This window comes from Paenibacillus germinis (assembly GCF_013141785.1).
GTDB classification, from domain to species: Bacteria; Bacillota; Bacilli; order Paenibacillales; family NBRC-103111; genus Paenibacillus_E; species Paenibacillus_E phytorum.
Window position 1 is genome coordinate 1 of sequence record NZ_WHOC01000088.1, and the last position, 57,671, is coordinate 57,671.

Consider the following 57,671-nt stretch of genomic DNA (forward strand, 5'->3'; position numbering starts at 1 on the left):
CGTGCTTACTCACTCGTTGTTCAGTTTTCAAAGATCAAATTCTCTTGTTCAACCTGCCCTCTTTCGAAAGCCGGAAGACCAATATACCATACCGAGAATTACTTTGCAACTTATTTTTGTAAGTTGTTTTTGTTAAGTTCTTTGTTGTCTCAGCGGCAACTTTTATAAGATACCACAGACGCCATGGACATTGCAAGTACTATTTTAAAATGTTTCGAGACACCGATCGGTGCCTCGAAACGCAAGCCATTATTCACCTTGACGTTCACGCATAAGCGGAAACAGTAGTACGTCCCGAATAGACGGTGCATTCGTCAATAGCATAACCAATCGGTCAATTCCTATTCCTAAACCACCCGTTGGAGGCATACCATACTCAAGCGCACGAATGAAGTCTTCATCCATCTCATGTGCCTCGTCATTGCCTTGCTCTTTCTCACGAAGCTGAGCTTCAAAACGCTCTCTTTGATCAATAGGATCGTTAAGCTCCGTAAATGCATTGGCATGTTCACGCGCTACGATAAAGAGTTCGAAGCGATCCGTGAAACGCGGATCCTCGGGGTTCTTTTTGGCAAGCGGTGAAATTTCTAAAGGATGTCCGTAAATAAAGGTCGGTTGTATTAAGGTCTCTTCAACAAATGTTTCGAAGAATTGATTCACAATGTGACCGAATGTCATATGAGGCTCAACTTGTACATGATGCTCTTTGGCCAAGCGATGAGCTTCCTCGTTCGACATGCGAGCGCTAAAGTCCACGCCCTTAACTTCTTTAATGGCATCCACCATGGATACACGTCTCCAGCCAACAGCTAAATTGACCTCGTGATCACCATATGGAACTGTTGTATTACCAAGAACTTCTTGCGCAATATGTGCAATAAGCTCCTCCGTGAGCTTCATTATGTCTTTATAGTCAGCATAAGCCTCATAAAGCTCAATCATCGTAAACTCCGGATTGTGACGCGTAGAGATACCTTCGTTACGGTATACACGCCCAATTTCGTATACTTTCTCTAATCCACCAACAATCAGACGCTTCAAATGAAGTTCAATCGCAATACGCATATGCAGTTGCATATCTAATGCATTATGGTGCGTGTTAAAAGGACGTGCAGACGCTCCACCTGCTACGGAGTGTAACGTTGGTGTCTCCACTTCTAAATATCCCAGAGAATCCAAGTACCGACGCATGGACTGAATAATACGGGAACGAAGAATAAATGTCTGCTGCACATCTTGATTCATAATCAAATCAACATAACGTTGACGATAGCGCAGTTCCACATCACTAAGACCATGGAATTTATCCGGCAGCGGAAGCAAGGATTTGGTCAAAACCTCAAGCGATTTCACTTTAATAGAAGTTTCACCGGTTTTTGTTTTGAAAACAACACCCTGAACCCCAACCATATCGCCTAAATCCAGAAGATCAAAGGCTTGGTATTTGTTTGCGTCTAGTGCATCTTCACGCACATAGATTTGAATTTTGCCTGTGATGTCTTGAAGATGTGCGAAGCTGGCCTTACCCATGCCTCTTTTTTGCATAATACGTCCGGCGATACTGACCTCATGGTGTTCAGCATCCAACTCTTCTTTGGTTTTATCTTGGTAGGCTGTAAGGATTTCTTTCGTTGAATGCGTCCTTACGTATTTGCTACCAAACGGATCGACTCCTAGACCGCGAAGCTCGTCCAATTTATTACGGCGAATGACGAGCAATTCGTTCAATTCCAATTCCTGGCTCATGCTTTCATCTCCTACTTATTAGTAAAGGGTGCTAAAACCGGAAAAAAGCTTCCGAAAGGAAGCTTTCCAAAGGAATGCGGCTGCACGCTACTTTTTAATATCAATAATTTGATACTGAATGACGCCAGCAGGAACGGTGACGTCAACGTTCGCGCCCCTTTGTTTTCCTAAAATAGCTCTACCTACAGGGCTTTCATTGGAAATCTTATTCATCAACGGATCGGATTCCGCCGTACCTACGATGTTATACTCAACCAAATCACCGAATTCCAAATCCTTCAGCGTTACGATTGAGCCAACACTCACGGTGTTGGTATCGACATCATCGTTATTAATAATACGCGCATTGCGCAGCAATTTTTCTAAAGTAATGATTCTGCCTTCAATAAAAGCTTGTTCGTTCTTCGCGTCTTCGTACTCTGAGTTCTCACTGATATCGCCATATCCGATGGCAACCTTGATTCTCTCAGCCACTTCCCGGCGCTTCACTGATTTCAGATGCTCAAGCTCATCTTCGAGCTTTCTTAAACCTTCTGGTGTAAGAATGACCTCTTTTTCAGCCATTTCCAACTGATCTCCCGTCATGTGAAAGATTTTCATATCGTTGAATCGATGCTTCCTGCTAGGAGTTGGGTCTTAAAAGAGCTGATTCAAGTAGTATGAATTCACGTTTCTTAAATTAAGTTAGTTGCTCGTTTGTCTTTCAATATATGCAGGAACACATTAATATTGACTGATTATATTGCAACGGTTTCAAAATGTCAATCTCAACCATAGCTGCATTTTTTATTGAAGTACGACTGATTCTTCATTCGTAGGTGATGAGGAATGCGCATATAGATGCTCGACATAATCATTCAAAGCTCGCACCATTTCATCACGCTTCAACATCTCCATAAGCGCATCTTTCACACGAGCCGCCCCTGTCATGCCCTTGAGGTACCACGCCATATGTTTGCGCATCTCTTTCACAGCAACATGCTCACCCTTAAGAGCAACAAGACGGTCCATGTGCAAGATCGCGATACGGATCTTCTCTTCCGGTGTCGGCTCAGGCGGTAATTCACCATTAGCAAGGTATTGTACGGTACGGTAAAGCATCCAAGGGTTGCCTAACGCGCCGCGCCCAATCATCACGCCGTCCACACCCGTATGGTCTAACATGCGTTTTGCATCCTCAGGTGTCACAACATCACCGTTCCCGATAACGGGAATCGACAGAGCTTGCTTAACATCACGAATGATGTCCCAATCCGCTTTGCCTGTATACAGCTGCTCACGAGTACGGCCGTGGACGCTTACTGCGCTTCCGCCGCCTCTTTCGACAGCTTTAGCATTTTCTATGGCATAAATGTGCTCGGAATCCCAACCGATACGCATCTTCACAGTTACTGGTTTGCTTACTGCCGCAACAACGGTTGCGATCATTTCTTCGATTTTCTCTGGTTGGAGCAACCACCTTGCACCCGCGTCACACTTTGTGATTTTCGGTACAGGACAGCCCATATTTATATCAATAATGTCTGCATTCGTCTGTTGGTCAACGATTCTAGCCGCTTGGACAAGCGTATCAGTATCGCCACCAAAGATTTGCAGACTTAGCGGCTTTTCTCGATCATCAACATAAAGCATTTCCATCGAGCGGGAATTCCCGTGAACAATGGCTTTATCACTAACCATTTCTGCACAGACTAAACCTGTACCAAATTCTTTGGCAATGAGTCGGAACGCAGGGTTACAAACACCCGCCATTGGGGCAAGCACGACTTTATTGGGAGCTTCGACATTTCCTATTTTCAGCACCGAAGATTCCACTCCTCTCATCTCGCAACCGCCGCAACTAACTCATCCGGTTCAATATTCAGAACTTGCGAGATTTTATTTATTATTTTGGTATCCGGTTTACGCGTACCTCTTTCAATAGCACCTAAGATGGCAATCGACACTCCGAGTAAATCAGCTAATTCATTCTGAGTGTACCCTTTTAACTTACGAAAAGCGCGTATACGCTGAGCTACTGAGCTTTTTTCCATAGGATTACGCCTTCCTTTCCTTCCAGTTTCTCCAAATGCGCGGAGATGAATTCAAATGCAGCATCTTGTCGCTTGTAGAGAACCTCTGTGAGAGGAACTAATACAAAAGCCCGCTCATGCATCCGCGGATGCGGAATGATCAAGTCGGGGGTTGTAAGCTGATGGTCGCCGTAAAGGAGTAAATCCAAATCGATCGTTCTCGGGCCCCAGCGCAAGTCGCGCGTTCGACCCAGTCTTTTCTCGATGGCAAGCATAGTGAACAACAACTCTTCTGCAGGTAAAACGGTGATGATTTGAATAACCATATTAAGAAAAGCAGATTGATCTACATAGCCAACCGGTTCGGTTTCGTAGATGCTGGACAATCCAGTCACCGTTATGCCCGATTCCTGATTGAGCGCTGTAATCGCATCCTGCAAATAGTGTTCACGATCATCTATATTGGATCCCAATGCGACATAAGCTATTGTGCCTTGTTCTTGTTCTTCGGCTGTCATTCATTTGCCCGCTTTCGGTTAATCTCTACAGTTACCCCGTCAAAAAATACGGCAAAGGGCGGATGCGGCTTAATGACGCGAACCGTCACTTCATTGATACTAGTATAAGTATGCAGCAGCTCGGATGCAATATTTTCTGCTAAAGCTTCAATTAATTTATAAGTGCGACCTTCCACAACCTCTTTGACTTTGAAAAATACTTCCCCGTAATTAACCGTATCATCCAGATGATCCGACTTGCCGGGTTTGTCCAGCGGAAGCATAAGCTCCACATCTACATAAAAGCGTTGACCGAGCTTATTCTCTTCCGGAAAAACACCATGATTACCAAAGAACTGCATGCGGGAGAGTGTTATTTTGTCCAATGTAAGAGCCTCCAAGTTTAGGTTAACTGCGAACGAATGATGGCATCTGTCATAACCGATAAACGTTTCATCGCTTGAATATCGTGTACTCTGATCATCCCACAGCCTTGGGCAATTCCAAGCACCACTGTCGATGCTGTTCCTTCCAAACGTTCCTCAGGAGGCAGATCGAGCGTTAAGCCAATGACGCTTTTGCGGGATGTGCCTAAAAGGACCGGATATCCGAGATCGACGATCGTACGCAGATGGTTCATGAGGAACAAGTTCTGCTCGTAGGTCTTAGCAAATCCGATGCCTGGGTCTAAAATAATACGCTCTTCCCGAACGCCAACTTCTCTGGCTTGATTCGCATAGAGCTGTAAGTCGGTTGTGACGTCACGGAGAAAATCAGAATACGTCGGGTTCACACGATTATGTGTGATGATAAACGGACAATCGTAGCTGGCCGCAACGATTGCCATTCCAACGTCGGCTTGGCCACCCCATACATCGTTGATAATATGCGCTCCCGCTTCTAATGCTTGCTTCGCGACCTCCGCTTTGTAAGTATCTATAGAAATAGGAATGTTTACTTCCTTGCTTATTGCCTCAATGACCGGAATAACCCGCTGCAGTTCTTCTTCTTGTGTGACCTTGGCAAAACCCGGTCGGGTCGATTCTCCCCCGATATCAATGATGTCAGCGCCTTCGGCTACCATTTGGCGAGCTCTGCGCACCGCATCCTCAACCCTAATGTAATTTCCACCGTCGGAAAAGGAGTCTGGGGTTACGTTTAATATGCCCATAATGATCGTCCGATCACCAATGGGCAGCTCATGTCCTCTACAGGATAACACTTTCATTACCGTTCACTTCCTGTTGTTTTCAAATGTTAGTTATAAAGTTCGCATAGTTGGCGGGTTATCGGACCTACGACACCCTTTCCAACAGCTTGTGATTGTCCACTGGGTGTGAACAATGTCGTGATGGGTAAGATCTCTTGTATAGAATTAACGATAAACACCTCATCGGCTTCCAGAAGATCTTCCCATCTGTATAGGCCGCCCTGTGTAGGAATCTGCTGCTGCTGTGCCAGCTGTAACACATAGGCTCTTGTGATGCCAGGTAAGATGCCTGTATCCAGCGATGGCGTATAGCAGGCTCTATCCTTTATAAAAAAGATGTTGCTCACGATGCCCTCAGCTACATAACCTTCTTCGGTCAGCATCAGGCCTTCTGCGCCAGCTGCCCAGTCATACTGCTGCAGCTCTCTTTTAGCAAGGATATTATTCATATAGTGAAAGGACTTGAAGCGGTATAGACCTTCCGGCGTATTACGAGGCAGCTTCAGCAGCTGCAGCGCTTTGCCCTGTGTATAGATCTGCTCGTCCCTTGGTGGAAGCGACTTGATGTAAATGATCTCTGTTGGGTTTTGATAGACGCCTGATGGCAGCCCAAGGATATCAACTCCGGCCGAAACGGAGTAGCGGATATACGCATCCTCTAGGTTATTGGCTTTAAGCAGCTCATCAATCAGACGCTGAATGTGTGCAAGGTCCGGCTCATAGCCAATCCCAAGCTCACGGCAGCCCTCTGTTAGACGCCGAAGATGCTCGGGCAGCAGGAACGGTTCTTTCTTATAGGTGCGAAATGTCTCGAAAAGGCCGAGGCCGTAAAGAAAGCCGTGATCGTAAACCGAGACCACAGCTTCCTTATCATTTGTTAGAATCCCATTGACGCTAATAATCATAAATTAAACTCCCGCTTTGGCCGTGCGGCGAAGAAAATTCCGCAGGATCTGATGACCGTGCTGAGTAATGATCGATTCTGGGTGGAACTGCACGCCTTCAATCGGATATTCCTTATGGCGCAATGCCATAATTTCACCCTCAGCTGTACGCGCACTAACTTCCAAGCAATCAGGCAGTGTCTCGACTTTGACGATTAAGGAATGATACCGAGTCGCTATAAAAGGGGATGGAAGCCCTTCGAACAAGGTTTTACCATCATGGAAAATCTCCGAAGTTTTACCATGCATTAAGCGCTCTGCGCGAATGACGTCGCCGCCAAAAGCTTGACCAATCGATTGATGGCCTAGACAGACGCCGAAGATGGGGATTTTACCCTTGAAATGGTCGATAAGTGATAAGCTAATTCCGGCTTCATTCGGCGTGCAAGGACCTGGAGATATTAGAATATGATCGGGCGCCAAAGCCTCAACGCCAGCTAAATCAATTTCGTCATTACGACGAACGACGACTTCTTCACCGATCTCCCCCAAATATTGGACGAGGTTGTACGTAAACGAATCATAATTATCAATCACTAAAATCATTCTAAGCTCCCCTTTCGTCAGCCCTGCTAGGGCTTAAGCTCGGCTCATGCTCCGCTCGCTATATTCTATCGCTTTCCACATCGCTTTGGCTTTATTCAAGGATTCAATGTACTCACGTTCAGGTATGGAATCAATGACGATGCCTGCCCCTGCTTGAATGTGGCCCAACCCTTGAACAGCTACCAGCGTCCGTATAATTATATTAAATTCCATATTTCCATTATAGTCAATCCACCCCATGGATCCTGTATAAGGACCGCGGCGAACTGGCTCTAATTCTTCAATAATTTCCATGGTGCGAATCTTTGGAGCACCTGTAATCGTGCCTCCTGGGAAGGTCGCCGCTATGACATCATAGGCGTCCTTCCCCTCTGCGAGCTCGCCGACGACTTCCGAGACGATATGCATCACATGGGAGTAGTATTCGATGACCATGAAGTCTTTCACACGGACGGAGCCGTACTTCGAGATGCGGCCAAGGTCGTTGCGCTCGAGATCGACCAGCATGACGTGCTCGGCGCGCTCTTTGTCGTTGTCGATGAGCTCGCCGGCTAGGCGCAGGTCATCCTGCTCGTCCTTGCCGCGCGGGCGTGTGCCAGCGATAGGACGCGTCCGCAGGACGCCGTCCTCAAGCTGCACGAGCAGCTCCGGCGAGCCGGAGACGAGGGCGAAGCCTGCGAAACGCAGCAAGCCCATGTAAGGCGAGGGATTGACGATGCGCAGCGCCTCGTAGATCTCCTCCGGCGTCGTGCGCAGCTGCCGGCTCTGTCTAACGGACAAGTTGACTTGGAACACGTCACCTTGGGAGATGTAGCCTTGAATGCGCTGCACCGCCGCGATGTAATCGGCTTTGCCGAAGGCAGGCTGGATGCCTGCGATGCTCTCGACGTCGATGTGCAGCTGCTCGCGCGCGATCGTCGGTTGGTCCGCACCGCTCAGGTGCGAGCCTGAACAGCTGTTGGAGCGGATCGCATGCCAGCGAGAGAGCATCGCCTCAGCCTGAGCGTGCGCCTGTGCGTAAAGCTGCCGGAGATAAGTGTCATCGGCTGCTCGGCTCTTCTCAAGCGGCATATGCACCGCAATGTACAGACTCTTATCGATATGATCCAAGGTCCAGACTTGATCATACATAGCGAAGCTATAATCCGGAATCGGCAAATCATTTGCCGCTTGCTCCGGGAGTTTCTCAATGGTGCGGATCACGTCATAGCTCCAATAACCTACACAGCCGCCAAGAAACTTAGGAGCTCCTTCGACTTTGGGGCTGTGATAAGCTGACATCCATTGCTTCACGATGTCTAGCGGGTTTCCTTGCAAGTGTGAAACTTGAGGCTTGCCTTTATCAACTTGGTTGATCATAGTCATTTCTGCATCCAAACCGTTTCCATGAATCGTAGAAAACGGCTGTAAACCGAAGCACGTGTAACGTCCCCCTTTGCCGCTTTCCAGAACAAAGGAATCAGGCGCGGCTTCTTTCCACGCTTCTTGCCAAGAAGCGATCCGGTCGTCGGCAAGTCCCAGTTTAATGACATAAGGCAGCATCGTGTACGTGGAGGACCAATTACGCCACTGCTCTACTGTTGTTAGGATCATATTTGCCCTCCTTCCTGTGACATCCGATGATTAGTTGTCCATTAGTATACTCCAACCTTACACAGAAAAAAAGCCCCCGGCTGCAGCAGCTGGAGGCTCGTTCGTAGCAAGTAATCTTATTGCTCTTCGAATTGATACAATGGCGTAGAAAGGTAACGCTCACCGTTACTTGGAATCACAGCAACTACACGGTTGCCTGCGCCAAGCTCTTTAGCAACTTTAAGCGCTGCAAAAATCGCTGCACCGGAGGAGATACCACCAAGGATACCTTCTTCTTTGGCTACACGACGTGAAGTTTCGAAAGCATCTTCGTTTTCAACAGCAATAATCTCGTCGTAAATGCTTGTGTTCAGAATGTCCGGAACAAAGCCTGCGCCGATACCTTGAATTTTATGAGGACCTGGCTTGCCGCCGGAAAGTACCGGGGATGCAGCTGGTTCAATGGCATAAATCTTGATGTTCGGGAAGTTTTCTTTCAGCACGCCACCTGCGCCTGTAATTGTTCCGCCCGTACCGATACCTGCAATGAAAGCGTCCAATTTGCCATCGTGAGCATTAATCGCTTCAACGATTTCCGGACCTGTTGTTTCACGGTGAACTTTCACGTTTGCTAAGTTTTTGAATTGTTGCGGGATGAAGTAGGAAGGATTCTCTGCTTGAAGCTCCTCAGCACGTTTGATCGCGCCCTTCATTCCTTCTGCTCCTGGCGTCAGAACTAGCTGAGCCCCGTAAGCGCGAAGCAGGTTACGTCTTTCCAAAGACATCGTTTCTGGCATAACCAGAATCGCCTTGTATCCTTTTGCAGCTGCGACTAAAGCTATTCCGATTCCTGTGTTACCGCTAGTCGGCTCAACAATCGTATCGCCTGGCTTCAATATACCTTCTTGCTCAGCTACTTCGATCATGGAGATGGCAATACGGTCTTTTACGCTGGCACCTGGATTTTGGTACTCAAGTTTCACATAAATCTCTGCGCTTCCTTCTGGAACAACGCGGTTTAAACGAACAAGCGGTGTATCGCCAATCAATTCCGTAATGCTTTGCACTAATCTTGCCATGCTATTTCCCCTCCAGGTTAAATAATCGATGATTTCCGAGTTAATTAGTCGGTATTAATACATTCATCTTATCAATGCACTTACTGGTTGTCAACCATATTTTCACAGAATGTCAACGCAATTGAGGGTCAAGGATGTTAACCTTCCATTTCACTCGAAGCTGCTGCACATAATCCTTGAGAGGCGGTGCTTCCCGAAGCGCTAGCTCTCTCCGTACATTTTCTCGAACGAAAGCAAGATCTGGATTTACTTTCTCTCGCCGATTCTTCAGCTTCACAATCGCGAATCCTTGTGGCAGAGGGACAGGCTTACTCACTTCTCCCACCTTCAGCAGTTTCGCCGCTTCAAGAACGGGAGCAGCAACAAAGGGATCGTCTCCTTCAATCCAACCCAAATCACCGCCGGTGGTATTGGTTGCATCATCCAGCGAACGATCTCTGGCAAGGGTCGCAAAACTCTCTCCTTTTGCCAGCTCCGCAATGACTTTATTCGCTTGATCCTTGGTCGACACGATAATCTGAAGAATATTATATTCGGTATCTTGCTTGAACTCATCGGCATGCGTCTTTATATAGTCTTCTACCTGAGCATCCGTTATTTGAATATTTTTGGTTGCGAGCTTCTCGAGTAAGAGTTTATTGGTAACATCTTCCTTGATTTCTTGCTCTGACAAACCTAACTGATTTTGCATGGATGCATAAAATTGTTGCTCACTCTCATAACCTTGCTGCATCCGTTTCAACTCACGGTTAATCTCCGCGCTTCCAATCGAAGTCCCTGTCTCGTTTCCTTCCAGACGTATCACTTCACGATCCAACATTTGACCCAGCAGTTCTGCCCCATAATGACGTTCAAGAGCTGTTTGAAGCTCCAGAATGGTCAAATCACGATTTCCAACTTTGGCGACTACCCGATCATTCTTCTGCTCACCCTGCTTCTCAGGTTCTGGTGGTTGACTTGGTTCTGATTGGTTCATGGTATGGGTGACCAGCAAGGATGCGAGCACGAGATTACCTACAGCCATTACGATAATGACTCCCCACAATCGCTTCACGTTTGCATCCTGACTCCCTCTTTACATCTATAATGCTGCTTGCTCTATAGTTCAATCATCCGCTTCAAATCATCTTCGTTAAAGCGATAAGCTTCATTGCAGAAATGACAGACGACTTCAGCAAACCCTTCATCTTCAAGAATTTCTTGCAGCTCAATCTTCCCTAAGGAAATAAGCGTTGTTTCAACTCTTTCACGACTGCATTTACAACGGAACATGACATCCATCTGATCAAGCTTCTGGAAAGATGGTAGCACCGTTTGAAGGATTTCTTCTAGATTCAAACCCCCACCTAGCATACTTGTGAAGGATGGAATGCGAGAAAGCATCTCTTCAATGTCTCCAATTTCATCATTTGTTAATCCTGGGAGCAATTGAATAACGAATCCACCCGAGGCAAGGATGGAGTGATCCGTATTAACCAATACCCCTAGCGCTACAGCCGAAGGCGTTTGTTCAGACTTGGCAAAATAATACGTGAAATCTTCAGCCAATTCTCCTGAAACGATCGGAACGCTGCCTTTATAAGGCTCTTTCATACCTAAATCCTTCGTTATGTACAAAAATCCATCAGTTCCCACCGCAGCAGCAACATCTAGCTTGCCATTCTCTTTAAGGGGAGGATCGACTAACGGATTATCGACATAACCGCGTACCTCACCCTTCGCATTCGCATCGACCACAATTTGACCGATGGGTCCATCGCCTTTTACTTGAACAATGAGATGTTCTTCACCCTTCAGCATAGCTGCAATGAGAAGTCCCGCAGCAGCCGTTCTTCCTAATGCGGCCGTGGCTGTTGGTGTTGTTTGGTGTCTTTGGCTAAGTTCTTCTGTGAGGACAGTCGTTTCAACGGCAAAAGCGCGAACTTTTCCACCCAGCGCTGTTCCTCGAATCAAATAATCGCCCATGTTAAATCCTTTCCCTAAACAGCTTATGCATTTTTCTCATAAATCATTTGTAGACCTTGCAGGGTCAGCAGTGGATTGACGATCTGAATGGTACGAGATTCACTGGAAATCAGTTCCGCAAGACCACCCGTAGCAATAACTGTTGGATTGACATTAAATTCTTGAATGACACGCTCGACAATCCCATCAACTTGGCCTACATAGCCGAAAATAATCCCTGCCTGCATCGCCGCTACGGTATTACGACCAACGACGCTCTTCGGCTTGACCAGCTCAATGCGAGGCAACTTCGCCGCCTTTTGATATAATGCTTCCGTTGAGATACCGATTCCCGGTGCAATCGCGCAGCCAACAAGCTGCTGGGAAGGATCGATGTAGTCGTATGTTGTGGCCGTCCCGAAATCAACAATGATACAAGGTGCCCCGTACAGCTCAAGAGCCGCGACAGCATTTACTATGCGATCAGCGCCGACCTCTTTGGGATTGTCTACACGCACGTTCAGCCCTGTCTTAATACCAGGACCAACGATGAATGGCGTCCTTTTCAAATAGTGTAAGCAAAGGTTTTCCATTACATTCATAAGCGGAGGAACAACGGAAGAGACAATGACACCTTCCACTTGCGCAAATGAGATGCCCGAGTGTTGAAAAAGGCTATGCAGCTGCATCCCATACTCATCGACTGTCGCTGAACGGTTCGTACTAACCCGCCAGTGATGAAGGAGCGTTCGCTCTTGATAGAGACCGAGCACAATGTTCGTATTCCCAACATCGATAACGAGAATCATAGCGCGGTCTCCTTCCGCTCATTCAGATCTAATGAGATATCCAGCGCTGCAACCGAATACGTCAAGCGCCCAACGGAGATCACATCGACGCCCGTTTCTGCCATCGCTTTAATGGTCTGAGGTGTTACAGAACCTGATCCCTCTACTACAATATGCGGCGCTTTACTTTTAATTATGGAAACTGCTTCTTTCATCTTCGCAGGAATCATATTATCGAGCATGATGATATCCGCACCAGCCGCTAATGCTTCGTGCAATTGCTCAAAATTCTCGACCTCCACCTCGATCTTCATCGTGTGGGGGATCTGCTGCCGAGCCGCTTGTACAGCTTGTGTGATGCCTCCTGAGCCTTTAATATGATTATCTTTAATCATCACAGCATCATAGAGTCCGAATCGATGATTATGACCGCCACCCACTCGTACAGCATACTTCTCAAGCAGTCTGTGTCCCGGAGTCGTTTTCCGCGTATCGACAAGTCTAGTCGGCACGCCTTCTAAAGCATCGACAAACTCACGCGTCTTGGTCGCAATTCCTGATAATCGCTGCATCAAATTAAGGCTTAATCTTTCACCCAGCAGAATACTGCGCGTATTGCCTTCCACTTCAGCTAGTATGGTCCCTTTATAAACAGACGATCCTTCAACTACTTTAGTTTCAAAACGAAGAGAAGCATCGACCACAGCAAAAACTTCTTGGGCGATTCGGAGTCCACAGACAATTCCGTCTTCTTTGACGTGGATAATCCCTTTGGACGCATGTTCCAAAGGGATCGTTGTCAGAGTCGTGACATCGCCGGTTCCAATATCCTCTTCCAACCAAAGCCGAATATGTTTACGAATGAGTTCCATATTTAAATCGAGCATGTTAAATCCACTCCTCAATGCTATCTTCCCCGCGCTTAAAAACAATATGCTTCTTCCATGCTTGATCATCCCGTTCGGGGAAATCTTCCCGGTAATGACCGCCGCGACTTTCTTCCCGCGCTAGAGCCGCTGTTGTCGTTAGAAGCGCACAGTTAAGTAAATTCGCAAACTCATAATCTTCGCGTTTCGTCATCAAAGAACCGAAGATAGAGAGTTGTCTTGCCAATTCGTCATACCCTTTTTGCAAGCCTTTGGCTGAACGTTTCAGTCCCGCGTAACGAAGCATAACCTTTTGCAGCTTAAGCTTTTTCTCGACAACGGCTTGATTCGGGATTTCCGTTCTTGGCGCTTTGGATTCAGCGCGTATTTGAATGTTACCTTCCAAAGGAGCGAGCTCCTGTATTCGTTCGATGATTCTTCTACCAAACACAATAGCTTCCGACAGCGAGTTACTGGCTAATCGATTAGCGCCATGTACACCTGTAGAAGACACTTCCCCACAAGCGAAAAGACGGCGAACGATCGTTTCTCCGTGTAAATCTGTTTTGACGCCGCCCATCATATAATGAGCTGCAGGAGCAACCGGAATCCAGTCGGTGCTCATATCTAGACCGTAGTTGAGGCAATATTCATATATCGTCGGGAATCGATGTTTAATTAACTCTTCGGATTCGTGCGTAATGTCGATGTAGACGAAGGTCGATTTGCAATTCTCCATCTCGTCGACAATGGCACGGGCTACGACATCCCTAGGCGCTAGCTCAAGCTGGGGATGGTAATGCTCCATGAAGCGCTCCCCCTTGATATTGCGGAGATAAGCCCCCTCGCCGCGCACCGCTTCCGAGATCAGGAAGCGCGGAGCACCAGGGTAGCAGAGCGCCGTGGGGTGGAATTGAATAAATTCCACGTCCTGAATTTGCGCACCTGCGCGATGAGCAATCGCAATCCCATCGCCTGTGGCGATGTCAGGGTTTGTGGTGTAGCGGAACAGCTGTCCCGCCCCGCCGGAGCAAAGGATCGTAGCATTGCCGCGGACGAATACCCGCTGGCCGCTAGGCTTCTGTACGAGTGCGCCATAGCACTCGCCATCCTGCGTGATCAGGTCGATCACGAAGTGATCGTCCCAGATCTCAATGTTCGGATCTTGCTTCGTGCGTTCCGAAAGAGCTCGTACAATTTCAGCGCCTGTGGCGTCGCCATGCGCATGCAAAATACGACGTTGGCTGTGCGCTCCCTCTTTGGTCAAAGCAAACTCCCCGTTCTCAAGGTCGAACTGGGTACCCATACGAATGAGGTCCTGGACGCCGTTGGGGCCTTCATGAACGAGAACGTCAACGGCCTCCGGCGAACATAGACCTGCACCTGCTATCAGAGTATCCTGCATATGATATTCCGGTGAATCCTCGTCTGATATAACAGCAGCAATTCCGCCTTGCGCATAGCGTGTGTTACTGTCGAGGAGCGATTTCTTCGTAATCATCAGCACTTTCTTATTTTCACTAGCGCGAAGAGCAGTGAATAAACCTGCAATGCCCGCGCCAATCACAATAACATCTGTATGTACATGAGGAATGGAATCTAAATCTACATCTACGAGGTATCTAGGAATCATGCCGCTTCACCTGTTCTTCACCATTAATAGCTCGCAAAGCAAACGTATCCGATGGATTAATCGACTATAGGAATGCTTTGCGAGGGTACCCTACCTATTAAACAAGAGAGTAGCGCATGCTACTTTACTTGTAACATGCGCTCTAAGGACAATCTTGCTTTATCAGCTACATCTTCTGGCACATAAATCTCTGGCTGCATCGTTTCAAGACACTTCACAATTTTCTTCAAATTGTTTACTTTCATATTCGGGCATACCAAATATTTGGTTGCAAAATGGAACTGTTTATCTGGACTGTCCAGACGAAGCTGGTATCCAGTTCCATCCTCCGTTCCAACGATAAACTCTTTGCAATCGGACTCTTTGCAATATTTGATAATCGCTGTCGTACTACCGACGAAATCTCCCAGTTTAACAACTTCTGGACGACATTCCGGATGAACAACGAACTGAGCATTCGGGTATTGAGCTCTCATTTCTTCCACATCTTTAACGGTCAGCATATCATGCGTATTGCAATAGCCTTCCCAGATGATCACTTTTTTGCTTGTGAATTTTGATACATAGTCACCCAAATTTTTATCCGGTACCCAGATGATCTCATCTGAATCGACGGAATTGATGACGTTGATGGCATTTGCCGAAGTACAGCAAATATCTGTTTCTGATTTCACATCAGCAGATGTATTAATGTAAGCAACAACTTTGGCATTAGGATGCTGGCGTTTCAAAGCACGCAGACCTTCTACATTCACCATATCCGCCATCGGGCAGCCTGCACGTTCGTCAGGAATAATGACTGTTTTGTTAGGAGCAAGAATCTTAGCACTTTCCCCCATGAAATGAACGCCACAGAATACTATCACATCAGCATCGGTTTGCGCTGCCTTCTGCGCGAGCAGAAAGGAATCCCCCCGGAAATCGGCAACCTCTTGAACTTCGTCACGTTGATAATAATGAGCAAGAATAATAGCATTCCGTTCTTTCTTTAGCTGCAGCAACCGTTCTTTGAGTTCGCGGTTCTGCTCGGCTTTGCGTTCTAATGCTAGAGCTTCCATGGTGCTTCCTCCCCTGTCTGGGACGTATAGTGTACTTCTTGTCTATCTAAAAATAGGATTAACAGTAGTATGATCTAATCGTAATAAAATTAGAGATTTACAACTAATTTACACATTCTCACATCCCCTGTCAATGCGCAAATATGCCGAAAAAACCAGAAAATCCGGGTACACCTGACGTGTACACCGGATTTACGAGTTGCTATTGCTTGTTACTCTTCGGAATGATCCGAATTGGAATCTTTATCTTTGTTTAACTCCAATTTATTGCTTTCGTTAGATTGGCTTTGCCCTTGAATGTTCACTTTGACCTCTTCGTCATCCGCGCTTGCATTCAATTTGCCTTTCTCTAGAAGCTCGATGATTTCGTCTTTATCGAGTGTTTCTTTCTCAAGCAGCGTTTTGGCTACGAGATGAATCTGATCCGCATGCTCCGTAAGCATCGCACGAGCGCGATCATAACAAGTGCGAATAAAGCTTTGCATCTCTTGATCAATCTCATAAGCAATCGCATCACTATAGTTTTGCTCATGTCCGATATCGCGGCCTAAGAACACTTGGCCTTGCGAGCTGCCGAACTGCATTGGTCCTAGCTTATCGCTCATACCATATTCCATAATCATGCGACGAACAATACCGGTTGCTTTCTGGAAGTCGCTATAAGCCCCAGTGCCAATTTCTCCGATAAATAATTCCTCGGAAACACGGCCTCCCAGGAGTCCTGTTACTTTATCCAGCAATTCGTTCTTCGTCTGCATCATGCGATCTTCGCCTTCTTTGGGCAGCATCATGACATAACCGCCAGCGCGTCCACGCGGAACGATCGTAACTTTGTGCACCATATCGGCATTCTCTGCATAATAACCAATGATCGCGTGTCCGGCTTCATGATAAGCAACAATGCGCTTCTCAGACTCGCTGATAATCCGACTTTTCTTCTGCGTACCTACAATTATACGGTCAAAAGCTTCCTCGATCTCAGCCATCGAAATGTCTTTACGGTTACGACGAGCAGCAATCAAAGCTGATTCGTTCAAAAGATTCTCTAAATCTGCACCTGTGAATCCAGTTGTGTAGCGAGACAGGGCGTCCAGCTTCACGTCTTTGGCAAGCGGTTTGTTGCGAGCATGTACTTTCAGTACAGCTTCGCGGCCTTTGATGTCCGGACGATCTACCGTGATTTGACGGTCGAAACGACCTGGACGCAGTAAGGCTGGGTCAAGGATATCAGGGCGGTTAGTCGCTGCAACGATAATGATACCTTCGTTCGCGCCAAAGCCGTCCATTTCTACTAGCAATTGATTGAGTGTTTGTTCACGCTCGTCATGTCCGCCGCCTAAACCAGCGCCACGTTGACGACCTACAGCATCGATCTCATCGATAAAAATGATACAAGGTGAGTTCTTCTTCGCGTTCTCGAACAAGTCACGAACACGGGAAGCACCGACACCGACGAACATCTCAACGAAGTCAGAACCTGAAATACTGAAGAATGGTACGCCTGCTTCACCAGCAACAGCTCGTGCAAGAAGGGTTTTACCGGTTCCCGGAGGACCATTGAGCAGAACCCCTTTAGGAATTCTAGCACCGACAGCTGCGAATTTCCGTGGATCTTTGAGGAATTCGACAACCTCGATCAATTCTTGCTTCTCTTCGTCAGCACCTGCCACGTCTTCAAATGTGACGCGTTTTTTCTCCTCATTATATAAGCGGGCACGGCTTTTGCCGAAGTTCATCACTTTGCCGCCGCCACCTTGAGCCTGATTTAACAGGAAGAAAAACAAGATGAAGATAATGACGAATGGGATGATGGAAGTTAGGAAACTAATCCAAACGCTATCCCGTTCCATAGTCTCGTACGTTTCTGATGGAACGCCATTCGCTTCAATCAGCTGGACGACCATAGGCTCGAACGGAGCATGGGTTTCGAAGCTCTTCTTATCAGCACCACTTGGTGGGTTAATGTACTTACCTTTAATCAAATATGTGTATCCATCAAACTTTAAGGTCACGGATTCCACATTTTTGTTAACCACCGCTTGGCGGAATTTATCGTAAGTAATTAGCTCCTTTTGCTCGTTTTGGGTACTAATGAAATGGACGATACCTACAGTAACCAAAAATATAAGTAAATAAAAGCCGGTATTCCGGATAATTCGATTCATCCCGAGCCTCCTCTCAAACGGCACACGTTTATTATTTTACCACATCCCGGTAAAGCACTACAACATAACAGCGCTGATGAGTCTGCGGGAAATGACATTAGCTACTGTAGATCTCTGGTTTCAATATGCCGATAAATGGAAGGTTGCGATATTTCTCTGCATAATCCAGACCATACCCGACTACGAACTCATCTGGAAGCACATAACCTGCATATTCAGGTTCGAGTTCCACAGTTCTGCGTGCCGGTTTATTAAACAGCGCAACGACCGAAATCGTCTTAGCATTGCGTCGCTCTAGCACATCTATCAGATAACTCAGCGTTAAACCGCTATCGATAATGTCCTCCACGATAAGAATATGACGTCCTTCTACGGGAACATCAAGATCTTTAATAATCTTGACAACACCAGAAGATTTCGTGGATTGACCATAGCTGGATACAGCCATGAAATCGAGTTCCAATGGTACTCTGATTTGCTTCACAAGATCAGCCATAAAAATGAAAGCTCCCTTAAGCACACAGATAACCAATGGGTTCTTACCTTCGTAATCGATGGAGAGTTTCTCTCCTAATTCTTTGATCTTGCCTTGAATCTGTTCTTCACTGTAAAGAACTTCTTGAATGTCGCTGTACAAGGATGAACCCCCTAGTTTTATATTATGAATCCTTATAAATTTACATTCTAGAAGAACGAAATTTACGCATATTACTTCAGCACTAGCTTCATATGAAGTACACGTACTGTATCTGGTCCAACCAGAGCGTGCTTGGACCTACGAAAGCCAGCAATCCAAAGGATTTGCCCGGAAGCATCGACTAGCAGTGGAATGACATCACGCCGGCTTAGCGGCATTTTGGCATCAATGAACATATCCTTTACTTTTTTGGATCCGTTTAAACCATGCGGCTCAAACCGATCTCCTGTCTTGCGACTCCTTACAACAAGCGGCAAGTTAAGTTGATCCAGATCCAAAAACACGTCCGTTGCAGATGAGAAAAAAGCAGTTGTCTCCTTCGAACTAGCCGGCACCCATGAGCAAATCAGTTTGGCTTCCACTTCCGGCAGGCTCAGCTCGCTTGTATCTAATCCAACCTCATAAGCATAAGGCTTCGTAGAAGGAGCGAAGGTCTGAAATTGAATAGATTCATATTCTCTCACAATATAAACCTGTTCATCCACCTGAAGGACTTGATTAGAAACCTTATCCTGTAAAATCAACTCACGCATACTTTCAATTCGTGTAAAATCCAACCGATCTCTTTCCAAACAAAGACAGTTTAATATTAATTTAATCAAACGCCTTTGTAAAGCAACGTGCAGCTCAGTGAAATCGCGTCTTACTATGCGGCAGCAGGCTTGCTGAAAAGTCGTTATTCGGCGAAAAACCTGCTCGGCTTCTTTGGCCAAATAATCATCCTCAGCTCGCATCAAATCCGTCAATCGATTCAGTGACTCTGGAAGTTGTTCATTATACTGCTTCAGCATCGGCATCACATCAAGCCGAATCTGATTACGAAAATACTTCCGCAGCTCATTGCTGCTGTCCTTACAATACGTCATTTCATGCTGAGCGCAATAATTCACAATATCTGCTTTGTATATACGTAAAAACGGACGAATCAGTTCCACTTTTTTTTCGCGCCTACGCTCCGGCATACCAACCAGGCCTGAAGGGCCTGTCCCTCTCAGAATCCGCATCATGACGGTTTCGGCTTGATCATCCGCATGATGAGCGAAGGCAATACGCTTAGCGCTGTATTTCGCCGCAATCTGATGAAGAAATTCGTAACGCTTCTCACGTGCCGCGGCTTGCCCATTGAGTGACGTTTCCTCTATATAGGCGGGCACATCAATGACGCCGATTTCACATGGAAGCCCTAGGTCATCTGCAAGCTTCTCTACGAAAGAGGCTTCCGCATCCGATTCCGCGCCGCGGAATTGATGATTCACATGAGCAACAACGAGCTGCCAGCTATAACGCTCAGCAAGGGCAAAAAGGACATGAAGCAGCCCCACGGAATCAGGTCCTCCTGAAACCGCAACGACAACTACATCTCCTGGATCGACGAGTTTTTCTTCAATAATTCGCTGTTCCACCTTGGCAACAAGATCGATTTCCATCGGGTATTCCTTTCTATTCCTGCACTTTCCGTCATGCTACCAATACATATAGAGCGTTGCCCCAAAAATAAAAATAGAAGCGGCGAAGCATATTTTCAGCCATGGCATTTGGAGTGTTGACTGCGTAATCTTCTTACCTGAAACCAACGTTCTCCAGTACTGATAGGCTTCTTGCGAAGAATCAAACTCATTATTTAAAGCTTTGTTAAGAAATGGTGCGATATGGGCGGCAACTGAATTTTCGCGCATGATGGCCGTTAATTGATCTAAATCTCGGTTTTGAGGCAGCATTTTGGATAAACCAGTGAAGCGTTTGCGTTGATCGAGCGATTTTAATAGTAAAATGGCAAATGAAAATAGATCATAGCTCTCTTCCGCAACCCGCTCCCCCATATTCCAAAAGCCGCGGTCATACACTTCGGTTAACTGTTTAATCGCTCTGCCTTTAGGAGTGACACCACCAAAATCAATGAGATCCACATCGCCATAATTGGAAACGATCATATTCTCGATCTTCAGATCACCGAAAACATAGCCGCTCTTATGAACCTCCGTTAACTTTCGAAGTAGGTTAGAACCAATCACATAGATCCAATCCTGACCACGTTTATGTATAAAATTAGAAATCGTCATTCCCTCAATATAGCGCATGACATAGAAAGAGACTTCTTTCCCATTTATCGTCATATCATCGGCATCTATTAAGAAGTTCTTGAACGAAGTTTCTGTCAGTGAGATGGCAAGCAAGGAATTAATCTCCGATTGATGATCAACCGTCTCATGACCTGCTTTAAGCGCAAATCTAGCTGTCCCTCTTCGCACGAGCGCCACTACACCATTGGAACCTGCACCTAATAAACGCTCGACCACATACATCTTGCCGTTCCATTTCCCTTGGATTTCTGACCCAGGACGGAAGGCGTCTTCATACCACGTAGTCACTCAGCATCCCATCCTCGGTCTTTGGTAAGATAGGCTTCTCCGTTATGAACTGCAAAGTTTGCAGTAACGCCGGACCTGTCGGAGTTGTACCCTTCATGTTTATTTTATAGAACATCCTGTCTAAATTTGCAAGTTGATTCGTCCAACTGAGATCCATTTCTAATTCCTGATCCCTCGTTTTGGTTGACGGAAAGTGGAAAACAGCTAGCTCACTCTTGCCGCTGCGGGCTCTAAGACTAAGCAACAGATCATGAATTGCTTCACGCACCGCTGCATGCTTAGGCTTCATACTAGCACTAGCATCTATTAAAAGAGCTACGCGGAGTGAGGTGGTTTCACTCATGGTATCGATCACTTGAACCACTTCGGCGCGCTTCTCTGGTGGTAACTGCTCCAATTGATTAAAGCCTAGAATACTTTGCAATTCTTTGCCTACGGCATGCTGAATTGTTGTGGTTACCGTTTTACGCGTCATCATCTGAACCGTCTGGGAAAGTTGGCCTGAATTCACGATTCGGCTCATCCCACCGCCCGCCGCAGCAATCTCTTGAATCTCCTCAGAACCTAGTACCCCTAGCTCCCCATGGTCAATCACCCCGATGACATTAACGGTAACGCCTTCGGTATGAGCTTGTGCTGCTGCTATTACCGGACTCACTCCTACATTGGAACACCCATCTGTAATTAAAAGAATCTGCTTCATCATGATATTTGCCTCCCTGGCCCAAGAAAAGATTAGCTCTCTAGTAGTTCTACTCCTAGTTTTTCCATTTATGAGAGAGTCTAATCACGAGCTAACTAAGCGAAATAAAAAGACAGCCCGCCCCAATGTACTGGTAGACTGTCTCAAGATTGAAGTTTTACCGAGTGAATCTCCTTCTTAGGATAAGACCTAGAAGGATTAGAGTGATGCCTGCAATTTCCACGTATAGATGGCTAGATTCTCCTGTCGTTGGAAGGGTCTCTGGTTTAGTGATAGGTGGAATTCCCCCCAAGGGCACATCATTATCAGTATCAATTGGTATGTCCGGATCCGTCGAAGGAGTAGGAACCGTTGGCGGTGTTGGCGTTACACTTGGTGTTGGTGTTATAGACGGCGGTGGCGTTGCACCTGGTGTCGGGCTTGGTGTTGGTGTTGGCGGTGGTGTTGGTGTCGTTGGCGGTGGTGTTGGCTCCCCCGGTGGGTTTGTTGATTCTGGGGGCGGTGATCCAATATCCGTCGTCTTCGTGTTAATCACATTAAGATGAAGCTCATCTCCCGGATGAAGGGTTATCTGGTTAACCTCTTTATTTAAAACGTATCCAGGAGGAGCTGTTATTTCACTCACTACATAATCACCTGCAAGTAGATTGTTAAATACAACCGTACCTGTTTCATCCGTTGTTAAACTGTTAATCTTCTCACCCGATTTACGTTTCAGTTCAAATATTGCGCCGCGGAGCAATAACGTATTGTTTGTAGAATCAATTTTCTTAACCGTCAATGACCCTCGGACTCCGCTGCCAGTGCCAGATCCATCCGAAACACCTACCTGAATAACCTTGGTCGTTTCTTCCGTAATAGTGGTTACGTTGGTGCCGCTGAGACTGATTTTATTGGAAACCGTTTCGTGATCGTTGGCCATAATTAAAGATTGATATTCCAAAATGTACGCTGTTGATATCTGTTTGACGAAACTCAGTTCAAATGTTTGCATACCTTGATTGTCCGTATTAATAACTAGCTTGTAATCCACGCCCTTCGTTAATTCAGTCCCCTTCGTGACATTCCCGTTGCTAGTCACAATCGTTGCAAACAAATGGAATGAATTCGGCAATAATTGTTGATTGATTGACGGTGTATCGATGATTTTCGCATCGTTTAACGTAGATTGACCATAATTGATTTGGACGGACCAGTTTATTTTATCTCCACTTTGCGACCCGCTTTTACTTACGTATTCTCCGCCCTTAGAAATGGGCAGAGTCGCTTTGAGATCGCCGGAAACCTGTTTAGTTCCATCATATGCAATAGCTGTATTAGAAACCGTGCTGTTAATCAGTTGACCTTGCAAACTCGTTTTAAAAACGATGTAAAATGGTTCTGAAATGGGTTGAAGGAAATGAACAATTAGCTTGTTTTGGTTATCCAGTGTGTATTCATATTTTTTGCGGTCTATCTCCCCGCCTCGTGATGGGTTGCCATTTTCCGGATTGATCGTCATTTTATAAACATGAAGCGAATCAGGCGAATTAACATCAAACTTTTGATTTGACTCTAACGTATCTTGAATATTTGCATCTGCAAGTGTTTTGCCGTTATAGTTGACTCCCACAGTCCATGTGATTTCTTTCGTAACAGCGTTGTACCCACCGAATTTAAACCCATTGTTCTTCACTTCAATTCTTGGAATAAATGTTGCTGATGCCGTTTGTGTCTTTGTTTTCTCAGAGCTGTCGATCCAATCGACCTTAGCTGAATTAATGAAATCAGTAGTTCCCGGAGGACTGATCAAATCTAAATTAAAATCTGTTTTGTAATCAATCGAAATTGGTTCTGAGATCGCATTCGTGAATTTCACTTTGAACCCATCCTCAACGGGGACAGAACTATCAAAGATATAATCCGTCGACGGTACGATCACGTTTCCTTTTTTTATGACTAACGAATCAGGTATGAAACGCAATCCTTTTTTCGGAAATGTATCTGTCACAACCACATTGTTCATCAACTGACTGTCTCTGTTAATAACTATATGCCAAGCTACAGTTTTGGCCTTGTAATCTACGGTTCCAGGATACTTGTGAACAGCCCCCTGTTCAATAGGCTGTGTTGCTGAATCACTTGCTTCGCTGCCTGACGTAACAGTATTCGTAATGATCGCAATATTCATGACCGGATTGCTTGCCTTAGTCTGATAAGTAATTTTATATGCCGATGAAATATTATGATTAAATTGCAGTTTAAATCCTTTCTTGCCTGCGGCTACTTCCGTTGTCACGGTGTACTCCCCACTCGGCAATTCAATTCCCAGTGTTTCATTTCCACTCGAATTGAACGTTACGGGATAGACATGTAGGGATCCTGCAACTATCTCTTGTGTATCATTGAATAAGTCTTTTAGGAATGCTGCTGACTGGGCAATTGTCCTTTCGTTATAATTATATTTAATTCCCCAACTAATAATTTGCGTAAATGGATTATAGCTCTCCACAATTTTATCCAAAGAGCTGCCAAGAGTTACTTGGACTGTCACAGAGGTTTGAACAGGGTCTTTATTACTTCCTCCAAAAGCTGCCGCATTCACAAAGGTCTTTTTATTAAAATCAGTAATTGGCGTCGTATATTGAATGCGGTAAGCCGTATGAATAGGAGACTCCGTGAATCGAACAGTCAGATCTGATCCTGTTATACTTACTGTATACTTACTGACATCCACCAATGCTCCTTGTACAACAGTCCCATTTAAATGAACCCCTAAATCATAGACGGCTACAGTAACAGGAACTGATAGACCTGTAGGGATCCGGTCCGTCACCACAGCGTCCTGAACAGAATCCAGCGTCTTATTCACATCAATGGTCCAATGAATATCTTTCGAATTAAAACCAGATGATACGCCACTTTTTTCGATTGTGGAAGTGACCGATGGTCTAAGATGGAGAGTGAAAATCTGATCACCAGATTTGACCGGAATGGTAACCGTTACCGTTGTGCTTTCCGTAAGTTTACTTGTATCTAACTTTGTTCTGAAAGTAAGCGTGCCATGTACATTATCATGGCTTTCTATGTAGTTGTTAAAGGTGATCAATACTTGATGACTAGCCTGATCAACATGGAAAATTCCTAACTGATCCTGTCCCATTACCAAATTACCGTTGATATCATTGAAAAGCAAAAATTGCTGCGGCAGTGTGAATGTATACGTATCACCACTTTTATACCCATGACCGTTTGGCAGCGACCACGTATAGTCAAGCTGAATTGTGGAGTTTGGCTCGTAAACATTGCCAGTCACCACTTGTCCTGCACTGTCGTATACAGCCATCGTCACGCTGTCAAGAATAGTGTTCGAAATCGTTTTTGCACTGGCCTCAGTAAAAAAGCCAATCCCGTAAATACTCTGCATAAAAATTAATAAAGTAATCAGCAGCGCACTCGTCTTTTTCAACATAATTTCATACCTCCATTCATGAATCAATTTTTATAAAGATTATTTATGTGTATACCTCCTATGATTTTGAAACAAATTGTATCATTACCTATGATATATGATACAAGATGTATTGTAAATCTTGGAATTTAATATTTTTTTTGGTTGGAAAAAGCACAAAAAAACCTGTTCTCAGTTATGAGATCAGGTTTCATCCATTCATTTAATATATTTTCGATATCTTATAATTAGAATCATTTTTTATAATATCTATCGTTTCACCGGCTTGTATATGAACAGCGTCATACGTGGTATCGATCGTTACCCATTCCTGACTTTCCTTTAAGAAGACTTGATTCCACGCATGATAAGTATCTGGCGCATGGTTTTCATATCCCATAACCAGACGGGTTGGAATCCCCTCGCTTCTTGCCATTGCCGCAAAAGTAGCTGAAAAGTCATAACAAATTCCCTTGGACGCTGCGTAGACCATATCCAGATTAGGTACGTAACTATCTGCTGCAGTTTGGGCCTTCTCATAATCATACTGAAAATGTGTCGTGATATAGCCATATATGGCTTTTATTTTGTCGAAATCCGTTTCCTTATTCCCAGCCAATTGCTTAGCCTCCACGACTGCCTTCGATTCATCGTTCCAATCGATCAACGGAATGGACTGCAGAAATACGGTATTCTCGTCTTCCATTTCTAAATCTATTTGTTCTTGCTCAACAACTTTGTATTTATTAGCTCCTATGGACTCTCCAATCAGTACTTTATATGAGCCGTTTCCTAGTTGCAAAGGGTACTGATCTCCTTCTTCAAAGGTGTAGTCATATTTGATATTTTCTCTCATAATTCGTACGAGAACTTTGGTATTCTTAGCGTTTGAATAATTTACCGAGATAATCCCTTTATTCAGAGCATCTTTATCAATCACGGAAGGATTGGAAGCTGCAAATATCCCTTGTGGAGCAAGAGTAAACAGAAACGTTGCAATGATCGCTCGTATAATCGGCCTTTTGAACACAAAAAAATCCCCTTTCGGTAACTGGCTGCCAACTTAGTTCGGCTAAGGAAGGCCCTTTAGTTTTGCGTCTCTAGTTTTCGCTAGATTTGCCTTTATCGGAGGAACGCACCGAATCCCTTATAATTACTATAGTGCAATCTTAACATAGGCTTGTCTCTCTGAATAGACAAAATATTACATGTTATTCCTTAGACTGCACCATGATTCCTTTAATCGCTATACGATGAGTCGGATTTTCCATAGGATGGCAAGTTATTAGCGTAATCTCCCGATCTTTGCCATTGCCCTTCAGCACCCAGACATCCTCTGGGAGGACATACTGTTTGTCCACTACTTTGTAAATATACGTTTTGCTCCCTGTATTCACTTCTATGAAATCCCCTTCGGTGACTTCATCTAATCTATTAAAATTTTTCCCGTAGGTCAGGTTTCGATGACCCGCAATGGCATAGTTACCAACTGCTCCTACTTTGCCTGTTTTGGCAATACTGGCAACGGAAATCTTCAAATTATTCACGGTTGCATCTGTCAGAATAGGGAGCTTCAGATCAATTTTATCGATAGTGAGAACACCTTCTATATTCTTCTGCGGCAAAGTAACTGGCCTCGGCGTCGTTTTCACGGCCAAAGGGCTTGGTTGGCTGCTCGGCTGGCTGCTTGTCGGCAGAGCTTCCGCTACGGGACTGGAAGAAGGCACGACTAACCCCGCATCTGTCTCCTCCTCAATGTCAGAGCCTGTCTGATCCATATCCTGCAGATTTTCCTGCCATTGTTTCAAAATTTTATTCTGCTGATAGCTCTCATAATGATCGTTTAACGTTGGATAGAGAAAAATGATAATCCCAAGAACGATAATTAACAGTGATAGCTTTTTTCTTATCACCAGTGGTACCACCTTTCTCTTGGATCTCATGCACCAATGATAGTCTGACAGTCTTAGGATGCTTTGGCATCATATAAAGCTCTGACAACTTAGAATTTTATTGAAATCACTAGATTTGGAATAATTAGTTAACACACATATTCATAAGTTAAACATGATTTGAATTCTAAGTGCAACTTCGAAGTGAAAATTTTCCAATTTCAAATATGCAGCGTCCGCTATGCACTAAAGGGAATCGCTGCACATAAAAAGCCATAACAGCAAATGAGCTGTTATGGCTTCTATTTCTCCATTAACTAACCGTCTTGGGACGCTCCATTCGCGTAATTCCTGGCCAGCGGAATGTGGCCCACTCGGGCTGCCTCTTCTCGACTCGTGCCACAACGACAGTCATATCATCTTGAATTTCGCCATGATGGTGACGGAAAATCCTTTCTAATAGACAGTCCGCAAAATCCTGCGGCATCGTCGTATCAATTTCCTGAATCATCCGCTTCATCCACATCTCTTTGTTTACAGCATGTCCCGGTGCATCGTAGATCCCATCTGTCATCATGACAAGGATATCACCCGATTGGAGCGGAATCGAGACCAGATCAACATCAATCTCGCTCAGGATACCCACCGGCAAATTATTAGCCGATATCGAAATCACTTCCGTCCCGCGCTTAATGAAGCTAGGGGTAGAGCCAATCTTCATGAACGTTGTATTTGCGCTGTACATGTCGATCAAGGCCATATCTACGGTCGCGTACATCTCGTCCGAAGAGCGGAGCATCAACACCGAGTTCAGCGACTTGATCGCCAGCTTCTCGTCCATCCCTGACTGCAGCAGCTGCTGCAGGATGCTCAAAGCCGTCTGGCTCTCCGCACGCGCGCGCTCGCCGTTACCCATGCCGTCGCTAAGCGCCACGGCATACTTGCCATTGCCCAGCTCCACCGTGGAGAAGCTGTCGCCTGAGAAGAGGTCGCCCCCTTTGGCTGCGCCGGCGACCCCGGTCTCAACCTCGTATTCCTTGGCGGAGCCGAATACGACCGTGCTGTAGCCCTCACCGCGCGCATGCATCTCCTCGCGCATGACGGCGACGTTCTCGCCGATAATTTCGCTCAAGAGCGGCGCAATGATTTTCCGACATTCATCGAAGCCCTTCGTGTATTGATGAATGATCTCAATCTCGATATTTCCTTCATCCAAGGAAATGATATCGATGGTATGGATGGATAAGCCCAGCTCCTCCAGGGCATTACGAATTTGCTCCTCTTGCAGGAACAGCTCCTGTCCTTCCCGTTTAATCTCCTTGGCCAAGTCCTCCATGACTTGGGACACGCCCGAAAGCTGATCAGCCACGAGATGCCGGCTATCCATAATCTGCTTTTTCCAATGCATATCATTCTTGTACAAGCCATACTGCTGTTTCATCACATCCAGCACTTGATCCGTGCGAATACATACCTTCCTCCACTCCGGTGGAATATTCTTCTTCGTCATACTCTCCTTCATCTCAATTTGGGTCATCATATCGGTCATATACGTATAGGTTTGATAAAATTTTTGATCCCAGCACTGGCTCTTTTTCCAGCAGGAATCACAAGCCTTCTGCGCAACCGCATTCATGAAATGGCCAACATCCTCCTCCTTGCGACTTACCGCATCATCGGTCGTCAACTGCTTAAAGCTGCGCGCCAGCTGGCGGAACACTTCAGAGAATTGTTCCACACGTCCTGCCGTAACATCCCGAACCCGCTTCGCATAATCCTGTTGGGATTTCAGATTTTCCTGAGTGCCGGGCACATATTTAGCAAGAGTCAGAATCAGACTCCTCGGTGTCAACAGGAAGAGTGCTACAGCTGCAAGCGACTCCCATGTAGAGTTGATCACATCAGCCCCTGATCCCATATAGAAGGCAAGTATCGATGACCCGAGCAGCATTCCGAATGCAACAGCCAATCGATTACCATCTTTCAGAAGCCCTGCTAACATCCCCGAGAAAGCCAGTAAACTCATTTGATAAACTGCATTGCTATTTGCAAGACTTAGGATTAATCCTGTAATGACTCCTACCGAGGCTCCGAAAGGCGCTCCTCCCACCAGCGCAAATAATAGAATTAAATACCGGGACAGCACATGTTCTACGGTGATTGGACCCACAACCCAGCTAACCGTTCCTGTCATCACAGAAGCTAACAAGATAATCAAACAAATAATTTCCTCATGTTTCAAATGGTAGTTCTTGCGGGTAAGCGTAAATACAGGAATTGCTTGAATAAAAATTAGTGTCAGCACTAGACTTAGCAGTGCCTCAACGGAGACCATCATTAGCGTATACCAGCTTAAGTTTGAGACTACAAGCTCTGCAAAGAGCTGAACCAGCAAGGTCGAGCTGAATACAAGAAGCGGCGCTAAGGAAATATCGGAGCGTTCAAATTTCTCCAAAGCTTTTTGGATGAGTAAGAAAACGATGATCTCCGTAACAAGATAACCCGTATTCGAACTCAGCGAGAATAAGCTACCAGCAAATGCAGCGACACCTACCCAGTGTAAAATATCTCTCCTTGTAAAATAAATGACAGCAATGAACGCAAGCGCAAACGGAGATAGCTGTTCCAAAATCATCGCACGACCGAGTAAGAAAGCCATCACGATGAGCAGTAAAGACCACTTCTTAGCTACAAAGGCTTGTACGAATCGATTTTCCACGGCAGCGCTGTGTGCGCCTATTTTCGCTTTCTGCCACAATCCCGACCAACCGCCACCAATCACTGTGCCTAAGCTTCTTCTCTGCATGTTTTCGAACACCATCCATTCATTCCTTATTTGTTTCTCTAGTATAGAGACAATCTAGCAGAAAGTTTGTCAGAATGAGTTGATAGATTCAAAGAAATTTCCGACAATCCGTGTTTGCCTTGTCACCATGCCTCAGCCCTTGCCTAGTCTCGTTTTACCGTATCGAAAACGTTTCCAAAAGTCTGATTGCCTCGAACTTTCGCCCTGCGTATGGGGGAGATACCCGTAATTCCATGTCGATTGTTCTTTACGTTATTTTAACTATTTGACGTTTGGTAAAAAATAGCTTTAACATAGACCGTCGATTCATTCAATCTAATCTACATTAAGGTGTCTTACATCGGAATCCATCGTCAAATATGCTCGCTTGAGGTTGCCGGACGAATGAATCCCTATTCTCGGTTGAATGATGTTGTAGAAAGTGCAACAATTGCTGCCTAGATCCCGGCTCTCTCCCATTGTTGTTGTATAATTTACAACATTTGGGCCCTATATTGGCGATTTCGCAAGAAATGGGTTCTAATTGTTGTACGAACTGCAACTTCAAGTTGCAAAATAGCCTTTTGGCGTTTAAATTGTTGTAGAAAATACAACATTGGTATCCACTATCAATACCCTCACGAATCTGCTGAACAACTAAAAATCAAATTTTGGTTAGGCCTACGGCATGTAAAACTAAGCATCTCAAATAGGTAAGCTTCACTTACCCCAAATAAAAAAAACCACACTCGCCTAAGCGAATGTGGTTCGTTACTGCATCTATTAATCTCTTCTTCCGCCTCGGCCACCGCGTTTGGACTCGGTATTCTTTTTCAAAGACGAAATCCGCTCTTCACTATCTTTAAGGAACCGAGATACTTTATCTTCGAACGAAAACGGTCTAGCTCCGCCTTGCTGCTTGTTAAAGCCGCCGCGACCACCACCGCCGCCGCCTCGATTGAAGCCACCGCCGCCACCTGGACGACCGCCACCACCACCGGGACCACCGCTTGGAGGACCACTACGTTCTCCGCCGCTACTTGGACGACCACCTTGGTAGCCTCCTGGACGATCTCCACTTGGACGTCCTTGATAGCTGCTGCCACCTGTACGTTCAGGACGAGCTGGTCTTTCCTCAACTGGCTTGTCAACCGTCTGCTTGATCGACAGTCCGATCTTGCCATCCTTGTCCACGTTAATCACTTTGACCAATACTTTGTCATCCAGCTTTAAATGGTCATTAACGTCTTTCACATAGTTGTCCGCGATCTCCGAAATGTGAACAAGACCGGTAACTCCTTCAGCAAGCTCGACGAATGCTCCAAAGTGAGTAATCCCCGTCACTCTACCCTCTAACTTGGTGCCAACTTCAATTGCCATAAAGTAAAATGTTCCTCCCTTAAAATGTTGAAAACACTGGCTACGCCGATTATAACCGATGCAGAAACCACGGTCAACACGGCAACAGCCTCTTCTTCTTGTTGATTTTTATTGCGACTTTGAGACACTTAGTGGCGTCTCTCCGGTTTTACTATAATGAAAATCTCGACGAATAATTTGATCCAAATACTCGTCATTATGAAGTCGAGCGATTTCTTTCGTTGTTTGCTCCTTGAGTTTTTTTGACTCAACAAGCTGTTGCTCCATATTCGCTACGACACTACTCTTCTCTTGCAGCTTAGCGAACTGCCCCCAGATGTTCACAGCAGCCCAGCTCATAAAACATAGGACAAAAATCATTAGAAAACGCAGTCTTCGTTTCGAGCCTACACTGTTGCTGCGCTTGGATGGAACGGTTGCTTTAGCATGCATGAATAGGAATGCCTCCTACTTTGAGAATAACCTGCGAAAGATCAATATGATATTACCCTTAAGTTTCTTCAACCAAACAGGGATAACAAAATATTTATGCACAGGCCGAGTCATCCAAAGGAGTAATCTCCACACAGGATAAAGCAATTGTAGCACAATTCTATAAAGGAATATAGCTACAGCTAGTAAAAAGCCCAAAATAATCACAGTTAGACGATATAAGCCAATAATCGGTTTAATCAGGATAATTTCGACAGTTTTAGCAATGAAACGGTAGACAGCAATCGTAATTCGAATGAGAAGCAGCGTAAGCCGGATGATCCAAGTACTGAGGAAGGCGAAATAAAAACAAATGCCAATCCCCATCCCCAGAAAAATAAATACACGAACTTGTCCTTCATTACTGTAAATGAGCAGACGGAACACGAGGATTGTCGCCACAATCCAATAAACCATATCAATGAACGGAATCGTCCATCGCGGCAGTCTCAGCTTGCCAGAGAGCACACGAAACACATCGAAGATCGCACCTATGGCGATTCCGCTCAGGAACATCATGAAGATCGTATGGAACTGAACATTTAGAGTCACTTGAATAACTTACCAAGGAACCCCTTGGATTTCTCCTGGGTATTTCCGTCCACATAAGCTAATTCGTGAATGATTCCTTCTATGGCGACCAACCCTTGTTCCAAACTTAAGTTCTTGATGTGCAAATTCTGTCCTTTAATCATCAAGTAGCCCATTTCCGTTTCAAGGAGGAACTCTTCACTGTCAAAGCTTTCTACGTTCAAAACTCCGGAGATCTCCAAGAGCTTGCGATTCAGCATTTTAATTTCTTGCCGCTTATTCGTGTTTTTCACGGGTTCAATCATGGCCTGTACCCCTCCTTCATCTATCATTACGATATGGGAGGATGTCCTATTTTAGAACCATGCATTAGCCGTCATACAAATATAAAAATAGCCCGAGACCCCTATTCAGGAATCTCAGGCTATTTCACAACTTGCCGTGTTATTCGGATTGAAAAGCTTCTTCCTTGAGCAGCGTGTACATCTGAGCAGCGTCTTCCTTGCGGGTCGACTCCGAAAGAACCTCCACTCGAATCGTCACTTTTTTCTGACCGAATTGAATAGAGAGCTCATCTCCGACTTTCACGTGTGTACTCGCTTTGGCATCTCTACCGTTAATCCAGACACGCCCTTGATCGGACACATCCTTCGCCACGGTGCGACGTTTGATGAGACGAGATACTTTGAGAAACTTATCGATACGCATTATTTTACAGCGTCTTTAAGCTTGTTGCCCGCTTTGAAAGCAGGAACGTTGGATTCCGCGATCACGATTGGGTTGCCTGTTTGTGGGTTACGGCCTGTACGACCAGAACGTTTGCGAGTTTCAAATGTTCCGAAACCGATTAATTGAACTTTATCTCCGGATGAAAGAGCGTCCGTTACTTCACCAAGGAATCCGTTAAGTACAACTTCAACGTCTTTCTTAGTAAGTCCGCTTTTTTCTGCAATGTTGTTGATCAAATCTGTTTTGTTCATGTGTTTTCTTTACCTCCCAAAAATGTTTGAAGATCTAGTCTTCTACTATGTAGCTATTTTGCAAAGCTGAGAGACTTTGAAGTTTGTTCAAAGATCCCTATATTATATTTCCATATTCAACCTTACACCAAATCTAGTATTCTGCTTTTTTCGGCAAAATCCTTCTAACTCTGGCCAAGTTTTGCAACTTTTTTTGCTTCCTGCCATAAATTTTCCATCTCTGATAATTCAGTTTGTTCAAAAGAAAGCCCTCTTAAACGTATTTGATCTTCGATATATGAAAATCTTTGAATGAATTTGCGGTTCGTCTGCGCGATCGCCTCTTCCGGATCAACCTTCAGGAATCTAGCGACATTGACGATGGAGAAAAGGACGTCGCCTAGCTCCTCGAGCCGATCTTGAGCCCCTACTTCGGATGGATTAGCAATGGCTTCGCGAAGCTCCGTTAACTCTTCTTCCACCTTATTCAGGACATCTTCCAGCTCTGACCAGTCAAAACCAACTGTCGCTGCCTTTTTCTGAAGCTTCAGCGCCTTCATAAGGCCTGGCAGCTCGCGTGGCACACCGTCAAGTACGGATTGCTTCGTGATATCAATGCCCTTCTTACGCTTCTCCTCCGCCTTCATGGCATTCCAGTTCACAAGAGCTTCGTCAGCATCCTCAGCCTTGTTCTCACCGAATACATGAGGGTGCCGGCGGATGAGTTTCTCGTTCAACGTGGCGATGACATCATAAACGGTGAACGTGCCGATTTCCTCTTCCATCTGCGCATGCAGCATCACTTGTAAGAGCAGATCGCCGAGCTCCTCACACATATGCTCCGGATCGTCTTCGTCTATTGTTTCAAGAACCTCATACGCTTCCTCGATGAGATTCTTGCGCAGGCTGGCATGCGTCTGCTCACGATCCCAAGGGCAGCCTTCCGGGCTGCGTAGGATTTGAACGATTTCATGCAATCGGCCAAAAGTGCGGTAATAAAGCTCATCTTGCTCGCTGCGCGGCACCCAGACGAGAGACAGATTGCCGTAGCCTTTGACATGATCCAACTCATGAAGAGGCACTTCGATAATTTGCTCCACGCCCGTTACACCTAAGGAATGACCGACCACGACACGATAATCATCAGGGTAAGCCTCCATAAGGCTGATCTTAAGATCTGATGCCGTAAGGGTATCATACACTTGTCCAATAACAGTATGAAGCTGCGGATTTAGAGTATAACGGCTCAGACTGGTCGCGTCAAGCAGTTGAAAGCCATCAATCGGGTCAAAACCAAAACGTAGAAACGCTTGATCCAGAAAACTCTCCCCGCCGATGATTTGGAGCGAGATGCCCTCGGATGGACAGCGTTGTTTCAGAAGCTGTACCGTGTACTCCGCCACCATCGGATGGCCTGGCACTGCATAAATAACCTCGGAAGATTGCGTCTTGGCGGATTGGATGAGCGCCTCTGCGATCGATTCGTACACTTGTTCGAAGGTTTGGTGCGCTAGGTAATTCTCGTCAAACGTTTGATAAGGAATCTGGTTCGTATCCAGCATCTGAACCATCGGATGATCTTTCGTGCGCAGGTATAGCACGGCTTGCTCCTTGGCAGCCAGCTGCAGCTTTTTCCAGACACCTAGTGTGAGCTGGTCTTCGTCTCCCGTTCCGAGTCCGAGGACGGTTATTTGCGGGTTGTTTGTTGACATGTAGGAAACACCTCCAGATTGTTGGTTAACTGCTATGTAAAAGGATGGGATTTAAGGATTTGCAAAAGTTCCTTTACTAACCGGCACCAGCCTACGTTTGCTGTAGATAGTCCAGGTTATCCGAGCACAAAACCACTATCCAAAGCTACCACACCTGTTCCCCATCCCGACCGACGTTTGCTGCAGATAGTGCAGATAATCTGAAGAAACAACCCATATCCAGCGAGTTTTGCTGCAAAATGTGCAGCTAATTTAGAGGAAATCAGCTGATTCGGCTGTTTGGATGGAATTTAACTGTAGGAAATGCAGCTAATGAATGGAAACACAGGGTTGCCGTTGATTTTGCTGTAGTTTCTGCTGCTAATTAACCACAAAGGAGCCATTAGCCGCGGTCACGGGGGCCGGCTGATGCCTTAGTCGGCCATAGCTTCACCAGGACCGGCGCCAGCTTCCGGTCCAGCTCTGGCATCAGCTGCAGCTCCTCGCGGCTGATGCTGCCGCTGCGCAGCAGCGCGAGCGTGTAGACGGCTGCGCCGCCGACTACGCAAACCAAGGCGATTGCGCTAGCGCTCAATCGCTCAGGCACGTGCCATGCCGCCGCAGCGGGCATGGCCAGAAGCTGCAACGCTGCGAGGCAGCCGCCCATCAGCCCCACGCCCAGCGCGGGACTGACGGCGTACGGCCGCAGCGCGAAGCGCGCCCCGGTGCAGCGGCGCAGCTGCACCAGATTCAGCCCCGCCGCAGCGGCATAGGCGATCACCGCGCTCAGCGCGGCGCCGTCGATGCCCCAGCGGGGCATCAAAACCACGTTGCCGAGTGCTTTCAGCACGATGGCAACGAGCAAGGCCTTCACCGGCGTGCGGATCGCGCCGGCGCCCTGGAGAACGCTGGCCGAGACAGCGTTCAGCGTACTAAACAAGGCCGTGAAGGCAAGCACGGCCATCGTCCAGCTGGCCTCATCACTTTTGTATAGCATCACGTTAATCGGGACTGCTGCAAAGGCAAGTCCGAACGAGGCTCCGAGCCCAATGAGCCAGGAGAGCCTAATCGCCATCTCAGCCCTAAAGCGAATGAGTTCGTCCTGCCTTCTTGCTTTGGCTTCTGCAAGAGCAGGAACTAGCACGGCGGACATAGAGGAAGCGATCATGACAACGAGCTGGACGAGAGGAAGCCCTCGGTTATAAAGCCCGAACTGCCGCATGGCTTCCCCCTCGCTCCCTTGCGCAGACTCGAGAAGACGCGGCATTGTAAACGTGTCGACAAGCGTGAGCAGAGGAACAACGATAGCACCCAAACAAACAGGAATCGCATAAGCCGTAATGCGTTTCGCCCACTCCCAGGAGGAGAGTTCCTTCGGCGGCAGAATGCCTTCCTTTCGCTTTCCATCACTCAACCCCTGCCCCCGGTCATCTTCACTCACTCCAGACTCCCGCTTCTGTCTCATCGCCTTCCGCCAATAAACATACATCACGGACAGCCCAGCCGCAGCACCTGTCACGGAGCCAAACGTAGCCCCAGCAGCAATCCACTCCTCGTCATAAGCTAAGGCCACCATATAGAGCAGCAGCGCGACCATTGTGATCACCCTTATAAGCTGCTCAATCACTTGTGAAACAGCCGTCGGCACCATATTCTGATACCCTTGGAAATAACCTCGAAGGACAGCAAGCATCGGGGATAGCAGCAGCGCGAAGGATACGCTTCGGATCGCCCTTTCTGTCTGGCTAATTCCAATCCAACTGGCAATCTCGCTTGCTCCGAAGTACAACAGAACAAACACTACAAAACCGGTGCTCATTAATATCGCTGTGGAGACATGGACAATACGCCTAGCCCCTTGATGATCACCATCAATTGCTCGTTCGGCTACGAACTTAGATACAGCTACCGGAAATCCGGCTGTAGCCGCAAACAAAATCAGAATATAGAGCGGATAAACCGCATTATAAATACCAAAAGCCGTATCACCGGCTACATTTTGCAGCGGAATCTTCTGCAGTGTTCCCAATAGTTTAGAGAGAATAGCGGCAGCCCCAAGTAGAGCAGCACCTCTTAACAGCTTGGCACTCTTGTTACTGACATTCCTCTGGAGCTCCTCTTTATAACCTTGATGCCCCTTGTCGGAGTCCCCCATCTTACTTCTCCTCTACCCTGACTTCATGTGTATAGACATATTATAACGAAATCAGTCATGGCAGACAAAAAAAGCTTCGCTTACAGATGCGGGGGCATCTCGGTAAGGAAGCCTTTATGTCTTATTTTTCTTTCATTGTTCCATCTGCTTCGCCAAAAATCCAGCGGCAGTCTCCACCATCTTAACTTCCATATTCCCCATTTTCACATTCTCATCTTTGGAGAGCAAAATGACACATCCAATAGGGTCGCCACCAGCTACAATCGGAGCGGCTACGAAAGAAGAGAATGTTTCACTTGTATCCTTGATAAGCTCAAATTGACCACTGCCGCTTTCAAGAATCGCTTTGCGATTTTCCATACATGATTCAACGATCGATCCAACCGACTTTTCGAAATAGTCCTTTTTGGACCCCCCAGCCATCGCAATAATGTTATCTCGATCTGAGATCAGGGCCACATGATTCGTGCTTTCAAATAACGATTCCGCATATTCTTTGGCAAAATCACCAAGTTCACCGATAGGTGAATACTTCTTAAGAATCACTTCACCATCTCGATCCACGAAAATTTCCAAAGGGTCACCTTCGCGAATGCGTAGTGTGCGTCGTATTTCCTTGGGAATAACAACTCTCCCTAAATCATCTATCCGACGGACAATTCCAGTTGCTTTCATACCTCTAGATGCCTCACTTTCCGCTCAGTAATTAGATACGACAGGAGCATGAAATCTTGTATGCTAGATCGGGATTTGGTGGGAACTCGAATTCTATCCATAGTATTCTTCACTTCCCATTCTTCTATGCAGACGCTTTTCTACGGAATTTACTTTATTTAGCTTTGCATCCTGCTGCGCTTATCATGTCCAAAAATGAGAAAATCTATATCGAAGAAATTCAATGATGAGCGACCGCGCTTAGAGGTAGATTTTATCGCCAATAAGAAAGCTGTTTTCGTGAACCGAAAACTTATACTTGCTTTCTTATGTGGTAACAAATAAAAACAGGATGCCCGTTATTGGACATCCTGGTAAGTTCTTACTTTGCAGCTGGACTTGCAGCTGGACTTGCCGCCGGGCTTGCTGCTGGACTTGCAGCAGGAGCTGGGCTCGCTTCCGGTTTCGGAAGATTGTTAGTTTGAATCAAGTTTGGATATTCTTTTTCTGCAAATTCAGACAGGGATTTCTCCGCAAGCTGAGATTTGATTTGTGTTTTAAGCGTATCATCCAGTGGCTTCGTGCTTCTGGACTCCACTTTCATCACGTGGTAACCGAAAGAGGATTCAACAGGATCACTGATTGTGTTCAAAGGAAGCGTGCTTGCTGCTTGTTTGAATTCAGGCACCCATTGATTGATGTCTGCATCTTTATACGTACCGCCAGCGTCTTTGGAGCCTGGATCATCGGAATATTCTTTCGCAAGTGCTGCGAAATCGCCGCCTTTATCCAGTTTCCCTTTCACTTCTTTGGCTCTTGCCAAAGCTTCTTCTTTGGTGCGCAAATCTTTTTGTGTAGCTGCATCCTTCAAGGAGATCAGAATGTGGCTAACTGTTGCAATATCAAAGGCATGAGTAGCCGCTTGTTCTTTGTAGGCATCCTGAACAGCTTGATCAGTGATTTTACTCTCCATGCTGCCCATAGTGTAGAAGCTCATTTTCATTAATGACTCGATATCCTTAAGCTCGATACCATTGTCTTTCAACTGCTTGTCCATTCCGCCTTCTTGCTTACCGAAGTAATCCGTGATGGCTTTCATTTGCTCCGTCACTTGTTTATCAGCGTCAGCTTTCACTTTATCGTCCACTTTGGCCGATAGAACACGGAAAGTAACCATTTGTTTCAACATATCTTGTTGAAAAGCCGGGTCAGTCATGAATTGCGCCAGCTGCGGTGAGAACATTTTGTTCACACTGATGAAAGAGTTAAACTCGCCGCGCGTAATTTTACCGCCCTCTTTATACGTAGCAATCACGTCACTCGGGTTACCAGTTGCTGCTGCAGTAGCGGAAGGTGAAGTTGAAGGTGAAGCTGTTGCTGCACCTTCCTTTTTGCTTCCACATGCACTTAAGACTGAAAATGCAAGGAGCAATGCTACCATGCTTAAAATCCATTTTTTCGAAAAACGTCGTTGTTCACTAGTATTATTTGGCAACATCCTGTAATTCCCCTTTCGTTTTCAGAACATCCTTATATTGTACCAGAAACTTCTCCACCAATTCGATGGAAGCTTCTGGTTTCATGCCTTTACAACGAATAACGATATGAAGCTGAGGGTCCGCGTTCAACTTGATTCGACCATCGAAGCCTTTGGACAATGCGATAAGCTTCTGTCCTTCCAGCCTGCCATTCTGGTCAATATGAACCTTGATTAAGTAATCATCCCCTTTTTGGCTGATCGTTTCTATCCGGTACTCCGAACCGTATGCTTTCAAACGAGCCACTGTCAGTAAGTTGAACACGGCCTGCGGCAGATCGCCGAAGCGATCAACAAGCTCATCATGCAGATCCGCGGCTTCTTCCAACGTTCGAATGGCGGCCACTTTTTTGTAGATTTCGATTTTTTGCATGCTGTCGTAGATGTAGTCGGATGGTAAGTACGCATCCAATTGTATATCGATGGAAGTATTCCACTCCGGTTCCGGAATGACCGCTTCCCCATCTATTTCTAGTTTCAGCTTTGCAATTTCTTCCGCTAACATTTGAGAGTATAAATCAAATCCGACAGATGCAATGAAACCATGCTGCTCTGCGCCAAGCAAATTACCAGCACCACGAATAGATAAATCCCTCATCGCAATTTTAAAGCCTGATCCAAGTTCTGTAAACTCTTTAATCGCTTGAAGTCGTTTCTCCGCCACTTCCGTGAGCACTTTATCACGCTGATACGTGAAATAGGCATACGCTACGCGATTAGATCGTCCTACACGCCCACGCAGCTGATAGAGCTGGGACAGCCCCATTTTATCCGCATCGTGAACAATCAGTGTGTTAACATTCGGAATATCGACACCCGTCTCGATAATACTGGTGCTTACCAGCACATCGTATTCCCCATCGAGGAAATCAAGGATCGTCTTCTCCAGCTCTTGCTCGCCCATTTGTCCATGTGCCACTGTAACGCGGGCATCCGGAATCATCATGGAGATCTGATCAGCGATTTGAGTGATACCTTGTACACGGTTATATAAATAATACACTTGACCTTCACGCGCTAACTCCCGCTCAATCGCCTCTCTAACAAGCGTTGGTCCGTACTCGACCACATAAGTCTGGACAGGGAAACGATTTTCCGGCGGAGTCTCGATGACCGATAAATCACGAACACCTAACATGGACATGTGTAAAGTTCTCGGAATCGGTGTTGCCGTCAGTGTTAGCACGTCCACATTCGTCTTGAGCCGTTTAAGCTTTTCTTTGTGGGACACGCCAAAACGTTGCTCCTCATCGACTATAAGCAAACCAAGATCTTTGAACTGCACGTCCTGCGACAATAGACGGTGTGTACCAATAACGACGTCAACCGTCCCTTTCTTGACGCCTTTCATAACTTCAGTCTGCTCCTTCTTGGAGCGGAAACGACTTAATACTTTTACATTAAAAGGATAGCCTGAGAACCGTTCACGGAACGTTTCGTAATGCTGCTGAGCCAAAATCGTCGTCGGCACCAAAACAGCAACCTGTTTGCCGTCAATCGCTGCCTTGAAGGCCGCGCGTACCGCAACTTCCGTCTTCCCATAGCCCACGTCGCCGCAAAGCAAACGGTCCATCGGACGTGCTTTCTCCATGTCTCCCTTAATTTCTTCGATCGCGCGAAGCTGATCCCGCGTTTCATCGTAAGGGAACATCGCTTCGAATTCGTTTTGATAGGAGCTGTCTTTACTAAATCCGTAGCCGGTTGCCGCTTGGCGCTCTGCATAGAGCTTGATCAGCTCATCGGCAATATCCTTAACGGATGCCCGCGCCTTGCTCTTCACTCTAGCCCAGTCAGCGCCTCCGAGCTTATAAACCTTCGGTTCCTTCTCTTCGGAACCTACATATTTCTGGATCAAATCAATCTGGTCAATCGGTACAGACAGCTTATCGCCGCCAGCATACATGATGTGGAGGTAATCCTTATGAATACCGCCCACTTCCAAGGTGCCGATCCCAACATACTTCCCGATCCCATGATTCACGTGAACAACATAGTCGCCAACCTTAAGCTCTTGATAGCTTTTGATACGCTCAGCGTTCTCCAGCTTCTTCTCGACCTTACGTGCTTTACGCTGTTTCTGTGTGAATATCTCGCCTTCCGTGATGACAACCAAATGGATCGAAGGCATTTCAAACCCCGTCTGCAGATTCCCATCTACAATTTCGGGGACGTCAATTTGGTAGTCCTGCAGCACCCGCCGAACACGTTCAGCACGGTCCTCTCCGTTTGCCAGCAAAATAACATTGCTTCCATTTTTCTTCCAACGCTCCATCTCCGCTTTGAGGAGATTCATTTGTCCATGAAAGTTTTGCATAACGCGGCAAACGAAGTTTACGATATTTTGTGGTTGAATCCCCGCCACTTGGCGCAGGAATAGCGATACATATAATGTCGGGAAAGGCCTGCGATGCAGCAGAGTTTCATACGATTTGGACAGCACAAAAGCCGGCAAGCTCTTCCCCTCTGTCAGTGCATGCATCATCCACTCTGCCTCGTCGCGTTCTAGCTGCTTTGCTGTCTCCAGCAAACGGGCCGGTTCGTCGATAATCAGCACAGTATCCTTAGGCATGTAGTCCATGAGGGTCTGTCTTTCCGTATATAAAAGCGAAATATATTTATAAATACCAGGAAACGTCTGCCCTTCACGAAGCAGCTCAATATCATGTCCGATGCCTTCAAGTAGCTTGTCTTTGGCTGATCGGTCTGTCATTTTCTCCAGCTGCGCTTGAAGCAGCTCATAGGCATGCTGAGCGGCCGATTGTAAACGCTTTCTATCCGCTTGAATCTCGCGGCAAGGGGGAATCGTTATCGAGTTTAATTTATCAATTGAACGCTGGTCACTTACATCAAAAGTACGAATAGAATCAACATCGACATCGAACAGCTCAATCCGAATGGCATTCTCCGACGTTAGCGGAAATAAATCCAAAATTCCGCCGCGTACGCTCATTTCACCTTTGGTCTCAACCCGCTCCACGCGTTCGTAACCCAAACTGGATAAAGAACCTAGGAGCTCATCCAATTGCACGGTATCCCCTACGTTGACCGTAACGCGGGATTCCTCGAATACTTGCTTGAGTGGAAGCAGTCGACGCACACCAGCAAAAGGAGCAATAACAACCCCACGGAAACCGCCAGCCAACTTGGTGAGAACGTCAATACGCTGCGCTAGCATCTCAGGGCTGGAAGCCGCTTCTTCTGTCGTCAGAAGCTCTTGAGATGGGTAGAGCAGCACTTCATCAGGCGATAGACATTCTAGTAAATCCTCCGCTATTTTCTGAGCGGCGAACATATTGTGAGTAACAATGAACAGCGGGCGCGCTAACTCTCGCGCAAGAGTGGCAATCATCACCTGCCTGGAGGAACCGGTAAGTCCGGCAACGAGCTGCTCTTTCATTTCGGACCTGAGGCCTGTCACGATCGTTTGAAAGTCGCTATCCGTAGAAAAAGCTTGAATTAAAGCTTGCAAACAAGTACACTCCCCTCACAAAAAGAAGCCTCGGCACACTTGCCTCGGCTATTAACTCTTTATCTTCATCAATTTTACTGCAACGGACTTGCCAGCAGGGACAGTTCTGGGTTTGCATCTAATGCCTCACGACAGTAGTCGCAAACGACCCTTACCGTAACATCTCCATTCGTGTTATACGATATTATATCTCTACGCTCATCGGGGGTCAAGAAATGGAAGCCTAACTGCTGCTCCGTGATCGAATTCTGATTAATTTCCCCAACAAAGGTATGACAATGCCTGCAAATATACTTAATCATATATGTATGCCTCCTTCGACTATTCGATTACATCCTAGTATGACCATTCTCCGGAGAAATTAGCCGAATGTGCCATTGTCATTTTCGAATAGTCGACTTGCATACAATGAGTCTGAAGAGAATGGCTTCACTTATTTATTAAACTTTGCCATCGTCTTTTCGAATGACTCACTCAGACTGAACAGCATGGCTTCGCAGGTGAGGTCCAGTACCTCATCTATCGACTTCATCTCGTCTTTGGAAAAATTAGATAAAACATAATCGGCAATATTATAGCCAGGCGCAGGCCTGTTCACACCCACTCGAATTCGGTTGAAGCTTTGCGTCCCAGCATGCTGAATAATGGATTTAATCCCATTGTGACCACCAGGGCTGCCTTGATACCGGAGTCGAATTTGACCGAATGAGGTATCCATATCATCATAAACAATTGTAACGTCTTCCAGTTTTGCTTTATAAAAGTCCAAGAACGCTCGCATGGATTCGCCCGAAAGATTCATATAAGTCATCGGTTTTAGTAAATATACCTTCGTACCATTCACTACCCCTTCACCTAGAAGCCCCTTACCTTTATTTTGAAAAGAAGTAATACCCCATTTGGCAGCAAAACGGTCAATGGCCATGAAACCAACATTGTGTCGATTCATCTCATATTGTTTTCCCGGATTACCCAGACCAATAAAACATTTCATCTTCTTCTAAATCCTCCTAAAGTTAAACTAAAAAATCCTTTGCGGATCCATCATCTAGAGGTTATTGTTTACCTATACAAGGATAAACGACTCCGTTGTCCTTCTGGGACGAGCGCGTTTGTCAAGGTAGATGCGAAGCAAAAGTATAAAACTTATACTTTCTTATCTACAGAAAAATGAACCAACAAATTTAAAGCTGCGGGTGATTCAGTCATATGTATTTAAATGGTCAACAGCTTACAACCGATCTTCATTTTCAAGATCATGCTGAATCCTGTATTCCCGTCCAAGTATACTATCAAAATGTACATAAGGATATAGGCTTCATTGAAATCTACACCTTGTATTTTATCAAAGTAAATAATATATTCTACAACCGGAATACGCATGTTTTTCTTTCGCGTCCCGGATATTAAGCGCTTTCATATCTATTGATAAAGGATACCCTTCACATAGCTGTGAGGGTTCCTTGTCGTTCGTTTGGACTATACCGGCTGTCCTTCAGTCGCAGCCTCGTTCGATGTTTCCGCTTGTCCGACCTTCTCTTCATTATTTGCTGGCTCTTCCTCAGCAGTCTCCTTCTGAGGCGAAAGTACCGTGAGAATCAAATCGTTAGGGTCAGATTTCACTTCAATCCCAGCAGGAACGGAGAGTTGGTTTACTAGTATGTTGTCTCCGAGCCCGACGTTGGAAATGTCTACCTTGATCGAACTTGGTATCTGACTGGGCAGGCATCGAATCTCTAGCTCATGCATCTGAATTTGAACAATGCCGCCTTCTTTGGCCCCTTCTGCTTCACCGATAAATTCCAAGCTGACAATCGTTTTAACAGGCTCATCCATATTAATTTGATGAAAATCGATATGGAGCAGCCGCTCTCGTTTAAGTTTGTCCCGCTGGATTTCATTGATCATCACTGGTTGCTTGCCACTGCCGTCTGGCATATCCAAATCAATAATAGCATGAGGATTTTGGCGCAGCAGCGCTAGTAATTCTTTCTGATCAACCTTAATGACCGCAGAGCCCACCTTTTGGCCATATACAACTGCAGGTATTCTACCTTGGATACGCAGTTGTTTAATATCTGATTTCGTTGTTTCTTTGCGGGATTCCGCTTTTAATGAAAATGCCATAAGAAAAAGAACCTCCTAAGAGTTTTGCTCAGCACCTTGCTTGGATAAGCAATGCTAAGTGGGTAACAGCTAGTTCATAGCCTACCCAACCTCAAGAAGTTCCATCCAAATTCATCCTCACAAAGTGAGATTTACCGTTCCTAGATCGTGAATTTACTCTTTGTTCTGTTTATTTTCTTTCTTAGCTTTAGCTCGCGCTCTAATTTTATCAGCATAGCCAGGCTTGTTGGATTGTCTCTCGCGGGCAATCGCTAGATCGCCATCATCTACGGAATGTGTAATCGTTGAGCCTGCAACAACATAAGCGCCCTTACCGATTTTCACGGGAGCAATCAAATTCACATTACTGCCTACAAAAGCATCATCGCCTATTTCCGTTAAGCTCTTATTGAAACCGTCATAGTTCACGGTAATGGCGCCGCAGCCGATGTTTACATTCGTTCCAACAACCGCATCCCCTACATAGCTTAAGTGAGAAACTTTCGACCCCTCACCTAGCGTCGCGTTCTTAATCTCAACAAAGTCGCCAATTTTCACTTGCTTCCCAATATTAGCGCCGGGTCTCAAATAAGCAAACGGCCCCACACTAGCCTCATTATCTACATAGGCATCCTGAAGGACGGATTGTTTAATCGTAACCTCATCCCTAATAGTCGAGTCGATAATTTCCGTTTGCGGTCCAATTGTACATTGTTCCCCAATAACGGTGCGTCCACGCAAAATAGTACCTGGCAGCAGTACGGTATCCATACCGATGGTAACATCTTTTTCAATATACGTATTAATTGGATCTATAATCGTAACTCCGTTCAGCATGTGCTCACGGTTAATACGCGCCTTGAACAATCGCTCGGCTTCAGCAAGTGCCACACGATCGTTCACACCGATCGACTCTGCGCTGTCAGCCATGCAGTAGCCTTGAACAACTTCTCCAGCGCCTGTCATAATCCCAATGACATCCGTCAAATAGTATTCATTTTGCGTATTATTGTTCGTAACCGACGCTAGGGCCTTGAATAGTTTCTGATTATCGAAAATATAAGTGCCTGTGTTGATCTCTTGAACAGCTGCTTCCTCGCTGCTGCAGTCCTTCTGCTCAACAATCCTTGCTACTCGACCGTCTTCACCGCGAATAATACGTCCATAACCATGCGGTTCATCGAGTTTGGCTGTCAGAATTGTCGCAGACGCTCCAGACAGTTCATGCAGCTCAATGGTGCTCATCAAGGTAGCTTCCGAAATCAGCGGTGTATCGCCGCAAATGACAACAGTCATCCCTTCCTCTTCGCCAAGAGCATCCTTCGCTTGAAGAACAGCATGCCCTGTTCCCAACTGCTGCTCCTGTAAAGCGTACTCCACTCGATCTCCCAGATGTCCCTTTACGGCTTCCGCCCCGAATCCAACAATGACGAGTGTTTTTGTTACTTCTATATGCTGCAGCGTGTCTACAACGTGTTCCACCATTGGCTTACCCACAACCGGATGAAGCACCTTGTATAGCTTCGATTTCATGCGTTTTCCTTGTCCTGCGGCCAATACGATCCCCATAAGTTTCAACTAACATCCAACCCCTTTAATATAAATAGTTACACACTACTATATGTATAATCGATGAGTTCTTCAACCAAATATAGCATCAATACCACCCAAAAGAAAAGAGAGCCCAAGGGCTCTCTCAATAATCTGAATTATGCGCCTTCTTCAATTACCTCTTCTTCTACAGCCGCGCGATCGTATTCAGCCAATACAGCCGCTTGAATTTTCTCACGTGTTGTGGAAGAAATCGGATGAGCGATATCACGGAATTCACCATCCGGTGTTCGTTTGCTTGGCATAGCCACGAACATCCCATTATTACCGTCGATGACACGTATGTCATGAACGACGAACTCGTTATCAATGGTAATGGAAGCAATCGCCTTCATCCTCCCCTCGGAGTTGACCCGGCGGAGTCTTACATCTGTAATTTGCACTTGTGTTCACCACCTTTTTCCATCTCTGAGACTTGGGTGTAATATTCCACATCGTCGTGCAAATTCCTTCTTCTTTTTTTGAAATTTTCGATAATTTTATACAATCTTAATGTTACTGTTAAATTTCGACAGAAATCACAGCAATTAACTCGATTTCGACAAAAACATCGCGGGGTAATCTGGCCACTTCGACAGTGGATCTAGCCGGTTTATGGTCTCCGAAGTACGAACCATAAATTTCATTCAGCTCTGCAAACTGATTCATATCCTTCAAAAAAACCGTCGCTTTCACAACTTGATCAAATGATGAACCTGCTGCTTCAAGCACACCCTTCAAATTCGCGAACACTTGATGGGCCTGTTCCTTGATTCCACCCTCTACAATCTGTCCATCCAAGCCAAGTGGAATTTGTCCAGAAGTAAAGAGAAGGTTACCTAGCTTTACCGCTTGCGAGTAAGGTCCGATAGCAGCAGGTGCTGCCGTTGTTGAAATAAGTTCCATCGTTTTACGAATCTCCTTTTTTACTGTCAAAATAGTTGCCTGGCTCTACCGTGATTTGTTTCGTCTTGGAATCTACGCCGTATAAACGAGCAAGTGATACGTAGTGATCAACCAAATGCTCTTCAACCTCACAAGACTCCATGAATACACCAACCCCTTGAACTGAGGCTTTGAATTCCGCTAACAAATCCATCATGCCGTGGATGGTACCGCCAACATGCATGAAATCATCAATAATAAGCACCTTTGACTCTTCTTTCAAAGCACGCCTTGCGAGTGACATCGTCTGGATCCGCTTGTTGGAACCTGAAACATAGTTGATGCTTACCGCTGAACCTTCCGTTACTCGACTGTCCCTGCGGACAATCACAACAGGCAGATTCATATAAGTTGCCGTCGCATACGCTAGTGGAATGCCTTTCGTTTCTACCGTCATAATCACATCAATATCACGACCAGCGAAAGCGGATGCAAACGTCTTGCCAATTTCATTCAAATATTGGGGCTGCCCCATAATATCTGACATATACAAATAACCGCCTGGAAGAATCCGTTCTGGCTGCTGCAGTTGTAAACAAAGGTTCTGTATAAATTTCAGTGATACTTCCTTAGGCACCTTTGGTGAAAACTTCACACCTCCGGCAGCCCCCGCAAGCGTATTCAGTTCGCCTAGTCCTTCTTCTTCAAAAACTTCCTTGATGATCGCTAAATCTTCACTTATGGAGGATTTAGCAGAGTTGTAACGCTCGGCAAAAGTCGTTAAAGGGATTAACGAATGGGGGCGGAATAACAAATATTGCGTCATTTCCACCAGCCTAGCGCTCCTTTTCAACTTTTTCATCGCACTACCCCCAAAAATCCGAATATTATAATGAAAATATACCATTTTTATACGTATTTATTCAAGCTTCTCATGAAAATTATATTAACATGAACTTGACATCAATCTGACACAGTTTACGGGAATGGATGGAATCATAGTCCACCCTCTATTCAATGAAAAAGAGCCCTTCACGGGCCCTGCAACCGTCCTACTTCATCTACGTCAACATCCTCACTGCGTAAACATCCTTACAGAATCCACGCAGCCCATTATAAATCCGGGGCACCTTCGCTTCTTTGGATACGAGACCGAAAACCGTCGGCCCGCTGCCCGACATCAACACACCATCCGCACCAAGCCTCTGCATGCATTCTTTGAGATGTCTCACCTCGGGATAAAGGTCCAGCGTCACTTCCTCAAGCACATTGCCGAGGCTTCCGCAAAGCTGATCAAACCGCTTCTCTCGAATCGCGTTTAGCACACCTTCAGTCGAAGGATGATGCTTAATCTCCCGAGCATTCAGTTTCCCGTAAATCTCTGATGTGGACACATTGATAGGTGGCTTTGCAAGTACGACCCAGCACTGAGGCGGCGAGACGATAGGTTCTAGCTTCTCTCCACGTCCTCTAGCGACAGCCGTCCCCCCCGTTACACAGAAGGGTACATCCGAGCCAAGTTCCGCTCCAAGCACCTGCAGCTCTTCCATAGGGATGTTTAAGTTCCAAAGCCGATTCAAACCTCTAAGTGTAGCTGCCGCATCGCTGCTGCCCCCTGCTAGACCCGCTGCTACGGGGATCTGCTTGTCCAAATGGATGTACACGCCCTGTTTGACGTCGTAACGATCCTTAATAAGGCGTGCCGCCTGAAAGGCTAAGTTCTTCTCATCGAGCGGAATATACCCCGCCTGACTGGAAATGATGATGGTGTCCCGCGAAAGCTCCTGCATTTCGATCCGATCTGCTAGATCTACCATCGTCATGACCATCTCAACTTCATGGTAACCGTCTGATCTTTTATGTAAAACATCAAGGGATAAATTGATTTTAGCCGGTGCTTTTTCAAAAATCTTCATCAGATCACCTTCTTTTGCTCGTTTGCCGTTAAAATATTATAACAAAAGCGCAAAAAAAAAGCTAAAGCATTCGCTTTAGCTGTAGAAGGGGCGCCGTTCCGCTTGCGTTGCTTGCTGCGATCCAGGAACTATTTGATTTAAAACCGCTGCATTAGGTTGTATTGGATTAGAAGATCTATAGGTATTCACATTGGTCGTATTCGGCGTGTAGGCAGCAGGTGTATAGGAAGATTGCGTTTGCTGCGTTCCACTGTATACGTTCTGATTAAAGCTCGATTGAGGCTGCGAATAGGGTTGTTGGGAAGTTACAGATTGATAGGTCGACTGATTATAATTCGATGGGGTGTAGTTAGACGGATTAGAAGCTTGACTGTAGCTAGTTTGATTGAAGTTAGGTTGACTGTTACTTTGTTGACTGTACGTTGATTGCGTCTGGTTGAATGTAGAAGCCGAAGGGTTATACTGTTTTACCAGCTGTTCCTGAGCAATTTGGATCGCCCGCTTCACCATGTTCCCTGCATCCTTCGTTCGGATGCCCTCCCAGCCCTCACGCTGTACCACATCATAAAACCCTAGATCTTTGGCTAATTCATATTTAAAGCTTTCGGACATGATCCCTCTTCTGCGACTCATAATTGGAACCTCCTTAGAGTTTTGCTATAGTATGCCCAACCGGATGAGGTCCATTCAAATGCAAAAACAGACCCACTGGGTCTGCTCATATAGGAATGCATTAAGCTAATGTTGGATGTAGGTGATACGAACCTGACCATCGTCATTACAAACGGTAACTTCAACGGATTCGGTAAGGATATCGGCGTAGCTGTACGACACTCGTTTGAAGGCGTGGGATTCTTGATCTAATTTCACAATAAACACAGAAGGGTAGGTTTCTTCTAAAACACCAGAACGCTCGACAGTCTTCCGACGGCCACCATTCGCTCTTAACATGATCTTCTGCCCAACGTGGGGCTCCAAACTGCGTTTGATCTCCAACAGCGCATTTTTTGCCATTGTCAACTACCACCTCTTTCCTAGTTAATTATAACCCATTCAGACAGGCATGTCAAACAAGGTCAAATATTATATCAGCACCACATTCCTGTTGTCAACGGCATTTTTGCTGAATTTTCGAAATCCCACTCTTACAGGTTGTCTCCAAAGTTCGCAAATTATTCACACTTTTCCACTAAAAAAAGAACACTTACCCAGTCAGCCCCCTCCAAGGAGTCGAATGACAGGTAAGTGTCGATATTGTAAACCATATGTTTTGTCGGTTCATGTTGTTTTTACGTATATCACAGGAATACTTAATCATGATCTTCCGTATGTTGAATACCCGGAACCCCCATGCGATAGCTGCCTCTCGTCTCCACCCCACCTAATCCATCCAAACCTGTCACCGTCAAGTCAACGATATCAAGCATGGATATGGTATCCTTCACGGAAGTATACGACAGTTTAGCCGCGATACAAAGCGGATCTAAGGCGTGAATGAGGATTCGAGCAGGAGAACTCGCAAAATTAGCTCCAGCCCTCAGTAAGGCCTCAAAATGAGACTGACAAGCACCAGCCACAATAATCATGGAGTCACGATTACGCTCATACTGCCTAGCGATCTGAACAGCATTCACGAAGTTTTGTGAATTCTTATAGCTGGAAAGGTTGCTTGGACCTCCACCCTTGCGCTGCTTAAGTATTCCGTCATGACCGGTAACAACAACAATGTCCGGCTTAATTTGTGGAAGCAGCCTGTGAAGAGCATCCGCCATTTGTGCTTCAGGAATATAAAAGCCCTCCGCAGGCACACGCAATTCCCCATAGATCTGCATACTTTTACGTAAGTAAGTAGGATCGCCATCTAGGTGCAGCACTTTGCCAGGCACTTCGAAGTAGGTTTTATTGGTATTTTGTTTATGGTTTATTGAGAGTTGGTTTTTCTCCTGCAGCTGCACTTGGGATACCGCCAGACGCCGGAGCGATTCCCGAAATTCGGGTGAACTCGATCGCGGATGATCCATGACATCTGTCGGATTTGAAATGGTTAAATCAACTAACGGTGCATCCGCGAGCAGCCTATAATCTACACCTCGCAGGATAGCCTTCAGCTGCTCTATGCGCTCAATCTTAAACATGACGTCTCCGCCATAGGATTTACGGGTAACAAAGTCTCCTTGCCTCATCGCACAAATCCCCTCCTAGGGGTATCCTATGGCGGGACTAGGCATTTGGTGCGGGTTATTTGCAGCCGTGCGCGCGAAGAGCCGACGACAAGCGCGCGAACTCTTCCATACTGAGCGTTTCGCCGCGACGCGAAGGCTCTATGTTAATGCCGAGCAGCAGAGCTTCCAGCTCAGGCTTATTTTCTTTGGTGAAGAACCGCGCAGCTAGGTTATTGTAAAGGGTTTTGCGCCGCTGGACGAAGGACGCTTGGACAACAGCGAAGAAGAAGTCCACGTCCGCCACCTCGACCGGCGGGGTTTTGCGCACACGCAGCCGGATCACGGCGGAGTCGACGTTCGGCTGCGGCACGAAGACGGTGCGTGGCACGATCGTGACAAGCTCCGGCTCGCAGTGGAACTGCACGGCAATGCTGAGGCTGCCGTAATCTTTGGTGCCCGGGCGAGCCGCCATGCGGTCGGCCACCTCTTTTTGAATCATCACGACGATATTCTCCAAGGGAAGCTTCTCTTCGAGAAGCTTCATGATGATCGGCGTCGTGATGTAGTAAGGCAGGTTGGCGACGACACTGACGCCGTCCATGCCCTCGAAGTGCTGCCGAAACAATTCCGGCAGGTCAGTCTTCAAAATGTCCCCGTGGACAACGGTAGCATGGGGATAAGGCTCTAGCGTCTCATCCAGGATGGGCAGCAGACGCTGATCGATCTCGACGGCCAAGACGCGGCCAGCGAGCTTGGCCAGCTGCTGTGTGAGCGCCCCAATGCCGGGGCCGATCTCAAGCGCAGCCTTGTTCGGCCCTAGCTCAGCAGCCATGACAATCTTGCTCAGGATATTTTGGTCAATTAGAAAGTTTTGACCCAAGCTCTTTTTGAGCACCAAACCATTTCTCTTAATAATTTGTTTCGTTTTACTCGGTGTAGCTACGTCATCTGCTGTTACAATCACTTCATTGTTGGGTATATTCATTATATAGACCTCTTTATCTATAGGTTCTGGATTTCACATATTTTTCTACAAGGCATCTTCTGCTTTGAACCCGCCGCTTCTCACCCTTCGTTGTTGCACAATGGAGACTGTCGATTGATTCATTATGCTTCCTCACAACTGGTATTCAAAACGCTAACATTCAATTTTAAAGTCATTCAGCTTTCGTAAGGGCAAATGGGTTATAGTCGTTACCAATGTTGTATTTTTTACAACAATTCACACGTCCAAACGCTGTTTCGCAACTTGAAGTTGCAGTTTCTACAACATTTTGAGCCCGTTTGTTGCGAAATGGCCAATATAGGACTAAATTGTTGTACATTATGCAACAACGAAGGGAAAAAGGCGAGATTTAGGCAGCAATTGTTGCACTTTCTGCAACATCATTCAAGCGGGAATAAGGATTCATTCATCCAGCAACCTCAATTTAGCATAGGTGCATAATAAAACATGAATCAACGATCTCGAAAGTGCAACAATTGGTGCTCAAATCCCGTCTCTATTACTATAATGTTGCATTTGGTACAACACTTGAGACCTCATACAGAGTATTTCCACAAATAGGCCAGAAATGTTGTACAAACTACAACTTCATCATACAAAATAGTCATTTAGGATGCGAATTTTTGTAAAATTATAACATTAGTCACATCCATTCTACTTATCAGCTTTCAAATGCTCCAAAGCCGCCTCAAATTCCTCACGCGAGATTTGAAACATCGCACAGCGCTTGTAAAACTGCTTGCCATTGCAATAGCCAATTCCCAAAGCCTTACCCACAATCAGCCGGCGAGAAGCCGCCTCAGTATGAACAATCAACCCTGCGGCCATGAGATCCTCCATGGTCAGCTGTGAAACCGCACCATCATATTCTGTGCGAAGGCTCTGAAGTGCCTGACGGATCGTCTCAGGCGTCGCATTCTCGACGCCAATATCACCCTTGTACTCAGCCTGCTCCTGTGTAATGAAAGCATGCTTGCAGCCAGGCACCTTGGCCGCTACAATCTTCCGAATCCGTTCACCTGCGTGATCCGGATCCGTGAATATAATAACGCCTCTGCGCTGCTGTGCAAGCGCAATACGCTTTAGTACGGCTTGTCCGATCGCAGAGCCGCCTGTTTCAATCGTATCCGCCTCTACCGCTCGGCGAATAGCAGCTGTATCGTCTTTGCCTTCGACGACAATCACTTCTTTTATCATAAGCGGTTCCCTTCCCAGTACCAAGGATAAACGACTCCGTCGACCTTCAGGGACGAACGCGTTTGTCAAGGTTGATGCGGAGCTAGAGTATAGAACTTATACTTTCATATTCAACGCAGAAAAAGAAGAGGGGTCCCCTCTTCTTTCGCCCAGGTTGTTACCTGGCAACGTATATATGACATTCTTCCCGCTGAAACAGACGTTTACACGTTAATTTTCAGACGGCTTTTTTGGTCCTACCACATACACGGTGTACCCTTGCTTCGTTCCGAATTTATTGGCATAACCATGATCTTCAAAGTAGACATCAATCATTTGACCTTTCACACCGCTGCCAATATCTTCAGCACGGCGGAAGCCAATGCCCTCAATGTAAACCCACCATCCGAGCGGGATAACTTTGGGATCAACCGCTATCGTTCTGCCTTCTGATACGGTAGTCCCTGTATAGGTTTTACCAAAACCAGGAGTTCCTTCGGATTTACCTGTAGATGCCACGTCTGCCGAATAAGCAGTTAACTTCACATTCTTCAGGATTTGTTTGTACCCAAATGTTACACCATTCTTCGAAACCTCATCCACACTAGGTGATGAAGCCGAGAGAACAACAACAGGATTTTTCGTGCCCACGGACACGACTTTATTAATACTTTCTGTTTGTACTTCTTCACCCACAACTGCTTCCGCTACTAAAACACCATCTTCGAAAGTCTTTTCTTTCTTCTTCAAGAGTACGCCCTCTTTACCTTCTTGGACGACTTGCTCTTTGCCTTTGAGCAGCGATGCGTCGCTTTTCTTTTCCGTATCGAACGCAATCGTCTCAGTTACTTCCTCCGTCTCTTTCTTCACACGAACGATTTTGATTTCATCGCCTGAGCTCAGAGCGGCTGTCGGTTCGGGAGTTAAACGATCGTGCTCCCCAAGTGCAATATGTAAACGTTGCAATGCACTTTCAACCGTTCTTGCAGTTGTGTAAACAGTGGTGGTCTTTCCATCAGCAGTCAATTGAATCGGTGAGGCATGTTCGATGACAATTTTGTCTCCACCCTTGATTGTTGTCGTTGGCGCAGTAGAAATTTCATCGTGTTCACCAATCTTTATGGCTTGTTCATCCAGTAGGCGTTGCAGGACCCATTGCTTCGTATGCACAACGGTTTCTTTTCCATTCACAACCACGGATACGCTCTTGGTAGCCGTACCGTACAACAACACCAAAAACATGAAAGTCATTGCGATTGAAATTATGGCTAGACTTAAAATCAAACGCAAGTTTTCATGCTTCCATCGCAATGCGAAGGACATGCTGGATGATCGTTTTACATGGGTCTCGCTAATAGAGATACTGCCCACTTCTTCGGTCCTCCTTCAAAGCCTCGCCGCCAGGTTACAGCATGATTAGATTTGACGCGACTAAGGTTTTTTAGTTTAACTTAACGTGTTCGCCATCAGCAGTACGGTACTATACCGCTGCCTTCTGGTCGTCCCACACCAGTTTGCCTATTCAACATTCATATGAATTCCGGGCAATTTTTAGTCGTCCGAAATGTGTATAGCCCTTTATGAAGACAAAAAGCCAGCAAGAAGAGGACTCTTCTCGCTGGCTTAGTTTGTATAGTAAAATACACAAATAGCACGCACGACAATCGTTACCTCTCTTACGCTTACGAGGTTAGCTGACGGATTCGGACGTGAGAGTCGCCCTACTAAGAGCATACAAAGTATACTCAAAGATTCACCCCTGTTACTCACTCTGTTCACTCAAGAAGCATGCTTCTTCAGCTTACAGTGGTTCCCCCGTTCCCATAAATGGAACTCAGCGAATGGAAAAATGGCAAATTGGTTATTAAGTTATTATGAAAAGTATATTACGCTGTTAATCTTAACCTGTAAAGGGATTGACACCTACTAAAAAGGGCTAAATCAACTAAAATTCGCTTAAACACACAATTAAATAGCCCTATTTCTACTTATATCTCATTTTTACGTACGTATACTAACTATTTTCAACTTTTCACCCCTAAACTAGGCTTAAATTACAAATTTGTTTATAATGATCGTATAGGAAAGTGATTCATAAATACCAATAATTTGCTAATCAGGGAGGCAATGAGATGGGCTCCATTCTACAAGTTGACTCTTTATATGGGGGATATTTACCAAAAAAACCTGTTCTTCATGACCTAACCTTTTCTATCCGTCAAGGTGAAATGATGGGTCTGATCGGACTTAATGGTGCAGGTAAAAGTACAACAATCAAAAACATTCTCGGCCTTCTCCAACCGCAAAAAGGATCGATTCGAATCAACGGACTAACTTTAGCTGAAAATCCTTTGTCCTATCGCGCAACCTACGCTTATGTACCCGAAAGTCCTGAGCTCTACGAAGAGCTTACGATCCGCGAACACCTCGAGCTCACCGCTATGGCCTACGGATTGTCGAAAGACGACTATTTGGCTCGATCTAGCTCTCTTTTGGAGCAGTTTCAAATGAAGGACAAGCTGAACAGCTTCGCCAGTCATTTATCCAAAGGGATGAAACAGAAAGTCATGATTATGAATGCATTCCTGATCGAACCCTCGTTATATATTATCGATGAACCCTTTCTCGGCCTCGACCCTTTAGCGATCCGTTCCTTACTCGAACTAATGGTCAAAATGAAACATAAAGGGGCATCATTCCTCATCTCATCGCATATTTTGTCAACCATTGAAAAATATTGCGATAACTACGTTGTCCTTCATCGAGGTCGAATGGTTGCTCAGGGTGATTTAGTCGAATTACGCGGGCAAACCGAACTCCCGGGAGCGTCACTAGACGACATTTTCTATAAGCTCGTACAAGGGGATTCGTTATGAGAAATATGGACATCAACACCCGTACCTTATGGCAGCAAAGATTCGAGCATTATATGAAGGAATCCATGGGCTATTGGCAATACGCAGCGCGTAGTAATTTCCTCGGTCTCGTGTTATTTCTTGTCATCATTTCTTCCTATTATTATGCAAAAATACTACAGCGTCTTCCGACAGATTATCCCTATCTGTGGATCGTGCTTTTGCTGCTCGTTCCGCTTCTATCTTCAAGCCCCATCCGTACATTGGTAAGGAAAGCAGACCGCATGTTTTTGTTACGGATCGAACATCAAATGGGCGCTTATTTTCGAAGTGGATTCATGTACAGTTTGACACTGCAAGCTTTCTGGACATTTATCGCCTGGGTGATTTTATGGCCGCTTTACCATCACTGTCTTGGCGCTTCAGAGCAGCATTTCTTACTGATGCTTGCATTACTTCTTCTATTAAAGATAGCTAATTTACTAGCGAGCTGGCAGGAAAGCCGCTTTGCTCATGAGCGCACCAGATTAGCTTCAGTTAGCTTTCGCTGGATGGCAACAACCGCTCTCGTTTCGCTGCAATTTCTAACTAGTATTTTATGGGCAAGTTGCGCTGCGCTGCTTCTCATTTTCGTGTGGTTAGCAGCCGTTCATTTCGTATCTAAATACGTCATCGGTTGGGACTACTTGATCACCAAGGAAAATCAGCAGCAAGCTCGACTTTATGCCTTTTTCAGCTGGTTCGTCGATGTGCCTCAGATGGGAACGCGAATAGCCCGCCGAAGTTGGATCAGCGGGCTGACACGGTTCATTCCTTTTAGACAAGATGCTGCCTATTTGTACCTATATATGAAGACATTGCTGCGTACAGAGCTGTTCGCGATCGTACTGCGTCTCACCTTGTTAGGGGTACTAGCTATAGCCGTTTCAAGCAGCGGTACTGCAAGGAGTTTAATCTTCATGATTTCTCTTCTGATTTCCCTTGTTCAGTTATCGTCGCTCGAGCGCGCTCATCGCTATACGTTCTGGCTGGAGATGTACCCACTCGATCAGAATTCGAAAGCTGGTTCGCTGTCCTTTATCATTTGGTCTGTCTTGCTTCTAGAGCTATGTATCTTGACGATTCCTCTTATGCTTCGCTCTTCACCAATCTATCTACTCGTTCCACTCATCAGTCTCATCTTCATTTCTTT

General features: G+C 45.9%; 54 protein-coding genes, 1 pseudogene and 2 riboswitches (1 of these 57 running past the window's edge). Of the genes and pseudogenes, 3 read left to right on the forward strand and 52 right to left on the reverse strand.

Going from position 1 to position 57,671, the window contains the following annotated elements; all coding sequences use genetic code 11:
- Positions 1–249: 249 nt before the first annotated feature.
- The 35 genes from lysS to spoVT all read right to left on the reverse strand — a co-directional run bounded on the left by lysS (position 250) and on the right by spoVT (position 37,798).
- A complete protein-coding gene (gene lysS, locus GC102_RS17510) occupies positions 250–1,746 on the reverse strand; it encodes a lysine--tRNA ligase (RefSeq protein WP_171690698.1) in 1,497 nt (498 codons plus the stop codon).
- An 87-nt stretch (positions 1,747–1,833) separates the two neighbouring features.
- Positions 1,834–2,310 (reverse strand): transcription elongation factor GreA, encoded by a 477-nt coding sequence (gene greA / locus GC102_RS17515; RefSeq protein WP_029197805.1) that lies wholly within the window; start codon positions 2,308–2,310, stop codon positions 1,834–1,836.
- Positions 2,311–2,532: 222 nt separating this feature from the next.
- A complete protein-coding gene (gene dusB / locus GC102_RS17520) occupies positions 2,533–3,549 on the reverse strand; it encodes a tRNA dihydrouridine synthase DusB (RefSeq protein ID WP_171690699.1) in 1,017 nt (338 codons plus the stop codon).
- Between the two features lie 17 nt (positions 3,550–3,566).
- Positions 3,567–3,779, reverse strand: coding sequence for a helix-turn-helix domain-containing protein (locus GC102_RS17525; protein ID WP_029197803.1), 213 nt, complete (start codon positions 3,777–3,779; stop codon positions 3,567–3,569).
- Positions 3,761–4,276 carry a 2-amino-4-hydroxy-6-hydroxymethyldihydropteridine diphosphokinase gene (folK, locus tag GC102_RS17530; protein ID WP_171690700.1) on the reverse strand — a complete coding sequence of 172 codons (516 nt, stop codon included), beginning with the start codon at positions 4,274–4,276 and terminating at the stop codon, positions 3,761–3,763. Before folK ends, GC102_RS17525 begins: the two co-directional genes overlap by 19 nt.
- On the reverse strand, positions 4,273–4,641 hold the full coding sequence (gene folB, locus GC102_RS17535; RefSeq protein WP_171649103.1) for a dihydroneopterin aldolase: 369 nt from the start codon (positions 4,639–4,641) through the stop codon (positions 4,273–4,275). The genes folK and folB overlap by 4 nt, the downstream gene beginning before the upstream one ends.
- Positions 4,642–4,658: 17 nt before the next feature.
- A complete protein-coding gene (folP, locus tag GC102_RS17540) occupies positions 4,659–5,483 on the reverse strand; it encodes a dihydropteroate synthase (RefSeq protein WP_171690701.1) in 825 nt (274 codons plus the stop codon).
- Between the two features lie 29 nt (positions 5,484–5,512).
- The gene (gene pabC, locus GC102_RS17545) at positions 5,513–6,370 is read right to left on the reverse strand and encodes an aminodeoxychorismate lyase (RefSeq protein WP_171690702.1); all 858 of its coding nucleotides are present in this window, start codon (positions 6,368–6,370) and stop codon (positions 5,513–5,515) included.
- Positions 6,371–6,373: 3 nt separating this feature from the next.
- Entirely contained in the window at positions 6,374–6,955 is a 582-nt protein-coding gene (gene pabA, locus GC102_RS17550; RefSeq protein WP_171690703.1) for an aminodeoxychorismate/anthranilate synthase component II, read from the reverse strand.
- Positions 6,956–6,988: 33 nt separating this feature from the next.
- Positions 6,989–8,548: an anthranilate synthase component I family protein gene (locus tag GC102_RS17555; protein WP_171690704.1), complete on the reverse strand. Its 1,560-nt coding sequence runs from the start codon at positions 8,546–8,548 to the stop codon at positions 6,989–6,991.
- Positions 8,549–8,664: 116 nt separating this feature from the next.
- Entirely contained in the window at positions 8,665–9,606 is a 942-nt protein-coding gene (cysK, locus tag GC102_RS17560; protein ID WP_171690705.1) for a cysteine synthase A, read from the reverse strand.
- 112 nt (positions 9,607–9,718) lie between these two features.
- Complete coding sequence (locus GC102_RS17565) at positions 9,719–10,660, reverse strand: peptidyl-prolyl cis-trans isomerase (protein WP_171690706.1); 942 nt, start codon at positions 10,658–10,660, stop codon at positions 9,719–9,721.
- A gap of 44 nt (positions 10,661–10,704) precedes the next feature.
- Positions 10,705–11,571 (reverse strand): Hsp33 family molecular chaperone HslO, encoded by an 867-nt coding sequence (gene hslO / locus GC102_RS17570; RefSeq protein WP_171690707.1) that lies wholly within the window; start codon positions 11,569–11,571, stop codon positions 10,705–10,707.
- Positions 11,572–11,594: 23 nt separating this feature from the next.
- The gene (locus GC102_RS17575) at positions 11,595–12,359 is read right to left on the reverse strand and encodes a type III pantothenate kinase (RefSeq protein ID WP_029197793.1); all 765 of its coding nucleotides are present in this window, start codon (positions 12,357–12,359) and stop codon (positions 11,595–11,597) included.
- Complete coding sequence (gene nadC / locus GC102_RS17580) at positions 12,356–13,225, reverse strand: carboxylating nicotinate-nucleotide diphosphorylase (protein WP_171690708.1); 870 nt, start codon at positions 13,223–13,225, stop codon at positions 12,356–12,358. The genes GC102_RS17575 and nadC overlap by 4 nt, the downstream gene beginning before the upstream one ends.
- A 1-nt stretch (position 13,226) precedes the next feature.
- On the reverse strand, positions 13,227–14,837 hold the full coding sequence (gene nadB, locus GC102_RS17585; RefSeq protein ID WP_171690709.1) for an L-aspartate oxidase: 1,611 nt from the start codon (positions 14,835–14,837) through the stop codon (positions 13,227–13,229).
- Positions 14,838–14,956: 119 nt separating this feature from the next.
- Positions 14,957–15,895 carry a quinolinate synthase NadA gene (gene nadA / locus GC102_RS17590; protein WP_047682971.1) on the reverse strand — a complete coding sequence of 313 codons (939 nt, stop codon included), beginning with the start codon at positions 15,893–15,895 and terminating at the stop codon, positions 14,957–14,959.
- 212 nt (positions 15,896–16,107) lie between these two features.
- Positions 16,108–18,060, reverse strand: coding sequence for an ATP-dependent zinc metalloprotease FtsH (ftsH, locus tag GC102_RS17595; protein ID WP_171690710.1), 1,953 nt, complete (start codon positions 18,058–18,060; stop codon positions 16,108–16,110).
- 97 nt (positions 18,061–18,157) lie between these two features.
- Positions 18,158–18,697: a hypoxanthine phosphoribosyltransferase gene (gene hpt / locus GC102_RS17600; RefSeq protein ID WP_171690711.1), complete on the reverse strand. Its 540-nt coding sequence runs from the start codon at positions 18,695–18,697 to the stop codon at positions 18,158–18,160.
- Positions 18,698–18,768: 71 nt separating this feature from the next.
- Positions 18,769–20,184 (reverse strand): tRNA lysidine(34) synthetase TilS, encoded by a 1,416-nt coding sequence (gene tilS / locus GC102_RS17605; protein WP_171690712.1) that lies wholly within the window; start codon positions 20,182–20,184, stop codon positions 18,769–18,771.
- 36 nt (positions 20,185–20,220) lie between these two features.
- Complete coding sequence (locus GC102_RS17610) at positions 20,221–21,126, reverse strand: protein kinase domain-containing protein (RefSeq protein WP_171690713.1); 906 nt, start codon at positions 21,124–21,126, stop codon at positions 20,221–20,223.
- The gene (locus GC102_RS17615; protein WP_171690740.1) at positions 21,110–21,829 is read right to left on the reverse strand and encodes a vWA domain-containing protein; all 720 of its coding nucleotides are present in this window, start codon (positions 21,827–21,829) and stop codon (positions 21,110–21,112) included. The genes GC102_RS17610 and GC102_RS17615 overlap by 17 nt, the downstream gene beginning before the upstream one ends.
- Positions 21,830–21,986: 157 nt before the next feature.
- A complete protein-coding gene (locus tag GC102_RS17620; RefSeq protein WP_171690714.1) occupies positions 21,987–25,280 on the reverse strand; it encodes a collagen binding domain-containing protein in 3,294 nt (1,097 codons plus the stop codon).
- A 202-nt stretch (positions 25,281–25,482) separates the two neighbouring features.
- Complete coding sequence (locus tag GC102_RS40355; RefSeq protein WP_171690715.1) at positions 25,483–26,289, reverse strand: transglutaminase-like domain-containing protein; 807 nt, start codon at positions 26,287–26,289, stop codon at positions 25,483–25,485.
- Positions 26,290–26,302: 13 nt separating this feature from the next.
- Positions 26,303–26,390: riboswitch (cyclic di-GMP riboswitch) on the reverse strand.
- A gap of 80 nt (positions 26,391–26,470) precedes the next feature.
- Positions 26,471–27,172 carry a class D sortase gene (locus GC102_RS17630; RefSeq protein ID WP_312883307.1) on the reverse strand — a complete coding sequence of 234 codons (702 nt, stop codon included), beginning with the start codon at positions 27,170–27,172 and terminating at the stop codon, positions 26,471–26,473.
- 292 nt (positions 27,173–27,464) lie between these two features.
- Entirely contained in the window at positions 27,465–29,957 is a 2,493-nt protein-coding gene (spoIIE, locus tag GC102_RS17635) for a stage II sporulation protein E (RefSeq protein WP_171690717.1), read from the reverse strand.
- 762 nt (positions 29,958–30,719) lie between these two features.
- Positions 30,720–31,316 (reverse strand): S1 domain-containing RNA-binding protein, encoded by a 597-nt coding sequence (locus GC102_RS17640; protein WP_056833811.1) that lies wholly within the window; start codon positions 31,314–31,316, stop codon positions 30,720–30,722.
- Between the two features lie 108 nt (positions 31,317–31,424).
- Complete coding sequence (locus tag GC102_RS17645) at positions 31,425–31,748, reverse strand: FtsB family cell division protein (RefSeq protein WP_171649120.1); 324 nt, start codon at positions 31,746–31,748, stop codon at positions 31,425–31,427.
- 15 nt (positions 31,749–31,763) lie between these two features.
- Complete coding sequence (gene yabQ / locus GC102_RS17650) at positions 31,764–32,339, reverse strand: spore cortex biosynthesis protein YabQ (protein ID WP_171690718.1); 576 nt, start codon at positions 32,337–32,339, stop codon at positions 31,764–31,766.
- Entirely contained in the window at positions 32,336–32,623 is a 288-nt protein-coding gene (gene yabP / locus GC102_RS17655; protein ID WP_029197777.1) for a sporulation protein YabP, read from the reverse strand. Before yabP ends, yabQ begins: the two co-directional genes overlap by 4 nt.
- 139 nt (positions 32,624–32,762) lie before the next feature.
- A complete protein-coding gene (locus tag GC102_RS17660) occupies positions 32,763–33,026 on the reverse strand; it encodes an RNA-binding S4 domain-containing protein (protein WP_029197990.1) in 264 nt (87 codons plus the stop codon).
- Positions 33,026–33,298 (reverse strand): HU family DNA-binding protein, encoded by a 273-nt coding sequence (locus GC102_RS17665; RefSeq protein ID WP_029197991.1) that lies wholly within the window; start codon positions 33,296–33,298, stop codon positions 33,026–33,028. The genes GC102_RS17660 and GC102_RS17665 overlap by 1 nt, the downstream gene beginning before the upstream one ends.
- Before the next feature lie 164 nt (positions 33,299–33,462).
- Positions 33,463–34,989 (reverse strand): bifunctional methyltransferase/pyrophosphohydrolase YabN, encoded by a 1,527-nt coding sequence (yabN, locus tag GC102_RS17670; RefSeq protein ID WP_171690719.1) that lies wholly within the window; start codon positions 34,987–34,989, stop codon positions 33,463–33,465.
- Between the two features lie 382 nt (positions 34,990–35,371).
- The gene (locus GC102_RS17675) at positions 35,372–37,123 is read right to left on the reverse strand and encodes a putative polysaccharide biosynthesis protein (protein WP_171690720.1); all 1,752 of its coding nucleotides are present in this window, start codon (positions 37,121–37,123) and stop codon (positions 35,372–35,374) included.
- Positions 37,124–37,255: 132 nt separating this feature from the next.
- Positions 37,256–37,798 carry a stage V sporulation protein T gene (spoVT, locus tag GC102_RS17680; protein ID WP_171690721.1) on the reverse strand — a complete coding sequence of 181 codons (543 nt, stop codon included), beginning with the start codon at positions 37,796–37,798 and terminating at the stop codon, positions 37,256–37,258.
- Between the two features lie 56 nt (positions 37,799–37,854).
- Here spoVT and GC102_RS17685 point away from each other — a divergent pair, with 56 nt between their 5' ends.
- The gene (locus GC102_RS17685; RefSeq protein ID WP_171649126.1) at positions 37,855–38,025 is read left to right on the forward strand and encodes a hypothetical protein; all 171 of its coding nucleotides are present in this window, start codon (positions 37,855–37,857) and stop codon (positions 38,023–38,025) included.
- A gap of 134 nt (positions 38,026–38,159) precedes the next feature.
- Here GC102_RS17685 and GC102_RS17690 read toward each other — a convergent pair whose 3' ends face one another.
- From GC102_RS17690 to GC102_RS17770, 17 genes and pseudogenes are all read right to left on the reverse strand, one after another.
- Positions 38,160–39,275: a peptidylprolyl isomerase gene (locus GC102_RS17690; RefSeq protein ID WP_171690722.1), complete on the reverse strand. Its 1,116-nt coding sequence runs from the start codon at positions 39,273–39,275 to the stop codon at positions 38,160–38,162.
- Complete coding sequence (mfd, locus tag GC102_RS17695) at positions 39,262–42,783, reverse strand: transcription-repair coupling factor (RefSeq protein ID WP_171690723.1); 3,522 nt, start codon at positions 42,781–42,783, stop codon at positions 39,262–39,264. The genes GC102_RS17690 and mfd overlap by 14 nt, the downstream gene beginning before the upstream one ends.
- Before the next feature lie 74 nt (positions 42,784–42,857).
- Entirely contained in the window at positions 42,858–43,085 is a 228-nt protein-coding gene (fin, locus tag GC102_RS17700) for an anti-sigma-F factor Fin (RefSeq protein WP_029197996.1), read from the reverse strand.
- Between the two features lie 131 nt (positions 43,086–43,216).
- On the reverse strand, positions 43,217–43,777 hold the full coding sequence (pth, locus tag GC102_RS17705; RefSeq protein WP_171649129.1) for an aminoacyl-tRNA hydrolase: 561 nt from the start codon (positions 43,775–43,777) through the stop codon (positions 43,217–43,219).
- Between the two features lie 221 nt (positions 43,778–43,998).
- Entirely contained in the window at positions 43,999–44,166 is a 168-nt protein-coding gene (locus GC102_RS17710) for a hypothetical protein (protein ID WP_171690724.1), read from the reverse strand.
- A 96-nt stretch (positions 44,167–44,262) separates the two neighbouring features.
- On the reverse strand, positions 44,263–44,910 hold the full coding sequence (locus GC102_RS17715) for a 50S ribosomal protein L25 (RefSeq protein ID WP_171690725.1): 648 nt from the start codon (positions 44,908–44,910) through the stop codon (positions 44,263–44,265).
- Between the two features lie 153 nt (positions 44,911–45,063).
- Complete coding sequence (gene glmU, locus GC102_RS17720; RefSeq protein ID WP_281367172.1) at positions 45,064–46,467, reverse strand: bifunctional UDP-N-acetylglucosamine diphosphorylase/glucosamine-1-phosphate N-acetyltransferase GlmU; 1,404 nt, start codon at positions 46,465–46,467, stop codon at positions 45,064–45,066.
- 131 nt (positions 46,468–46,598) lie between these two features.
- Complete coding sequence (spoVG, locus tag GC102_RS17725) at positions 46,599–46,883, reverse strand: septation regulator SpoVG (protein ID WP_028557369.1); 285 nt, start codon at positions 46,881–46,883, stop codon at positions 46,599–46,601.
- A 118-nt stretch (positions 46,884–47,001) separates the two neighbouring features.
- On the reverse strand, positions 47,002–47,385 hold the full coding sequence (locus tag GC102_RS17730) for a RidA family protein (RefSeq protein WP_171690726.1): 384 nt from the start codon (positions 47,383–47,385) through the stop codon (positions 47,002–47,004).
- 4 nt (positions 47,386–47,389) lie between these two features.
- A complete protein-coding gene (purR, locus tag GC102_RS17735; protein WP_029198001.1) occupies positions 47,390–48,226 on the reverse strand; it encodes a pur operon repressor in 837 nt (278 codons plus the stop codon).
- A 199-nt stretch (positions 48,227–48,425) separates the two neighbouring features.
- Complete coding sequence (ispE, locus tag GC102_RS17740; RefSeq protein ID WP_171690727.1) at positions 48,426–49,280, reverse strand: 4-(cytidine 5'-diphospho)-2-C-methyl-D-erythritol kinase; 855 nt, start codon at positions 49,278–49,280, stop codon at positions 48,426–48,428.
- Between the two features lie 462 nt (positions 49,281–49,742).
- Positions 49,743–49,913 (reverse strand): annotated as a pseudogene (locus GC102_RS17745) (small, acid-soluble spore protein, alpha/beta type); the annotation flags it as partial.
- Positions 49,914–50,018: 105 nt separating this feature from the next.
- Positions 50,019–50,294 carry a biofilm formation stimulator Veg gene (gene veg, locus GC102_RS17750; RefSeq protein ID WP_028557365.1) on the reverse strand — a complete coding sequence of 92 codons (276 nt, stop codon included), beginning with the start codon at positions 50,292–50,294 and terminating at the stop codon, positions 50,019–50,021.
- Between the two features lie 296 nt (positions 50,295–50,590).
- Positions 50,591–51,463, reverse strand: a complete 873-nt coding sequence (gene yabG / locus GC102_RS17755; protein WP_171690728.1) for a sporulation peptidase YabG — start codon at positions 51,461–51,463, stop codon at positions 50,591–50,593.
- Between the two features lie 55 nt (positions 51,464–51,518).
- Positions 51,519–52,427, reverse strand: coding sequence for a 16S rRNA (adenine(1518)-N(6)/adenine(1519)-N(6))-dimethyltransferase RsmA (gene rsmA, locus GC102_RS17760; RefSeq protein ID WP_171690729.1), 909 nt, complete (start codon positions 52,425–52,427; stop codon positions 51,519–51,521).
- 675 nt (positions 52,428–53,102) lie between these two features.
- Complete coding sequence (gene rnmV, locus GC102_RS17765) at positions 53,103–53,645, reverse strand: ribonuclease M5 (protein WP_171690730.1); 543 nt, start codon at positions 53,643–53,645, stop codon at positions 53,103–53,105.
- Positions 53,646–53,855: 210 nt separating this feature from the next.
- The gene (locus GC102_RS17770; RefSeq protein ID WP_312883309.1) at positions 53,856–54,995 is read right to left on the reverse strand and encodes a resuscitation-promoting factor; all 1,140 of its coding nucleotides are present in this window, start codon (positions 54,993–54,995) and stop codon (positions 53,856–53,858) included.
- Between the two features lie 293 nt (positions 54,996–55,288).
- A riboswitch (cyclic di-AMP (ydaO/yuaA leader) is annotated at positions 55,289–55,474 on the reverse strand.
- Between the two features lie 282 nt (positions 55,475–55,756).
- Between GC102_RS17770 and GC102_RS17775 the strand changes: the two genes are divergently transcribed.
- Positions 55,757–56,500, forward strand: coding sequence for an ABC transporter ATP-binding protein (locus GC102_RS17775; protein ID WP_057303813.1), 744 nt, complete (start codon positions 55,757–55,759; stop codon positions 56,498–56,500).
- On the forward strand, positions 56,497–57,671 hold the 5' portion of the coding sequence (locus GC102_RS17780) for an ABC transporter permease (RefSeq protein ID WP_171690731.1). The gene runs 58 nt beyond the window's last position; only the first 1,175 of its 1,233 coding nucleotides appear in the window; the start codon lies at positions 56,497–56,499; its stop codon lies beyond the right edge, outside the window. Before GC102_RS17775 ends, GC102_RS17780 begins: the two co-directional genes overlap by 4 nt.

Excerpts from the sequence above, each read along its gene's own strand:
- rsmA (WP_171690729.1), bottom strand. The coding sequence starts at position 52,427 with ATGAATATACCCAACAATGAAGTGATTGTAACAGCAGATGACGTAGCT.
- yabP (WP_029197777.1), bottom strand. The coding sequence starts at position 32,623 with ATGATTGAACCCGTGAAAAACACGAATAAGCGGCAAGAAATTAAAATG.
- veg (WP_028557365.1), bottom strand. The coding sequence starts at position 50,294 with ATGGCAAAAAATGCGCTGTTGGAGATCAAACGCAGTTTGGAGCCCCAC.
- pabC (WP_171690702.1), bottom strand. The coding sequence starts at position 6,370 with ATGATTATTAGCGTCAATGGGATTCTAACAAATGATAAGGAAGCTGTG.
- GC102_RS17715 (WP_171690725.1), bottom strand. The coding sequence starts at position 44,910 with ATGGCATTTTCATTAAAAGCGGAATCCCGCAAAGAAACAACGAAATCA.
- cysK (WP_171690705.1), bottom strand. The coding sequence starts at position 9,606 with ATGGCAAGATTAGTGCAAAGCATTACGGAATTGATTGGCGATACACCG.
- GC102_RS17525 (WP_029197803.1), bottom strand. The coding sequence starts at position 3,779 with ATGGAAAAAAGCTCAGTAGCTCAGCGTATACGCGCTTTTCGTAAGTTA.
- GC102_RS17730 (WP_171690726.1), bottom strand. The coding sequence starts at position 47,385 with ATGGAACTTATTTCAACAACGGCAGCACCTGCTGCTATCGGACCTTAC.
- GC102_RS17775 (WP_057303813.1), top strand. The coding sequence starts at position 55,757 with ATGGGCTCCATTCTACAAGTTGACTCTTTATATGGGGGATATTTACCA.
- folK (WP_171690700.1), bottom strand. The coding sequence starts at position 4,276 with ATGACAGCCGAAGAACAAGAACAAGGCACAATAGCTTATGTCGCATTG.
- GC102_RS17675 (WP_171690720.1), bottom strand. The coding sequence starts at position 37,123 with ATGGGGGACTCCGACAAGGGGCATCAAGGTTATAAAGAGGAGCTCCAG.
- GC102_RS17710 (WP_171690724.1), bottom strand. The coding sequence starts at position 44,166 with ATGCGTATTCCGGTTGTAGAATATATTATTTACTTTGATAAAATACAA.
- nadB (WP_171690709.1), bottom strand. The coding sequence starts at position 14,837 with ATGATTCCTAGATACCTCGTAGATGTAGATTTAGATTCCATTCCTCAT.
- GC102_RS17620 (WP_171690714.1), bottom strand. The coding sequence starts at position 25,280 with ATGTTGAAAAAGACGAGTGCGCTGCTGATTACTTTATTAATTTTTATG.
- GC102_RS17690 (WP_171690722.1), bottom strand. The coding sequence starts at position 39,275 with ATGTTGCCAAATAATACTAGTGAACAACGACGTTTTTCGAAAAAATGG.
- tilS (WP_171690712.1), bottom strand. The coding sequence starts at position 20,184 with ATGGAAATCGATCTTGTTGCCAAGGTGGAACAGCGAATTATTGAAGAA.
- ftsH (WP_171690710.1), bottom strand. The coding sequence starts at position 18,060 with ATGAATCGAATTATCCGGAATACCGGCTTTTATTTACTTATATTTTTG.
- spoVT (WP_171690721.1), bottom strand. The coding sequence starts at position 37,798 with ATGAAAGCAACTGGAATTGTCCGTCGGATAGATGATTTAGGGAGAGTT.
- rnmV (WP_171690730.1), bottom strand. The coding sequence starts at position 53,645 with ATGATAAAAGAAGTGATTGTCGTCGAAGGCAAAGACGATACAGCTGCT.
- GC102_RS17645 (WP_171649120.1), bottom strand. The coding sequence starts at position 31,748 with ATGCATGCTAAAGCAACCGTTCCATCCAAGCGCAGCAACAGTGTAGGC.
- nadC (WP_171690708.1), bottom strand. The coding sequence starts at position 13,225 with ATGCTCGATTTAAATATGGAACTCATTCGTAAACATATTCGGCTTTGG.
- GC102_RS17640 (WP_056833811.1), bottom strand. The coding sequence starts at position 31,316 with ATGGCAATTGAAGTTGGCACCAAGTTAGAGGGTAGAGTGACGGGGATT.
- pth (WP_171649129.1), bottom strand. The coding sequence starts at position 43,777 with ATGAAATGTTTTATTGGTCTGGGTAATCCGGGAAAACAATATGAGATG.
- GC102_RS17575 (WP_029197793.1), bottom strand. The coding sequence starts at position 12,359 with ATGATTCTCGTTATCGATGTTGGGAATACGAACATTGTGCTCGGTCTC.
- ispE (WP_171690727.1), bottom strand. The coding sequence starts at position 49,280 with ATGAAGATTTTTGAAAAAGCACCGGCTAAAATCAATTTATCCCTTGAT.
- hslO (WP_171690707.1), bottom strand. The coding sequence starts at position 11,571 with ATGGGCGATTATTTGATTCGAGGAACAGCGCTGGGTGGAAAAGTTCGC.
- spoIIE (WP_171690717.1), bottom strand. The coding sequence starts at position 29,957 with ATGCAGAGAAGAAGCTTAGGCACAGTGATTGGTGGCGGTTGGTCGGGA.
- GC102_RS17665 (WP_029197991.1), bottom strand. The coding sequence starts at position 33,298 with ATGAACAAAACAGATTTGATCAACAACATTGCAGAAAAAAGCGGACTT.
- purR (WP_029198001.1), bottom strand. The coding sequence starts at position 48,226 with ATGAAAAAGTTGAAAAGGAGCGCTAGGCTGGTGGAAATGACGCAATAT.
- yabG (WP_171690728.1), bottom strand. The coding sequence starts at position 51,463 with ATGAGGCAAGGAGACTTTGTTACCCGTAAATCCTATGGCGGAGACGTC.
- lysS (WP_171690698.1), bottom strand. The coding sequence starts at position 1,746 with ATGAGCCAGGAATTGGAATTGAACGAATTGCTCGTCATTCGCCGTAAT.
- fin (WP_029197996.1), bottom strand. The coding sequence starts at position 43,085 with ATGATTAAGTATATTTGCAGGCATTGTCATACCTTTGTTGGGGAAATT.
- folP (WP_171690701.1), bottom strand. The coding sequence starts at position 5,483 with ATGAAAGTGTTATCCTGTAGAGGACATGAGCTGCCCATTGGTGATCGG.
- GC102_RS17615 (WP_171690740.1), bottom strand. The coding sequence starts at position 21,829 with ATGAAGCAGATTCTTTTAATTACAGATGGGTGTTCCAATGTAGGAGTG.
- greA (WP_029197805.1), bottom strand. The coding sequence starts at position 2,310 with ATGGCTGAAAAAGAGGTCATTCTTACACCAGAAGGTTTAAGAAAGCTC.
- pabA (WP_171690703.1), bottom strand. The coding sequence starts at position 6,955 with ATGATTTTAGTGATTGATAATTATGATTCGTTTACGTACAACCTCGTC.
- yabN (WP_171690719.1), bottom strand. The coding sequence starts at position 34,989 with ATGTCAACAAACAACCCGCAAATAACCGTCCTCGGACTCGGAACGGGA.
- GC102_RS17660 (WP_029197990.1), bottom strand. The coding sequence starts at position 33,026 with ATGCGTATCGATAAGTTTCTCAAAGTATCTCGTCTCATCAAACGTCGC.
- nadA (WP_047682971.1), bottom strand. The coding sequence starts at position 15,895 with ATGGAAGCTCTAGCATTAGAACGCAAAGCCGAGCAGAACCGCGAACTC.
- GC102_RS17555 (WP_171690704.1), bottom strand. The coding sequence starts at position 8,548 with ATGATCCTAACAACAGTAGAGCAGTGGCGTAATTGGTCCTCCACGTAC.